Below are 45,946 nucleotides of genomic sequence, written 5' to 3' on the forward strand. Positions count from 1 at the left end.
TCCACGTCGCGCACGTATTCTATTCAAATATCAGCAGCTATTAGTAGATCACTGGGATGAACTCGCTAGAATTATAACAGTCGAAAACGGAAAAAACTTTACCGAAGCGCACGGTGAAGTGCTACGCGGAATTGAATGTGTGGAATTTGCCACAGGAGCGCCTACTTTGATGATGGGAGATAACTTGCCATCCGTCTCATCAGGTTTGGAATCTGGAACATACCGTTACCCGATTGGCGTCATCGGTGGAATCACACCATTCAACTTCCCGATGATGGTGCCATGCTGGATGTTCCCGATGGCGATCGCAACAGGAAATACATTTGTACTCAAGCCATCCGAGCGTACGCCGATGCTAGCAAACCGCTTAGCTGAACTACTCGAAGAAGCCGGCTTACCAAAAGGCGTCTTCAATATTGTGCACGGAGCACATGACGTAGTAAATAGTATTCTGGATCACGAAAAAATTGCTGCCATTTCTTTCGTAGGATCTCAGCCAGTCGCAGAGTACGTCTACAAACGCGGTACGGATAATCTAAAACGCGTTCAAGCACTAGCTGGAGCAAAAAATCACTCCATCGTATTAAAAGATGCGAACTTGGACAATGCCGCTACTCAAATTATCAACGCAGCATTCGGTTCAGCCGGAGAACGTTGCATGGCTTGTTCAGTCGTCGCTGTTGAAGACGATATTGCAGATGAGTTTGTTGAAACTTTACTTAATCGTGCGAATGAACTCACCATCGGAAACGGTTTGGACGAAGGAATCTTCCTAGGACCTGTCATTCGTGATACTCATAAAGAACGAACAGAACAATACATCGCGACAGGTGAAAAAGAAGGCGCAACACTCGTTCGCGACGGCCGCCAAGACAGCGCAGCTAAAGAAAAAGGATACTTTGTCGGACCTACCATCTTTGATCATGTAACAAGTGAGATGAAAATTTGGCAAGACGAAATTTTCGCTCCTGTTTTATCCATCAGCCGTGTGAAAAACTTAGATGAAGCAATCGAATTATCGAATCAATCCAAGTTCGCTAACGGTGCTTGTATTTTCACAAGAGACGGCGGAAATGTACGGAACTTCCGTGAAAACATCGATGCAGGAATGCTCGGATTAAATATCGGCGTACCTGCACCTATGGCCTTCTTCCCGTTCTCCGGTTGGAAAGATTCCTTCTATGGTGATCTTCACGCCAATGGAAAAGATGGACTGAACTTCTATACACGTCAGAAAGTACTTACTGGTCGGTGGGAGTAATCACTATACCATACGAAAACACCTTCTCTTTGTTTTAAACAGAGAGAAGGTGTTTTACGTATTATCGAATTGTAATTGTCTGAATAGTTTCGAATTGTGTGGGGACCTGGTACCGTTTCTACTTTTTTTACAACAACCGTGTGTATTGCATTAGTTCGCCTTGCTGGAGGTTACATATAGTACAGCAAGGAGGTGAAGTTTATGTCGAAATGTGAAAAAGTAAGCAAAGAACAGCTTTTCTTCTTCGGGATTATAGCCGGATATGCTTTGCTCGGCTTGTTTTTAATTGTGCCCGCTATATTGATGGCCTTCCCTGGAAACGCGCTGCTGTTAGCCGTTGCAGTGATCATTGTGATCATCATCGTGTTGTTCGCCTTGGCGATCATTCTGAAAGGCCTGTCCCGTCTGTTTCATCATCGTAAACACTGATGAATAAATGCAGCCGCCACTTTAATAGTGGCGGCTGTATTTTTAAATATATTGAACTGCGTGAATTAAAAAAATATTTAAGTAGCACATACTTTACGTAGTGTAATGATTACTAAAAATTACACTGGACGGCAAACGACAACATAATCACCGCGATAACGATCCAAAATCAACAGCAATGATAGCATTCGCTTCGCCCATTTAACACAAGCACAGTTTGTTCCTCACATCCTCCAAGACTCGCTACGGGTGAATGGCTAATTCATTCTCGGCAGGACTTCCACCCACTATATGCTGCGACCTAGGCTTGGTAACTCAACCTGGCGCCACTTAAAGCAAAAGGAGTAAGCAACTCATGCGTCTTCTGACAGCCGTTTATGTAATCCTTCATCAGTATACCTGTAATCGGGCTAAGCAAAATGCCATTTCGGTAATGACCGGTACATATATGCAGCCCGTCGATGAACGGATGAGACCCCATGATCGGCAGATGGTCTGCGGCTTGGGGACGTACACCGACCCATGTTCGGTGGATCACTCCATCACTAAGCACAGGCAATAGGCGGGAAGCCCGTTGTAATAGTGAAAGAATGCCATGAGCCGTTACGGATGTATCAAAGGAACCGGGAATAGACGTTGCACCGATGAGCATTTCCTTATTTCGTTTCGGCACAATATAACAGCCGTCTACCGCAAAAATCGTTTTGACCGGTGCAGGGCCAGCCAGCCGGATTGACAAGCATTCACCTTTCACAGGAATGACGGGCAAGGAAAAATTAGTGTCTTCTAAGAGATGGCTGCTCCAGGCACCGGCTGCAATCGTCACTTGAGTTGCATAAAGCGAGCCGATTGAAGTATCAACCCCCACTATCCGGTTGTGCTGAATCAGCAGACGAAGAGCCTTTGTTTCTTCATATACATGGACACCGGCATTCATTGCTGCTTTCAAAAAGGCCTGAGCGAGCAAGGGGGCTTTCACTTGATGGTCTTTTTCCAGAAAAATAGCACCGGCAGTTTGGGACATCATACAAGGTTCGATCTCCGGCACTTCTTCCGGCTCAAGCCACTGAATGGATGAGTCCTTTTCGGATAAAAAGTGATACTGCCGGTGCAGCTCGTCACGATCCTGTTCTGTCGCGGCCGTTTTGATCAGGCCAGCTGTTCGTAAATCAATGTCTATACCCGTTTCGGACAGCAATTCATCACGTAGTTGAGGGAACATCGCTCGGCTTTCCAGTGCGATTCCCAACAACGGATTGTCCTGCACAAACTCATTTTGCGCCCCAAGCATCCCTCCTGCTGCCATAGAGGCCTGTCCGGCTTTGCCTGCATCAAATACAGCTACGCTTAAGCCTTCTTTGGCCAGTCGATAGGCAATGGAACAACCTATTACTCCTCCGCCAATAACAACATGATCATATGTCTTCATTGTTTCCACTCCTCATAGATGACCTAAATACTGATGCCATTGAACATCTATACCGGCCTGTTAGAAAATGAAAAACGCCACTTTCATAGAAGAAAGCAGCGCCTCATGTATACAGTCCATAACATACAAGTGATGTAAGCAGTGCCACTTCCCTCCGCCAGTACGAGCTGGATCAGGTTCCAAGAGTCCCAAAGTCAATCACTTTGATCTCAGCCTTTTTTAAAGGCACCTCCAGTGGATGAAATATTCATTTTTTTCAGAATAACATACAAGCCGAAATTTGTCATTTGAAATTAGTTATGGTTCGGTGCCTATGCAAGGTGATTTTATGACAAGACATCAAAGAGAATAATCATACAACGGCAAGCCATTCATCCGACCAGGTGATTGGCTACTAGGTTCTTTTTGTATGCAATTGTAGTGTATTGACTGAATTGTGTCGTACACAGCGTATTCCGACACTAAAATATTCTCAACTCACTTTTTACTAGAAACGTAAGTTGGACTGTAAATACAGCACTATTGCAATCCAAAAGTGTTGGTAGAACTTTCTTAATCCATGTACTTATTAAATAACCTTCTATTATTGTGTAGGAAGATTCAACACTTTGACTGATGAACAGTGCTTTCTTATCGGAAGGATCTTCATAGTATACGGATCAGTAACTCCTGCAATACTTATATTGTTCCCAGTTGTGGCAGCGATTACTCTTGCTACCTGCGTGCCGTGCCCATCTAGATCCATGATGTTTGTATTATTATCATTAACATTATACCCGCCTGATTGAATACGTCCTTGCAAATCTTCGTGACGAATGCCCAGTCCTGAGTCAATTACTCCGATGACGATATTCATAGTTTGGCTCGACATGTGAAATACTAGGATGTTCGAGTAATTGCCGCTGAACGGTATCTATATCTGCCTCATCACTAATACTCCATTGTAATTGTGTGGGGACCTGGTACCTCATCCTCCCATTCAAGACTCAACACGTGATTTCGTCGGATCTCCCTTTGGTGATGGAATATCAGTGGATTCAGCTAATTTCATTAAATAATATATTTCTTCACGCGCCATGTGATCTGCCATTAAGGGGGTTAGTGTTCCTAGCGTTTCTTTCTTCAAATCCATCTCTTCCAACTCTCTTAAAAATGCTTTAAAAATAGTCATCTCTAAGTTAATGTCCTGATGGAATTTAGTTAACGCTGGGAATTTCATAATATTCGTACGTAAATAACCAGCCATCTCAATTGCTTTTAGATAAAATGCTTCCCACTCTTTAGTAAATCGTTCACTTTTCTTTTTGAGCTTGGTTTCCACACGGTCTAAATTTGCATCAAGAGCGCCTGCATGCCCTGCCGCATCGAGTAACCACAGCAAGTCATGGTGAAGAGGATGTACAGTCGGTGGTTTCTCTCCTTTTGCAAAGCATCTAAATATGCGTATAGCCTCTTCTACTTCATTCACCATGTGATTAATAAATGAAGGTGGCAGAGAAATTTTGATATTGCCGACTAAATGCTGCTGTATTAATAATAATTTAAACTTGCGAATATCTTCACTCGCTTTTAGAGTTTCTTGCGCTATTGTCCGTAGAGATTGTGTATCGAGATCTCCCTTTGCTTTAGCAAGAAGACCATCAAATAACTGTATATAATAACTTGCTGTCTCAATATTTGCCACTTCATCCGGCGCTAAAGAATCGTGAATGAAGCGTGCATGATCACCTAATATCTGTAACCAAAAACGCAGTTCAAATGACATCTCTTCCTGTAAACTCTTCAATACATTCCCTCCCTATTCATTGAGGTCTCTAATAGTAGATATTCTCTTCACACGTCAATATAGTGTAAAGAGACTTCCATTTTCAGTAGCCTTCTTCCCTATTCATACTATGTGTAGCCGCTGTTTTTATGTATGTATTCACGGTGGAGATACACCTTCAATCATTCTAGTCAAACATAGAATTTCACACGCAACGAGTATATATAAGGAGAGTTAAATAACTGATGGACGTGCTGCATATAGTGAGCATAAATACAATCAAAGGAAGTGGTCTTTATGATAGAAAGGGCGCTGCTTTTCATTATTCTATTACGAGTTATTTCAGGTAGTATAGAAATAACAGCTGCTGCACTCATGTTTAAATTCAATGACTTGGAAAAGGCGTTTTATATTAACTCTTTACTTGCATTAGTAGGTCCATTTATATTAATTGTAACGACAGGAATCGCATTACACGGCCTCACTGAAAAAGTATCTTTAGTAAGAATGATTTGCCTATTCACAGGAATTTTTCTCATCCTCTTTAGTTTAAAATCTAAATAAATACTTCATTCCATACATATCTATAAATACAAAAGAACCTGACAGTTTTTTACTGTCGGGTTCTTTTTCAGTTTCTTTGATTGGATTCTTCAATTTCTTCGACATTAATGAACTTAAACACCATAAAAGTCAAAATGACTCCTAGTACAGTGGCAATGATATAACTGCCGTTTAGAAAATCTTTCATGGCAATTGACATCAACGGAGGGCCTGCGGCTACACCGATAAATCTGGCTGAACTGTAAAAAGAAGACACCGTGCCTCGTAGCTCTTTTTCAATATTTTCTGTAATAATCGCATCCAATGCAGGCAATAATGCGCCAATGGCTATTCCGACTATACTCGTCACAATCAACAAGAGGATCAAGTTCTTGCTTGTAAATCCAACAAAAATGACACTGGCAGACATGGCGATTAAGCAAATGACCATGACCCTTTTTATCGTTTTCAGTTCCCCTTTAATTTTTCGGCCCGATAAAAAGGAAGCAATACAAAGGAATAATAACGGAATGGCCAAAACGAATCCTTTCTTAATCCCCTCAATATCATGTGTTTTCTCCAGGTTTTCCGATAAAAAAAACAACATACTGAATAGAACCAGCATGACCAGAACTCCATTTAAAAATACGGTATACAACCATTTACCTTCTGACGCAAATATCTTTTTAGTATTCTTGATAAACACCTTAAACTTTACGGGTTCATCTTTTTCTTTCGGGACTTTAACAAAGAAGAAGATCAGTACAAAAGAAATGACACTGAGTGCAGAAATAGAGAAGAATGGCAGGAACCATAATATAGCAGCAAATGCTGAGCCTAAGATAGGTGCTAATACTTTTCCAAACGTGTTTGACGTTTCAATAATCCCTAAACACTTACTGCTTTTTTCGCCATCATCTTTATATAAGTCACCCACAAGCGGTAGCACGATTGGCATGGCACCGGCTGCTCCTATTCCTTGTAATACCCGACCAATAATAATCATCGTATACGGGTCATCCATCTTCCACGAAGCAAATCCCGCAATCAGACCCCCGATCAATGCAAAGACTAAACTTGGCAATATCACCATTTTCCGTCCGAAACGGTCTGATAAATATCCGGCTACTGGGATAAGAAAAATAGCCGCCACCGAGTAACTGGTAATGATCATACTCGATTGAAACGATGTAATTCCCACTTTATCTTCCAATAAAGGAAGCACGGGTATGAGCATTGAATTCCCCAGCGTCATAATAAGAGGAATTGAAGCCAGACTAACAATGCACCATACACTAACCTTGTCCGCACTTTTATCCATTACCACACCTCATCTTATTTAGTTCTACTAATTAGAGGTATGGTTTCCTAACGGGATTTTTTTATACTTTAATATTTTTTATTGGCACAATCATGAGATTATGTAAAAAATCAAGTAAACACAGCCTAATAAAGATTTGTTAAAATAACGCTTGATAAGCCTGAATACCGAAGTAAATCCCAAAACCGATCATAGATATAGAAGATATAATGGAAACGATTAGCAAAAGTCTTGAGGATAAAAACTTGCGTGCTCCACTGGATAAAAAGGCCATGATCAAGTCCACGATCATGATACCCAATAATATCGCAAGACTGTTGATAATGATTTGATATCCCGTTGTTCCACTAGCTGTTTTGGCAAGTATAGAACCGTATATACCGAGCCAAAAAATAATAGTGAGCGGATTCAACAATGACATCAAAAAGCCGGTCATCATAGATGTTCTCAGTCTGACTCGTTTGCCCAACCTTACACTCATTTCAACTTTGTTCAACGTCAGTAAGTTTTCTATACCTGTATACATCAGCACAAAACACCCAAACGACCAAAGAATGATTTTAATTAACGGTGAATCAATAAATTGTCCGACTCCAAAGTACACAAGGAACATATACATAATATCCGTGGTCACGGAACCAAAACTAAAAGCCCAAGCATGAAAAAAACCTCTTTTAATTCCCGTATTTAGCAGAACAGTTTTAACAGGACCAATTGGCGCGGCTAAGGATGCTCCCAAGAATATATATAGAAAAATTGAATTCACAAAATCCCCCCTATAGTATGTTGTCCTGCCATTTTATTCACAATTAATGACTGATAGGACTTGGAAGAGGGTATTCTGAAGAAATATTTTAATTTGTAGAATCTGTCATAGAAGTAGTATTTTGTGTGGGGACTTGAATCTTTTTTAACCGGTGATAAATGAATCATATACTTCTTGTTAGCCAACTCAAAATACGCCTTTTTGATTCTTTACTATTCGTATTTGACAATCCAATACCATGACGACTCAATTTATCATCATCGGCGTTATGTCGTTGACTATATCACCGCTGCCGTCTCTGGGATTGAAAAAGGAATTAAGTTCGTGTACAATCTTAATATTACATTGGCTGCATTCCTGTTACTCTTCGTCTTCTTCCTTGGATCAGCGCTTCAGATTATCCAAGTGTTCGTCAGCTCACTTGGCGCATATATGAGCAACTTTGTTTCTATGAGTTTAGGAATCCAACCATTTAAAGATAACAAATGGCTTGGTGAATACACGGTGTTCTATTTAGCTTGGTGGGTTTCTTGAGCTCCTGCGGTCGGCATATTTGTCGTACGTATTTCTCGCGGTCGGACGATTCGTGGCTTTATTGCCGGAGTTTTGCTTGCCCCGTCACTACTAGGGAGGCTCTCGTTCTCCGATTTCGGTGGAACAAAAAGAAGGAACAACATTAGGCGTTTCAATGGAGCCACAGCAAATTCCTATCACGCAAAATATCACTTCTGACAAATAACAACACTACTTTTAGTACTACCAAAACAGTCTGCAGAGAAAATCGTGATCCTTCTCCGCAGACTGTTTTGATTATATGGAAGACGAGTAGAATACAATAATAATAATAATAGCTCCTCTACATACCTGAAGGGAGATGTGTAATGAATAATATCCTCATGATTTTGATTTTGCAGTTGTTGTACGTTCCCTGCTTTACTTTGCGCACGATTTTCATAGTTAAACAGCTTAGAACGCAAGCTACACTCCTTGGTGCGGTGGAATCATTGATCTATATCTTTGGTTTGTCGTTAGTATTTGACGGAGAACAAAGTTTCTGGAGCATGCTCGTTTATGCGCTTGGGTTCAGTATCGGCATCTATATCGGAACTATGATAGAAGAAAAGCTTGCAATTGGCTACACATGCATTCAAGTAAATATTCCTACATTGAACCAGCCTCTCATCGACAAACTTCGGGAAGAAGGTTATGGCGTAACTGTATTCGAAGGTACCGGACGAGACAGCATCAGGTACAAACTTGAAATCCTGACGAAGCGAAATCAAGAAGAAGGATTATATGAAATGATCGGTGAATATCAGCCAAATGCATTTATTATTACGTATGAACCTAGAAAGTTTAAAGGCGGTTATTTGCTAAAAGCCATGAAAAGAAGAAGAAAAACAATACCTAAAAAAGGTCTCGAAGTCTCTTCCACTTCTCCAGAATAATTAGCTATGGTGGTAGTCACATAACGTTCTCCCGACTACCCCATTCTACTTCCTACCCCACTAATACTGTATAGCTATAATTGTCTTGGTACCTGGTACATAAACAAAAAAGCCTCCCAATCGTTTTCGCGATCAGAAGACTCTCTTAGCTTTTCCATAGTAACTACCCGAATTGTGTGAGAATTGTGTGGGGACCTGGTACCCACCCTAAATGAATGGAATAATAGTTAACGTTTTGTGAATACTGAAATTAGGTAAAGTGTCGTATAAACGAGGAAAGAGGTGTCTTCATGGATTCACAACTGTCTAATGGAGAAGATTATAAGTATATAATGGCAACGTCTATTGGTAGTGGAAAAGGAATAGAAGTATTGCCGGACCTATATTGCCATACTATACAAATTGTCAATATTGTTTTAGTAGGCCATCCAAATTCAAAGGACTTCGTGTTAATTGATACCGGCATGCCTTACTCAGCGGAGAAAATACTAGCGGTTGTAGAAGAGCGTTTCGGTGTGGATAGTCGTCCAAAAGCCATTATATTGACGCATGGACATTTTGATCATGTAGGAGCAGTCATTGAGCTAGTGAAGCATTGGGATGTGCCGGTGTATGCCCATGAACTAGAGCTGCCGTTTTTAACTGGAGTATCCAGTTATCCAGACCCGGATACAAGTGTAGAAGGAGGAATGATTGCCAAGATGTCGTCTATATTCCCAACGGATCCTGTTCAATTGGGAAGTCATATCAAAAGCTTACCGTCTGACGGCAGTGTTCCTTTTCTGCCCGAGTTTAAATGGATTCACACTCCCGGTCATTCGCCAGGTCATGTATCGTTCTTTAGGGAGAAGGACGGGGCTTTAATTGCGGGAGATGCATTTGTGACTGTCAAGCAGGAGTATCTCTATAAGGTATTCACGCAAGAACAAGAAATAAGTGGTCCGCCACGCTATTTAACAACCGATTGGGACGCCGCTTTAGAATCCGTGATTAAACTTGAAGCCTTACAACCAACTGTCGCCATAACAGGCCATGGATTACCTATGGAAAGAGAGCTACTTGCCAACAGTCTAAAGAAATTAGTCAATGAATTTGAACATATCGCGATTCCGGATTATGGTAAGTTTGTTGATAAAGATACAGATTGATTAATCACTACTTCTATTGCAGTCAGCTTGAGCCAGTGAATGCAACTATTTATCACGTTTAAGCTGCATGAATAGCATGATGTATCCTTTTATCAAATAGGTAAAGATGTATGGAGTTTTCCAAACAAGCACTGTATGTATATACGTTAATCATCAAAAAGCGTCTACTCCGAAGTTTCGGAGTAGACGCTTTTTCTTTATAGTGGGTGTTATCATTCTCATATTCAATAACCCGAATTGTGTGGAAGTTGTGCGGGGACCTGGTACCCGTTTCATGGTACCCGTTTCAATGCTTTCCCATCTCCCCAGAGATCTTTTCGGCGACCTCGACCACTTTTTCGATAAACAAATCTTCTTGCTCAACTGTCACCTGGCTCTCAATCGCCTCTACGCTTACTGCTGCGAGCACGCGTCCTTCGAAGTCAAATATAGGAGCAGCGACCGCAACAGTACCTGCTGTTTTCTCTCCTTGACTGATTGAAAACCCTTTTCTTTTAATCTTTCTTAATTGTTTCTTCAGTTCCTCCTGCTCTTCCATCGTTCCGACCAGCTGACAAAGGATCTTTTCTGACTCGTTTTGAGGTAGATTGGCAAGCATCACCTTATTGGCCGCTCCAAGATGCATCGGTATCCGCTCTCCGATACCGTCTATAATTCGAATACTGCGCGGGCTATCGATGCGGTCAATAATAATGGAATCAAATTCGTTCGGAACATTCAAATACACTGTCTCTCGCACATCGGAGGCCAGTTTCTCCAAGATCGGCCGTGCAACGGTACGGACATCTAGCTTCTCATATTTTTGCAATCCGATTTCTACCCATTTATAGCCTAGTTCATATTGTTTCGTCTCTGAGTCAAGAGAAACGAGGGCATGCGACTCCAACGATTGTAAAAGCCGATAGACTGTACTGATTGGTAAACTGGTGGACTCGGCCAACTCTGCTGGCAACCATTTAGTCTTTTGTGCGTCTGACAGCACATTTATAATTGCCATTGCTCGATCAATCGATTGAATCATAGCCATTTCTCCTCCTGTCTTTTAAATAGTGTATCAAATATCTCCCATTTCGTCCGCAGTAAGTTCATAGTCGTCTAAAATGTGTAAATGATGTTGACATGAACCCCTCTAAAGAGCTAAAATAAAAGTATTATTCCGAATTGTGGAATTAATTCCACTATGCGGAGTAAAATGACTTATCTATAATAAATTCTTACACCCACTTAATTGAAATGGAAAAGGGAGGAATACATTATGTATGAACAGCTAAAGAATATGAAGACACAAGAACAAATTGAATGGATTACCCAATACCTTGTTGGATTAAATAGCATTAACGGCACTCTTGGAGAAGTACGTATTGTCCAAGAGATTTATAGAATTCTATCCACATTCCCATACTTCCAGGAACATCCGGAAAATCTGTGGTTGCAGAAAATCCCACATGATCCGATCGGACGTCAAAATGTCTTTGCGTTTGTTGAAGGTGCCCATCATTCTCCTCAGACTGTGTTATATCATTCTCACATTGACACAGTGGCGGTTGAGGACTTCGGGCCTTTAAAAGAACACGCATTTTCACCAAATGAGTTGGAAACTTTCTTCCGCAACTATGACAGTGACCCAGAACTACAAGCCGAAGCACGCTCGGGTGACTGGATGTTTGGCCGCGGTTCAGTGGATATGAAAAGTGGTGCTGCTGTTCATATCTCAAATATTCTTTACTTTTCAGAACATCTTGACGAACTGGAAGGTAATGTGCTTTTGCTTTGTAACGGAGACGAAGAAAGCGAACATCGTGGAATGGTCGGGGCTCTAAACGAACTTAACCGCATACAACTTGAACTCGGGATTCATTTCATCACGGCGATCAATACGGATTTCATCACGCCATTATATGACAATGATACGAATCGCTATATATATACAGGCGCTGCCGGAAAAATTCTACCTTGCTTCCATATCTATGGCCGTGAAGTACACGTTGGGGATACTCTTTCTGGCATTGATCCAAACTTTATTTCAGCTAAACTTACTGAACGCATTCATAATCGCTACAAGCTTGCCGAAAATATTCCTGGTGAGATGGTCTTGCCACCGACTGTATTGAAGCAGCGTGATATGAAAGAACTGTATACTGTTCAAACGGCTATTTCGAGCCATTTGTACTTTAATTGCTTCGTATATGAAGATTCCGTTGGTACTATTTTGGAGAAATTTATGCGAGAAGCGAAGGAAGCTTGTCTGGAAGCAGAAACGTATCTGAAAGCGCAATTCGAAGAATATACTCAAGTAACGGGCCTACCGACTCGTGATTTATCATGGAAAATTGATGTTACCACGTATGAGGATTATGTCGCTTACTTAACAAGCCGAGACATTGATGTTCGTGCAATCATTGATGGTATTCTTGCGGAAAAGCAACTGGGTGACTTACGCGACCTCTGCTTTGAAATTGTCAGCGCACTTCAAGCAGCAGATCCTGAAAAAAAGGCACGGGTAATTTTATTCTTCGCTCCGCCATTTCTTCCGCATAACTATTTGAGAGCGGAAGATGATTACGATACACATATTCAGTCTGTCATTTCCAGTGTACTAAAAGAGGTCGGTGACACGACTGGTGAAAGCTTTGAATTAAAAAAGTTCTTCCCCTATCTTGCAGATGGTAGCTTCTTATCGCTGCATGAAAAAAAGGATGAACTGGATCCACTCACACAAAACCTCCCAGAATGGGGCAATGTGTATGAAATACCTTTTGACACCATTAAAAAGCTAAATATCCCATCTATTAATATGGGTGTATACGGTAAAGACGGACATAAGTGGACTGAACGTGTATACAAGCCTTATTCATTTGGTTTATTGCCTGATTTGATTAGAAAAACTACAGTCAGAATGCTTGAGCAACAAACGAGTATGCATATTCCGAAAATCGGTTGAGCAAGTAATTCAACTAACAGCGGCCTACAAATCCTTAAATGGACAGTAGGCCGCTTTACGTCATGATTCAATGCAAAAAGAGCCTGCATCCCCTAATTTATCGAGGATGAAGACTCTTCTTTTGTACTGGATCGCATCTAGACATGCAGTACCTACACAATGAACTTCATAACTTCACGCCATTGACAATTTGACATTTGCTGTAGTCGCCTTCTGCAAAGTGTTTTACATTCATTGCGCATTCCACCGTCGCCTCTCGTAATGACTCCTGCGAGTAATAGGCGATATGTGGAGTCAGTATAATATTTTCCCTTTGGACAAATGGATGTGTGTGCAGATTCGGGTCTTCTTCCTGTAAAACATCCGCTGCATAATATGCCATCTTCCCCGAATCAATCGCCTGTACAATAGCATCCTCATTGATCACTTGACCCCTTGCTGCATTCACTAGGATGACCCCGTCTTTCATCTTGGCAATACTAGAACGATTGATAATCTCCTTCGTCTGCTGATTGGCTGGTAAATGAAGACTGATTAAATCAGACTGCTGAAGAACATCGTCAAAAGAAAGAAGTTCCACACCATATTCCGCCGCTTTTTCAGGACTCACAAACGGATCATAAGCTATTACGTTACAATTGAATGGTTTTAAACGTTGTGTAACGAGCCTAGAAATATTCCCAAACCCTAGTAGTCCTACAGTTTGATTCTCCAGTCTACGCATAGCCGGAAACAAGTTATAATCCCAAACAAGATCTTCTTTCACACTTTTATTGAAAGGTAGGATCATGCGATTCAACATGATCAGCATACCTGCCGTATAATCGGCAACCTCTTTGACACAGTATTGTGAGACATGCGTCACAGCGATATTTTTCTTTCTGGCATAGTCAATATCTGCATAATTAAAACCAATCGTTCCAAAAGCAATCAATTTTAATGTAGGAAGCGCATCCATTACTCGTTTAGTAAATGGTTCATAAGCACAAATGACAGCATCTGCATCACGGCAGTTTTCAATGAGTTCATCTTCCGTTGCAGAGGGGATCACAACTATCTCCAACTGATTACCGAAAATCTCTTTTTCTATCTCCAATGCACCTGGAAATGTAAAGGTACGCACAACTTTAAACAATTACAATCGTCTCCTTCAAACTACGTCTTGATTGAATATTTTCAGTAGCAGGACCCGTATCTCTTTTAAAGAATCCGCTGATATTTAAAATTCATGATGTTCGTCTTCCTTCAAAGAAAGCTCATAAATACTCTGCTATCCATTTACTTTGCAAATACGAGGGAAAGAGCTGGGAAGTAAGTGATAATCATAAGCCCCACTATCACGTACATGATAATCGGAATCATTTTCTTGATAATGTCTTCCAATGGAGTTTTTCCGACATTGGAAGCTATGAACAAATTCACACCAAAAGGAGGAGTGATAAAACCGATTGCGAGGTTAACTACCATAATGATTCCGAAATGAACCGGATCTACGCCCGCTTGCTGTACAATCGGCAATAGAATGGGTGTTAACATGGCGAGGGCAGGAATTGTATCAACAAATGCACCTACTACAAGTAAAAACAAGTTAATTAAAAGAAGGATGACGATTGGATTAGACGAAAATGAAGCGATGGATTCGGCTATAATCGCGGGAATTCGTTCAACTGATAGTAGATAGGCAAAAGCGATAGAAGTCCCAATCATATACATGGTAGCGCCTGTTAGGTTGATCGTTTCAAGCAAGCTCTCCTTGATTTCTTTCCACTTTAATTCCTTATGAACAAATGCGCCAATGATATATGAATAAATGATTGCCACGACGGATGCTTCGGTAGGAGTAAAAATTGACCCGTAGATTCCACCTAAAATAATAATAGGAGCAAGCAGTGCCCATTTTGCATCCCAAATGGATCTCATTAATGCAGAGAAACTAATATCAATATCTTCTTTGACAATCTCATCGCCTTGTTTCTTAATTGTCCTGTAAGAGACGAACATCAAAATCACTGCTATTAATAGTCCTGGCAAAATACCTGCTTTAAATAACTCACCAATGGATGTTCCACTGATGACACCATAAAGGATTAACGGAATACTTGGAGGAATAATAACGCCAATACAACCAGCTGCCGCTGTAATCGCTGAAGCAAAAGCAGGGCTGTAATTTTTTTCTTTCATAGAAGGAATCATGAATGACCCAATTGCCCCGACAGTAGCAGGTCCGGATCCTGACAACGCAGCAAAAAATGCGCATGCCACAACCGTGACCATTGCTAGACCCCCAACCATCCAACCGACAAGCTGTTTGGCCAGATTCAATATCCTCTCCGAAATACCACCCTTCCCCATCAACAGACCACCTAGCATAAAGAAAGGTATAGCCATGAGCGGAAAGGAATCAAGAGAAGTAAAAAGTTTCTGAATGAGCATGGGCAGACTGACTGAGTCCAAGAAAAAAATAACTAGCATCGAAGATAGACCAATTGCCACACCAATAGGTACACTTAATAGAATAAAAACAAAAAGACTCCCAAATAAGATCAACATAGTCATATGCATCAATCCCCACTTACGACAATTTTCTCAGGCTTGAAAATAAAGTACAGTCGTTGAACTAAACGAATAAGCATTAACACTCCACCGATTGGAATGATTAAGTATACTACCCACATAGGTAATCCAAGCGTGGAAGTTTTTTGTCCCATTAATTTAAGAGTTTGCACAACCTGTGTTCCGACTATAGCCATCACAAATGCAAATACAGACCACAATAAAACTACAATGACTTGTACTACTTTTTGTACATTCATTGGAAGTCTATCGACCAGTAAGGTGATTTTAATATGATCATTTTTACGAATTGTATAACTCATACTGATCCACGTAATCCAGATAAGCAAATAACGTGCCAGTTCAGCGCTCCAACCGACCGATATATTGAAAACATAACGAGACAGAACTTGAAGAAATACCAGCGCTACAATAAAGAGCGTTGAAATGATAAGTAACCATTCTTCCATTTTAATATCTATGAGCTCTTTCCATTTCACAGCGGATCCCCTCCTTAAAGGAAACTTTAGGATTTATGAAAAAATAGGAGGCGGGCCGCCTCCTATTTTTTATTATTCGCTATAGCTTTTAGCTAAATCTATTAAATCTTTCCCGATGATCTCCTCATACTTTTTATAAACCGGTTGAACCGCTTCGATAAATTTCTCTCTTTCATCCGCTGTCAGTTCAGTAACTTCAATTAAATTCTCATCTTTGAATTTAGTAGACATGGATTCTTCATCTTCATCAACAAATTGATAGTAGTCTGCTTCTGTTTTTTTACCAGCTTCAGTAATAATATCTTGAATATCAGCAGGCATCTCATCAAATAACTTGTTATTGAACAAAATGGCTAAACCTGAATACTGATGGCTTGTTAATGTTAAGTATTTTTGCACTTCGTAAAACTTACTTGAATCGATAAGTGATAACGTGCTATCCATACCATCATACGTCTTCTGTTGCAATGCGCTGTATAGCTCGCCAAATGCTAACGGAGATGCATTTGCGCCAAGAGTATTGAAAATATCCTGTTGAATTTCAGACTCTTGTACTCGAATTTTTGAGCCCTTCATATCTTCTGGCGTTGTGATAGGCTTTTTATTATTTAAGACATGTCTAAATCCATCGTAGCCGTAACCAAGAGCTTTTAGATTGATATCTCCTAAACCATCGGAAAGTTCTTTTCCTAAATCACCCGCTAAAGCCTCTCTAGGCGCTTCTTTACTGGCGAATAAGAAAGGAAGATCTAGTACATAGAAACGTTCATCGAAGTTTCCTATTGATGGTGATCCAACCATACTTATATCCGCATTTCCAAGCTGTATAGCTTCAATAATTTCACGATCTGAGCCATACAACTCACCATTCGCAAACACTTCTACTTTTACCTTGCCGTCAGAGTTCTTTTCTACTTCATCTTTAAAAACAAGAGCTGCTTTATGGGCTGGATGATCAGTTGGTACAATATGTGGAAACTTCAATGTATACGTAGCGTCTCCACCCTTCACTTCTTCGCCTGAAACAGGTTTGACGTTATCATCGGAACAAGCAGACAGGAAAACCGCGAATACTGCTGACATTGCTATCAATAACCATTTGTTCTTCATACAATTACCCCCTATTTTTTTCGTAAGTATGGAACAAAGATGCGAATGTGTACTTAGTTAAAAGCGCAGTGACAAGCAACTCAGACCACCATCATGTTTCTGAAACTCTGTCATCTCTACTTCAACTACATTAAAGCCTGCTTCTTCTATTTTTTGTTTTGTTTCAGGAAAACCGCTAGGAACAATAACTTTGTCATTCACACGAATAGTATTTGCTGTATATTCTTCTTCAGCCGGCACAACTATTTTTTTATATTCAGCAAATGCCGGATGATTGATGAATTCCCCCGCTGCCACTACTGTTTGATCTCCAAGGAATGTAATCCCCGTTTTCAAATGGAAAAACTCTTCTAGTGTCGTAATCGTTACATGATATCCTGCATCTTCAAGAATTTTCTTGAGCTGATCCGCCCCCTCTTGATTGGTCCGATCGGAAATACCGATATAGAAGTTTTTATCAATTTGCATAACGTCTCCGCCATCCAATGTGCCCGGTCCCTGTATATAGCGGAATTCATCGTAATAATTCTTTAACACTTGTTCTATCTCAATAATTTCTTTGTTACGAGAATCTGCTCCAGGATTCGTGATCACCGCAAACTCCGGTACGACTACCGCCGCATCTTCCACAAAGCAAGAATCCGGAAACTCTTCACTCGGATCTAGTTCGTGAACTGCAACTCCACAACTTTTAAGTGCTTTCACATACTCTTCATGTTGTTGAAGAAGCTCTTCAAAGTTTGGTTCCCCTAAGTCCGAAGTCGTCAATCCATTCAAATAACTTTTTCCAGGTTTCTTGACAATTGTCTGTTTAAATAACATGTTCTGTTCCCCCTAATTTTTTTTATAAAAAGATATAATGTAAACGGTTTCAATTATAAACAAGTTCATTAACAAAATTGTTTTCCACTGTACGGAAAGTTTTTGTTGTAAACGGGATATATTTTCATTATAATGAAACAGAATTGAATGTCAATACGAAATTTTCAGTTATGTGTACATATTTATTTTATATATTTTTTCTTCTAAGGACCTTGAATATTCTTTTCTCTAATAACTTGATTGTAAAGAAAGGCGGGTTGCGAATGCAGACGATAACTCGGGCGATGAAAATAATTGATTGTTTTATCTCGAGTGAACCCAATCGATTCTTATCGATTACCGAGCTCTCCAAACAATGTGATTTACCTGTTAGTTCCATTCATCGCTTACTTAACGCAATGATTAAGCATGAATTAATACAACAAGACCAAGAGCGTAAATTATACGGACTCGGCATCACTTGGTTAGAATATGGCTTGAAAATGTATGACACGATGGATTACGTCAGTGTGGTCCGACCTGATTTAGAATATTTAATGAAGCAAGCAGAAGCTAGCGTTTATTTACGAAAGCCCATAGGTTCGGAATCAATCATCATTGAACGAATTGATTGTACAAACCAAACCATTCTGGCTCATGAAAAACTAGGATTGCGCTCTTCTTTGCACGAAGGTGAGGCTAATTTGGCTATGTTAGCCCATATGAAAAGAGAAAAAGTAGAAGAAATCATTCAAGAGTTGATTCCAGAAAACGAAAAAGAAGAATTTTTTCTTCAGTTAAACCACATCAAGCGAGATGGCTATGCTATTGGCGAGGACCATGACAACCAGATCACTACGGTTGCAGCACCTGTATTGAACCATTATGGGGATATTATCGGAGCAGTGAATGTGAAGATTAAAAGTTCCACAATGACCGCCGAAAAAAAAGAACAGGTCATTCACGAAGTCACGAATACAGTCAACAAAATCTCATGGAAAATGGGCTATCAAAATTAAAAGCATAGAGGGGAAGATACAATTATGAAACATTTACTGAATAAAAACGTGAAAAATATCGAAATCTCAGGTATTCGCAAGATCTCCAACTTGATAGATAAATCATCTGACACCGTCAATATGACTTTCGGACAACCTAATTTCCCTACACCTGATTACATTAAAGATGCTGCGATTAAAGCGTTGGAGGATAATCATACAGACTACACAGAGACAGCCGGAGTATACGAACTCCGCCAGGCCGCTTGTGATTATGTAGAAAAGCTGTATGGATTGAAATACAACCCAGAAAACGAAATCATTGTCACAGTAGGCGCAAGTGAGGCTTTGGATATTACACTCCGGACGATACTCGATGAGGGTTCAGAAGTCATTATGCCTGCTCCAGTGTTTGTTGGCTACGAACCTTTGATTAAAATGTGTAACGCAAAAGCCGTCTATGTAGACACAACTGAAACTGATTTCAAAATGACCGCCTCTATGATCGAAGAGAAACTAACAGACAAAACCCGTTGTGTCCTACTGCCTTATCCAAGTAATCCAACTGGAACCGTCTTGACAAAAGAAGAGGTCATGGAGATTGGTGAATTACTTCGTGGAAGAGAGATCTTTATTATTTCAGATGAAATTTATAGTGAACTAGTATATGAAAGTAAGCATTTTTCTATCGGTGCAGTACCAGGATTAAAAGATCAGACCATTATCATTAACGGTCTCTCCAAGTCCCATGCGATGACAGGATGGAGAATTGGTTTCGCCTTTGCGCCAGCTTATCTAGTAGATCAGTTTTATGCCGTTCACTCGTTTAACGCTATTTGCGCACCTTCCATTAGCCAATATGCAGCCATTGAAGCGTTAAGACAAGGCGCAGATCATGAAGAGATTGTGGCGATGAAAGAGGATTATAAAAGAAGAAGAGACTTCGTCTACTCGCGGATAAAAGAAATGGGTCTGAACGTGACTAAACCTGAAGGTGCTTTTTATATTTTCCCTTCCATCAAGAATACGGGGCTAACTTCTGAAGAATTTTCCACTCGCCTACTTGAAGAAGCGAATGTAGCCGTCATTCCCGGCAGTGCATTCTCTTCATATGGAGAAGGATATTTACGAATCTCCTACGCACAATCTATGGAGGAATTAGTAAAAGGCATGGATGGTCTCGAGCGCTTCTTGACTAGACTGGCGCAAGAAGCGTAAATTTTATAAGCATGCTTGTGCCAGAAACTATCTTGATTGTTTTTGGCACAAGCATTTTTAAATTACATTATATGATGGGTTAAATGTTCGTTCATCCACTCCATTTCTAACTTGCGTCAAGGTCTGTACCCTTTCTTCTTTCAACAATAAAGGCTAGACACAAGAAGTCGTCTACATTGATTCAATTCAACAATTACCGCTTGCTTCGATGGGCGTTACGTATCGACGCAGTGATCAATCCGTCCTTGTCCAAGCTTTTTGTGAGATTGCTGTTCGGGTTGCTAGGAGTGTGGAATAGTTTTTTGGATTGCTCCTCTTTTTCTAATGGCCTGCTGTATATCGTACTCAGGGACCTAGGTTTTCCCGAGCTACTTGCCGCGGCACTCGTCTGGGCACCGCCACCAAGAGATAATTGTGCGAGGACCTGGTATCAATTAAGTGTGTCATTTCTACACAGCTATTGTTTTAATAAATGTTAGCTATCAAAAAGCATCAACTCTGAGATGTTGGAGTTGATGCTTTTTTCAAAGGCAGAGTGATCTTTCTATATTCATTCATTCGAATTGTGTGGGAATTGTGTGGGGACCTGGTACCTGTATCGACTACGACTAGAAGGCTTTTTCAATGCTTTACTCGTCTTGCATAGTCATGATAGAACCGTCATGCGCAGAAAACTTAATTCTGTACTGATCCCAGACAGTTTTCACGTGAAAAGTATAATATTCTCGATCGTAGTATTTATTTTCGGGCTGATAATATATTTTTTCTGTGCCTGATGAAATAAATTCTGTCCTGACGTCTCCGAAATCTTGATAATAACTTTTTTGCAAATAGTCCTGTACCTGGTCTACCGTCGGATTGATCGGTGACTCCTCAAAGGATTCCCCGTCTACCCCATCCAGCAGCCACTTTCCGCCTTCCTTCACAAATGTGTAAATTTGATTGGCACCTGAGCTTAGCCCCCGGTTCGGTATTACGGTTTTTAAAATGCGCTTCGAAGGACTGTTTTCGATTATTTCAAATTTTAATTCGGTGGATACAGGCTCAGCAAACAACGATATATCGATCGTCGGATGCATAAAATTTTTATAATACTCTCTTACCTCTTCTACATACTGAGGAGTTGCGAGCTTTCTCAGGTCATTTTCAATATAAGAAAAATCCCTGTAAGCGCCGTTAACAATTTCTGCTGTTTCCAATACATTGCGGATGTCCGGACCAATTGTACTGATCATTTTTCTCAGTTCGTTCCGTAAATCCTGACTAGCAATGTAAACGGGAATATCCGCTTTTACGATGGCATCCCGGCCATTATTGTATCGAATGGTGATGAAGGTCTGGTCACCATCTTTCGCAGTTGTTTTTACCCGCACTTCGCCGAGATAGTTTGCAGTCGCTATGTTTCGGTCTTTCACTTCTAACGTTACATTGCTGTCTGGCAGTGTCAGCGGCTGCACATTTCCCTTCTGATCAGTTCCGCTGACTTTTAATTCTTTTGTCTCGCCCGGAGCCAGCACAATAGCATCGCCAGTCAGCTCTTGATAACCGCATGTAGATCTCTGAACAAGAGGGATACTGAGAAATGGATAGGTTACGTCCCAATAAGTATTTTTTTCTGATCCTATTCGTGCCGTCGATTCAAAGTAGATTTCACCTTTTTCACTAAAACATGCTATATCTTTGTCGATTTCACCGGCCACTTTCATTTTATAGCCGCCTGCAGTGTCTATACCTCCAAGTGTAAACTGTAATACATCGGCATTTATATTTATGCCTCCGCCAACCTTCCCTTCTATTTCACCTTTCAGCGATAAAAATTCAGCAGACAGGTCGCTTGTAGAATAATTGAAAGGCTTGTAGCCGGCTCCCTCTTTCTTCAGACCAAGATTATAATTTTTTTCTTCGACAATTTCTAATTCAACAAACACTTTCCCGCTTGTCTCGCATTGTATAAATAATTGGATTGCAGCTCCTGCCACCCCGTACGCCTTGACCGGAATTGGAGCGGTAAGCGGAATTCTCAGCGGCTCCGGCTCAAAACCCGACAACTTTACTTTTACGTTCAACTCATTTTTCAATCCGCTGTCTAATTCCAGCCAATTCACGTTAAGTCCTTTAAAATCGTAATTCACAATGGGCTGAATGAGCTGAATCTTACCGCCAATAGTTGCTGCTCCCTTCTTCTCTCCGTTAGGGAATAATTGAACATCACTGAATTCTACATAAGGGTTACCATTTTCTTCTCCAATTTCAATCTTGCCTATGGATTTACCAACCGGGTTCTCCACTTCGAAGGTACGCCTGTCTCCGTTCTCAGTTTCACTGATCACACGTGAGTACACGTCAGGTTCCAGCATAAAATCATCTGCCGTAATGGGTACCGTTTTCGAAATATCCAGATCTTTCACGACATCTTCCGCTTTGGGCTCTCTTGTCGTTAACACTGTTTTATGCCCGTCGTATTGGATATCAACAATTTCCTTAGCCCAGCCAAAAGTATGCTGGGCGGTCTCTGGAAAAATAATGATATCTCTAGCCGACAGCTGCTTCAATACATCCGGCATCCTATCGAAAACAAATGTATTGTTCTCATAATTTAAGTCTGCTGCTGATTGTACAATATCGTCAGGCAGACTGGTCACATCTTCTTGGTATGTAACAGTGTTTGTACTATCTTTACGCGGTGAAAACGCATTTGACTCATCTCGCTGTTCACCTGTTTGAAACGGCATCTTCACAGGCGTGCGCAGCAATTTGCGCTTTGCCGACGAAACTTCATCCGCGACAAACAGCGTATAAGCAGTATTTGGCAAGTACCCTCCCTTAGGCGGCTGCACGACAACTGTATTACCTTGATCTACCAGCACTGCAGTCGTAGGGATCACTTGCCCTGCTTCGTCTGTTATGTATAGTTGCTTGTTTGTAATGGATGACACTTCCACATCTCCACTGAACGTAATCGTCCACTCCTTGTTTAATGGAACATTCTTTTTCATTGGCATGGACTCCCAGTCTGTCTCTGCCTGTACGTAAAGCGGCGCCCCCAGGATGGCTTTTATAAAAATGCCAGTGAATAGAAGTATAACAACGGCAGCTAAGGAACTTCGCTTTACGAATCGCTGCAATAAAATCTCCTCCTGCTTGTATTATAGTATTACTTATATACTATCACTTCAGAGGGTGCATATTCGATTTAACTTTAAATTATTCTGAAAAGTTGATAGATTACATGATGTTTTTTATGTGACAGTGTCTAGTATGTTTAAATCCGAGAAATATTTAATACGTCTAAAGTATTTTATATGCCCAAACTTTTTAAAAGTAGATTCTGCAATATTATGCTATCATACATACCGAACACAAAAAGGACCGGTGACATCTATGACTAATCGCAACAAAGGCATTGTACTCATATTACTCTCTGCATTCGGCTTCTCGATCATGACCTTGTTCGTCAAATTATCGGGCGACGTGCCGACGCTGCAGAAAACGATATTCCGCAACGGGGTATCGATGGTCATTTCATTCTTCTTCGTTCTCCGCTTCAAAGAGCGCCTTTTCGGCAAACGGGAAAACCAGCCTCTTCTGCTATTGCGGTCGGCACTCGGCATGATCGGAATTATCCTGCTGTTTTATGCAATCGACCACCTCGTCATTGCAGATGCGGACATGCTGAATAAAATGAGTCCGTTTTTCACGATCATCTTTGCGGCTATTTTTTTGAAGGAATTCGTTAAACCGTATCAAATTTACAGCATCATCGCTGCTTTCCTGGGCACGTTATTTATCATCAAGCCGTCGTTCTCGCTCGATCTCATTCCGTATGCCGCGGGAATCTTGTCTGCTGTTTTTGCCGGAGCTGCCTACACTGCGCTTCGCGCACTCGGCAACCGGGAGCAGTTTTACACGGTCGTGTTTTATTTCTCGGGCTTTACGACTGTCGTGCTTCTTCCGTTCGTCATTTACGATTATCAGCCGATGACTTTGCAGCAGACCATCTATTTGCTGCTTGGCGGAGTATTTGCGACAATCGGTCAATTCGGCATCACGCTCGCCTATAAATTTGCCCCCGCCAAGGAAATCTCCGTCTTCAACTATTTCACGGTCGTGTTTACGGCATTGCTCGGGCTCGCTTTCCTTGGGCAAGTGCCTGATCTATACAGTATAATCGGTTATTTCATTATTTTTGGCGCATCGTTTTATATGTTTTTGAAGAATAAAAAAGAAATAGTAGAAGCCACATAAATTTATGAGATATCATTAATGATGAATATAGGCAGAGAGTGAAAGAGGAACAAATGTAAACTTGTAATAAAAAAAGCTTCTTTTCGCTACGCCACACAACTAGCCTGATTGCTTCACTTTTGGAGCAACCGGGCAAACTTCCTCTACAATCAAGCTGAATTTGTAGGGACCATTACAGATAGTCATCCAGCGGAGAAGTCCGTCAGTCCACGATCTTATTGCGTATCTCAAAACAGCGCAACTGCCTTATTTCTTCAATTACATTCCTGTAAAACCAATAAAAAGTCCTCTGATTTTCATTTCAATCAGAGGATTTTTATAAATTTTCAGCGTCCTTACTCCAAGTCTCTTACACCATGCTCTCACTTCTTAATCTTCCACCCGCCCCAAACCTTTGGCGTCGTAAGATCCGCTCCATAACTGTCTACAAAGTATACAGAAACATGATCTTCATATTTTCCGGTATTCTTAACCATATTGCCGACCAGTTCTCCTAATTGATCTACAAACCTTTCTTTCTCATGTTCAGGAGAATAATACCAGCTTTCGCTTACCACCACATTTACCGATCCCCAATCGTCGTAACGAGGACGAACATCAAGAATAATGCCGTCGCGCATCGTCTTCAATTCAGAAATCGCTTCATCAAATGTATTACTTTGCTGATTTTTCACAGCTTCAGCTGATGGATACGCAACTGTGACCGTTTCAAACGTAGCGTTTTTACCGCCTAATTGATTATCCCTCGCTAAATCTCCAGTCATTTTTTCACCAAACTCGCCATAGATACTCTTAATGGTATCCGGCTGCGGGTGGTCATCTAAATTGAATCTGAACATTGCGCTTGCTGCAAATTCTGCAGGTTTCCAATCGGCCGGAATGTCAAAAGTCAATTCAGCCTTGCCGCCCTGCGTTTTTATAATTGTGTGGGGACCTGGCACCAATTAAAAATATTCCACTACCCGAATTGTGTGGGAATTGTGTGGGGACCTGGTACCCTATTGAAGTAAACAGAGAGAAGCCATCCAATCATTTTGCGATTGGATGGCTTCTCAATTTGTACATCTTTAAATTGTCAGACTAGTGTCTGAGTTTTGTAATGCACAGGTGCGGCTTTTTACTACATGTTAAACTATACAACCTCACTCCACAGTCCGAATCAACGTAACATTATGCTGCTCCACGTCTGTTAGTTCGCCATCGTACGAGGCATCCGAAACATACCACGTCTGTGAGTCAAAATATGTCTAAAGGATTGAAATCTAAACTAGGTGATCAATGTAACTATTATATGTAGCATTCATCGTAATGCCACTAAGACATACTTTAGTTATATGTCTACAATTCATAAACTTTGATCCTAACTCTTCGGTTGATTGAACCGAGAACAATACGAATCTGCATATCAATTATGTGGAGTTCTAGTATCTGTTCTAATAATTTAATTTAAAGTAATCTGTTTTTGCTCTAAAATATTGCCAAACTTATCTAGTAAAACAATGGTCACATTAGAATTGTGTTTTAAATCCGTAGTACCAAGCGAGAACAAGTTATTCCCTTCAAAATGCATAGAAATGTCATTTACTGTAGCACTGTATACTTCTGCTGAAGCAGTTACTTTAATCGTGTGAAGATTAAACAAATTCATATAATGAATTTGAATATCTTGAAGATACTGAGTGTCAACTACGTTAATTTGAACACTTACAGTGAAGCCAGAATTCGTCTTTCCTTTTGCCGTAACCATACCAATTGTAGAAGTGTCAACCGCCTCCCAAACAACTTTTTCTATTCCAGTTGTCTTGTCTCTGTATGTTACGTTCACTTCAGATGGCAATATAGGCTGTTCGTTTTGTTTTACGTTAATAGGCAACAGTTTTTCAGTTGCAATGACATTGGAATCTATTAGTGGTATTACGAATTGACGATCTGCCGTGTTACCAGTTGCATCAGTCACTTTAATAGTAAATTTATACTCACTTTCCCGTGTTCCTGTAGGTGTTCCTGATAGCATTCCAGTCTCTGCATCTAATTTAATACCTGACGGAAGTGTTCCAACCTTACCATATGTATAAGGGGCGCGTCCGTGTATGGCTGTTATCTGTTCTTGATACTCACTTTTCATTACGGCAGGGTCAAGTTCCTTAGAACGGATTGCAAGAAAGGATGTACGCTTCCCAGTTACATAATTCAGTATTTGCTGAGCATCTAATTGCGTGATGACATTGTCACCGTCTACATCCGCTGCCAATAACTGTTCCTTACCTGTAATATGGTCACCATTCACATGTTGCAAAATCCGCATAGCAGATGACGCACTAGGTTCATTAGTTCCGTTAACATCACCGAAAGGGATTCTTCTTTCTATTTTTCCATCCAATGTTTCCACTAGCATATCTGCACCTGCGCGTCCATTTGCTACAACTTTTCCAATAGGGAGGTTGACCCCAGCCCCCTCTTGAAACGAAGATGGAAGACGATAGGTGATATACCCTACAAGTAAACGTTTGTCAGTAATTCTGACCTCTTTACCTGAGTATGAAATGATGTCAATTTTCAACCGATTATTTACTATAGTTGATAATGTTCGGAAGTCACCTTCTTTAAAGATGCTAATCGGTTCAAACCCCACCAATTCAATTCCTTGTGATTCCAGCCCAACATTGACTTCAAAAGTCAAGTTTTGTAGATAGGAGAATTCATAAAGTGTTACTGGTACTTTCACCATATTTCCGAGAGAACGAACTTCTGCCACTTCCAATTTCTCAGCAAAAGCGCCATGTGCCATACTAACAAAAAACGCCCCAACAAACAAAAGGGAGACGACCAATTTTGGCAAATATTTTTTTTTCTTCATTAATAATCCCCCTCGTTATTCCACTGTGAACGTCTGCCGAATCGGCTTGTTCAATTTTGTGCCATTAGCTGAATGAAGCTGTTCAGTCACTTCAATTGTATAGTTGCCTCTAGCATACGGCGTAATCGGTGTCACTTTGAAAGTATCTTCAGTAACTGGTGTGATTTTTATTTCCATTATTTTTGTACTCGTTCTTACAGTAACTGCATAATGATTTAATGTAGCAGGGTCATAGGGTTTGCTTAGCTTGATGTGCCATTCTTTGCCGGCTTTTTCTTTTTTGCTATAGTTTTTAGTTTCTCCGTCGAAGGGTTTAATTGCGCCATCTATAATTTGTTTACTTACGTCCTTTCCGTCTTTTGTAAGAATGTGAACATTATTCAATTTTAGGTTGTTCTGCATATTTGATTTTCTGACAGTTGCTTTGATCGTCAGCAAAGTGTCCCCTTCAAACTTTTGTCCTTCAGACTTAGCGAACGCAAAAGATATATTACCAGCCGAAGCTGCATTGACAGAAGTTAAATAATTGCCGACAGACTCTCCCACTGATACATTTCTCTCATTTACTGTCAATAGTTCAGGATCATATTCCAAATCAAATGATCCAGCTGCGACTTCTTCCATGCTATCGATAAATATAGAAAATTCAACTGTAGTAGCGCGCTGTTCATATACCGTAGACACGCCAATTACTGTCTTTGTTTGCGCATTTACTGGAACAGTAGGAGCAAAGTAAAACAACAGACTCAACACTAATAATATCTTAACTAATTTTTTCATATATACTAATTGGAAGGGAGGTACATCTCAGCCTCCCCTCTTCCTCCAATCTGTTATTAATGAGCCTCGAATCGAAGCTGTTCAGGAGCAAATGTATCTAGGATATCGTCAAATAAGGATGGATTATCAAGTAAACGCTTAATAGAATAGAATCCATGAGGTATATTATTCTGTGGCGAATAATTTAATGGATACGTCGTTTGAATAGACTCCAATTCGTCGCCCGTTGAATTATAGACGATCACTTCCACATAATCTCCTGTTTGAATACCCCCGCGACTCATTAGAAAAGCATTAGAACCTATCCCTAATGAAGTCGCCGGCAATGATATTCCGTTTACTTTTGCCACAACTCGGCTGACTGTAGAATCTGTTGTAATCCTACCATTCATCATATTTCCCGATGTAAGGAAAGTGACTCCCTGCACATATCTTCCCGGAACTACAATCCCAATTTGGCTAGCATCGTATAAAGACATAATTTGATTATATCGATCTGTATTTTCCACGAAATCTGCAAGTGTTCTAACTCCTTGAACAACTTGATGATCACTTCTTACTTCCACATTAACAGTTTTCACAAAATTTCCTTCCACTGTTTTCGCGATAATTGTCGTGGTTCCAACGTCTACAGGTATAACAATTCCATTCGTCACTACTGCAACCGATGGATTGAGTGTGCTCCAAGTTACTTGCTGGTTTGTAGCAGTTGTTGGCAACACTCGATATCCTATCGTTTCACGTTCAGGTGTAAATGAATTTCCTGCTCGCATGAATACTAGGGATTCTCGATTCAGCTCGAGCGAAGAAACAGTATCAGGGGAAACACCACCTGCAGACACATTTATAGTGTAAAGTTTAGTGGTCTTTCCGTCTTTCGCAGTCACTAATACTTTGATTTGTGCTGTGCCATCATCGGATAAGTAATTGCCCATATAGGTTACCTTCGCATTCAGATGGTCATCCGCGCGTGCATCTACTTTAATTTCTCTAAGCGGTCCTTGAATAGACGAAGCTTGAATAACATGATTATAGTATGTTAATGTCGAAGCAGAAAAGTTGTGAACAGGTATATCGTTAATTGAAAGTGACTTCAAATCGGCATTTGCCGATACATCACGTTCAATCAGCCGGTTCCACTTGAGCGTATTCCCCCATGGGAGATAATCAACGATTCGCCCCTCCACTTCGAGGATATTGAATACAAATTCAGAGCCCTGAACACTAATAGGTGTTTTTCCTGTCAGTAGTACTTTATGGCGGCCAGCAGCGTTGAAGTTCGTCTTACTAAAATTCTGCTTATAATCTTGAGATCTGTCACTGTACTGTGAATGAAACTGAACATCGCCAATCTGCTTGAATTTCCCGTCTACGCGCAAAACTCCATCTGTCAAATGCCCTTGATCATCCATGTTCTTGCCAAGATACTTATACGGTCTAGACGCATGGTTTCTAGGACTTTCCATGCTAAAATCACGGTACACATGTACATAGTCACCATCTCCCTTTTGATAATCAGAGACTATAGTATCCATCGATCCTTTTATCATCGTTAACCAACCATCTTTAATGGTATAGTTTCCAAAAACTTCAACTGTGCCATGATTCACGTAGAGTTGTCCGCTTTTCTGGGTGATATTACCGCGTTTCGTACTTTGCTTCAATTGATTTTCGGACCCGACTAGTACGACTCCACCATTGACGTTTAATGACCGGTTCGTCTTAAACTCCTCATCAATGAGTGGTCCACCCGCTAATGTAAGATTCCCATCCACCTGCAGTATCCCTTGCTGTAAATCAAAAGATCCTTTTTGCTCCACATCTTCTTTAGCGTGAATTAAGCCTTTCCCCACTTCAATCCGGCCCTCTTGCACGATATTTTCATTCGCTAAAAGTACATTGCCGCCTAATACTAAATGTCCGCTTGGCCCCTGCTCAAAGGGACCGCGAATCCGTATTTCAGGATCTTCTTTTCCTTCGTAACCTCCATTAACTCGTAAAAACCCATTTTGCTTATACATATGGGCTGTTTCAAGTTGACTATTATTCAAATTAATAATGGATCCTGGTGATTGCTCGATATTTGTAGCTTGAACTATTCCGCTCACCGAACGTAGTTCAGAGCAAGACAATAATACCAAATCTCCATCCACTGTGACATTATAGCCATTGGCATCAAGTTTCATATTTTCTTGCAGTACCAAATCGCCCGTTACATGAAGGTCTTTCGTCAACACCCAATTGCTCGGGACTTTAGGGTCCCGCAATTCATCGACAATTTGACGGATACGATCGAAAATACTAGTCAATTGAACAGCGTTGACCGCTTGAAAATACTGACCGCCTGTCTTGTTAGCGATATTTGTAAGAAATGGAATAGGCAAGCTACTTGATTCACCCAAACCAATTGTATAAGTTCTAATATTTCGTGAACGCGCTTCTTCTGCGAGACGTAATGACTCAGTGTTGTTAATAGAAAAACCATCAGTCAATATAATCATAATTTGATGGTTATTTCCTCCGTTCACCGAAAACTCGTGTATTGCTTCTTTCAAACCTGCGCTCATGTCCGTCCCACCGCTCGCCACAACTTGATCAAGCGCAGCATTCACAGCGTATCGGTTATTTGTAAGTGATTGCAGATTAGACGCATTCTCATTAAACTGTATTACGGCTGCTCGGTCATACTCATGTAAATCAGACATTATACGCTTAGCCGCCTGAATACGCACATTCGTTAGATCGTTCTTCATCATACTTCCTGAACTGTCCATGACAAACACAATATCAAGCCCTCGATCTACACTACATGCTGCAATAGAATCACCTTGCGCATGGATTCGCCCTAAACCCGGCAGGAAAATTGCCGATATCAATAACAGTGTACTAATCACAAAAATAAACAGTCCCTTTTTCTTTCTCATCATTCTTTCCTCCTTCTGGATTTGATAGTTAAAGTGAGCTGTATCGTAAAAAGGAGTTTAACGAATACAATGAAAAAATTCAGCATCTTATGTATGTCTTTGTTACTGATTGCTCTTACGCTCTCTCCATCTGATACCCGGGCGATCATGCTCACATCTGATACGACGAATCCATTGAAGCCTTGGACCATTACCTTTAGCCATCCAGTGGCCGATAAATCAGCCGTTAGCTCGAATGTATACATAGAAACCACTTCTGGCGCCAAACACCCTTCCACTCTCTCTATATCGGATGATTCGGAAAGGATTACAGTTCAACCCGATAAAAGGTATGAAATTGGAACGGAATACCGTATCGTGGTTTCCAAACGAATTGAATCAAAGAATGATAAAATGCTGCAAGAGGACTCCGAGATGATTTTCACATATTCTGGAACGCATATTACAGCCATCACTGCTCCATTAAATCCTTTAGTCACAAACGTTAAAGTTAAGACCTCTAAATTAGTTTCGACTGCAACCATTTCACTTAATGAAGGCGCAGAACAGGACATGTTGCATCCAGCAATTCACACTTTCTCTAAAGGTATGCGAGGTTTAGCTATAGGTGATCGCTTAACAATTAGAGTCTACGATAGAAACAGTTCACTACTAGAAGAACAGTTCTACGAAATACGAAAGTAAAAGGGGGTTCATCATGAAAAAATTTATTTCTATTACGATGATTTTTTTGCTAACGATCTATTCACTACAACCATCTATGCCAACATTTGCTGCGGAAGGTATTTTGACTCAACTAGGAACCACTAAACAAAGTACCAACTTCCCAGTCACTTCACTTGCTCTTGATGATAAAGGTAATTCAATAGAAAGCGGCTCATTACCGGGAAGTTTTGCTATTACAAAAGAGTTAACTAAAAAGCCTGGCAGTAATTCATTTGAAGCAATCATTACTTTCTCATCTAATAAAGAAAATATGAGTGTAAGTGTAGTTCAGAAAACCACTTCTGGGTATGAGTATCAAGTGGGAGGGATAGTTGTGACTACATCTGTTAATCAGAAAGTTGCATTTCCCGTTACGCAAGCAGGTATTTATTACATTAAAGTTTTAGATGGTGGTACATCTGTTTATTCAAACGAGATTAAAATTCTTCCACCCGCACCAACAGTAACATCTGTTAAAGGAACTTCTAAAATTATCGCAGAAGGCGGAATACCGGGAGCGTCTGTTCATTTGTTGAATCTAACGGTTGAGTCTACGAATAAAGATTACTTAAAAGAAAGTACCTTTAATAAAGATGGAATAGCGGAATTCCAAGATTTAAGTGTTAGAAATGGGTACGAAGCCAAACAAATGAGTAATGGCCTAGAGAGTACATTATCAAATAAAGTCACGATCTTTCCATCGCCTGCTAAGTTGAAAGTGGTAAAGCATTCCGGCTCCAAAATAAGTACCGGGGAAATCGCAGTCACTGGTATTGAAATAGGAGACACACTACTACTTTACAAAGGTAGCACCTTAGAATCGGAAATAGTGCTTGAAAACTTAAGCACTAAAAACTTCAACAATTTAGCTGCTGGTGTATATCGTGTTATAAGAAAAGTTAATGAAATAGAAAGTGATCCTGCCGAAATCGAAATTCTCGACAAATCAACTGCCCCAATCATTACTTTAGAGGATGCTATTCACCACGAAATTGAATATCCTTATTCTTACGTTGAACCTGGATACTCAGCAATTGATAGTGAAGGACAGCATATAAAAAAAGAAAACATCAAGGTAGTCAGTACTATACCTAATACATCGCCACCAGGGAAATATACTATCACCTACACCGCGACGGACGATTATGGCAATACAGCTATAGCAATACGGAATGTCACAATTTTTCCTAATACTATAAATGCGGCTATTGTTCATACTAATGAAGGCCTGCCCGAACAGAGGTCTAACGGCGATATTAACATCACAAACGCAATTGCAAAAGCAACTATTTATGTATATCAAGATCCCGATCAGCAAATAAAAGAATTTGTTCTCGCAAACCAAGACACCTATACCATCTCATTACCTGTTGGTAAGAACTATTTTATTATCCAAGAAGTAAATGGTGTTCGAAGCAAACCTTCGGAGCGCTATGAAGTGAAGGATACAACTCCTCCACAGTTGAAATTACATGGTAAACAGACCATTCCATTAGTCGTCGGTGACAAATATGAAGAGTATAGTGCTACAGCAACCGACAATGTTGATACCGCTCTTGAAATAATGATTACAGGATCTGTCGATACATCCAAACCAGGAAAATATACTATTACTTACAATACGCGTGACAAAGCAGGTAATTTTGCATGGACTGAGAACGATTCTGATTCTATCAAAGAAAAATATAAACGAACGATTATTGTTTCACCTAAAAGTGTAGTGGCAATCGGTAGCACAGCAGATATGGGGGAAATTGGCGTCAAGTTTATTTATCCTGGGACAGCTAATTCGCTGACAAAAGTTACTCTCCATCAACTTTCTTCCAATGTAGATGGAAAAGACAGTAACATAGAGTTGAAATCAGAGTACGTTCTGCCTTCAGAGACAACTTCTGTTTTTACAGGTGTCAAACCAGGTAGATACTACGTCACGCAAACAGTCGGTACTTATCAAAGTGCACCTTCTAATATTGTTGAAGTCATTGATACCGATCGTCCATATATTACTCTAACGGGACCCGATCAACTGCATTTCACGTGGGGAAAAGATTCTCCTCCCTATTACCTTGGTGGAAATTATAATGATCCGGGAGCAAATGCAAACGATTATTTAGAAGGTGATTTAACACAATTTATTACAAAGCAATCTACGTTAGATGCGAACCCTACCCCAGGCGTTTATAAGATTAGGTATAATGTAAATGCTAAGCGCGGAGTATCCGCTGATGAGAAAACACGTACGGTGACAATAGCTCCACCAGCAATCCATTCGGTTACTAGCAAAATTGGATCAAGTCAAATCGAAGTCAGCGGTATATTCCAAGATCCCAGCACAATCGTCAGCTTGTATGATGCGTATGGAACGTTAGTCAAATCTAAGAACGCAGAAGATAAAACTGACATTTCTTTCAAGGATGTAGCTGCTGGTCTGAGCTATTATGTTACGCAAACGGTTAACGATATTGAAGGTGGACCTTCTGCAACAGTGAATGTGAATTTACATAGTGATGCTGAAGAGCGGACTCGATTATCTTCATTCGATTTTCCTGCTAGTCAAACTAACGGAGTGATTGACCACAATGCGGGAACCATTACATTAACCGTTCCAGCCGACACTGATGTTACGAAATTGGCTGCAACTTTTACTACCGAAAACAGTGTGCCAAATGATAATACAAACCCAAAAGCACCCTCTATTAAAGTCAAAAGCTCCGAGCAAGTAAGCGGAATAACAATTCAAGACTTTACGAAGCCAGTACAATATGTCTTGACGGTAATGGACGTAAAGAAAACTTATACTGTGACTGTTTTTAAAGCGAGTAACAGTTCCTTAAAATGGAAAAATGCTTTTCTGAAGAATATACTACCTTCTTCGTCCCCCCAAGAGTTCTGGCTAACATCTGGGGAACAAGCTCTAGCCATTCAAAATGGCGTCAGTTATATGTCACCTGAAGCAATGATTCATGTCTCACCAACAACTCTCAAAGAAAGTACTGTAAGTAATTTATCTGTTCAAAAGGTATCACTTTCTTCTATCAAGCAATCAGGAGACCCTTCTTGGATTTCTAGTCTTTCCAACGTGTATGATATAGGATGGGGCAGAGAATCTTATCGGTTTACACAGCCTATCGAGTTAGAACTGCGCAGTACCGAAAACAAAAGTTTTGCAAAACTAGTGAGACAAAACGGTAAACTATATGCCTTCTTGCAACCTACTAAAAGGTACGGAAAGAATGTCGTTGGCCTCATCTCTGAACCAGGTATGTATGGTTTGATTGATACGTTAGAAGCTCCGACAATCAAGCAGAGCAGTACAGAAAATCCTAAGAGATTCACCATCGAACATACACCAGGAATAACCTATTACTCAACAAGCAGTCGGCAAGTACGCTTTGATCAAAGTAGCAAAGACTTGAATCAGAATGGCTTCTTCTTCGATGGGTCAGTAACTGATATGACAAATTGGTCTTCAAACTCTAATGAACCAATTGAAGCAAACGATGAGTTATATGCCTTTAGAGTTTTCAATCAAGTAGTCAGCCCTGTGTCCGCTTTCGTTACCCCAAAAACTACGACTTGGCTGAATAAAGGTATACAATCCGTTGAAAATCATAAGATTTGGAAAGTATCATTCAATGCAAGAATCGATATAAATACTTTGTATTCCAACTCAATCAGAGTGACCGATGACACCACAGGCAAACAAGTGAATATTTCCCTTTCGACAAGTACGGATGGAAAAACAGTATTGATCGTACCAGATGTCTTATATGAACGTGGAAAACAATATACACTGTGGATCGACAAGACATTAAAAGGAAATACCAAAAACAAAGAATTTCTAAAATATCCTACAAAACTTTCTTTTAAGGTAAAATAACAAAAAGCAGCTCGCTCGGAGAATATCCAAGCGAGCTGCTTTTTCATATCACAATTGTATTTGAAACTTCATTTGAACCGGATCTTTCAAGGCTGCTTTAGAGTATCTAGATTTAACAGTGGGTTCAACGAATAGATAGTATGTCGCCCCACGTTCATATTTGAAACCCTCTAATAGTCGAACTTCTATAGTTTGAGTGTCTGCTAGCAATTGATAGCCAATCGGCACTTTCACACCCGATTCATTCATCACATACACTGTATCCCTATTGACAGTCGTCATATCAGGCTCTTGACCGAATGATATTTTCCATGGCTTGGTCGGACTTACACCTTGCCTAGGAGAGAAGAACTCTTTATAACCTACACGAGGGAAAGATACAGCATTATCCTGCTGATGAACATGAACCGTTAACATAGCCATTTTCCCTCCATCAACGGAGGATGCTGTGATTACTGCGGTACCCTTTGAGTGCGCAGTCAACACACCGCCAACTACGCTGACGACAGAGGATTTGCTAGTCTCCCAATTAACATTCTTATTCGTAGCATTTGATGGACTAATACGAGCAGCTACAAACTCCTGCTCCCCTACTGTCAAGTCTAGCTCCGGTCCCTTACTTAGACTAATGCCAGAAACCGGAATCTTAGTTAACACATTTTCTGCAACAGTAAACGGGTTTCTCGAGATACCTGTCAAAGAGTCAGTCTGCAGTGAACTATTTAATGGATCATTCCGCTTCTCAGGCACCACACCACTCACCGAATCTCGTACGATGAATGAATAATAATACTCACCCGGCTCCATAGTCCGTGTCAACTTCCAAATATTATTTTTCTGCTTTACAAGAGGTATTTCAATCCAGTGATAGTTCTCTCCGAAATTCCCTATAACAGAAGCTGAAACAGTTTTTGCATCCAGTTCAAGTAAACGTTGCGAGTCGTAACTGTTATAAGTAAACGTCACTTCTTTGTTATCGATAATCGGGCCTACTGGAGCATATGGAGCGACGCGAAGAACACTGAAAGGCCTGCCGAAGTTATCTACGGTTTTATCTCGATTCAAAGGATCGACCGTCCAGTTACCATTCACTTTAAAGCCGTAATTGTATTCACCCGGCTGTAGTTCAACTTGTAGTTCCCATACATTGGCTTCCTTTTGAACCATCGGCAGGTCAATATTATCGTTAAAGGACCCGTTCAGTTTCACTTCACCAATGTTATTGTTACCGACATAGCGAAATAGAACTTGCCCTCCTTGGATAAAAGGAAATTCATCCAGTTTCATAACATCTTCTATGCCAGAAACTTTTTGAAAAATAGGGAGTTTCGTCGTGCTGTCCGATGACAATTTATCCCACTTCCATACAGTACCATCTAAACCAGCCGCCACCGTATAACTATTTATTTCCCCGCCTCCACCGATTGCAACTGCGTTAGTGAGGCCGGATATTTGAATAGGTGTCGTCCTAGCAGATGCAGTACCTGACGTATTCCTGCCCCACGTCCAGACTGTTCCATTCGTCTTGATAGCAACCGTATGATTGTCACCAGCAGCGATTCCAGACACATTTTGAATACCTTCAACCTGAACAGGCTGTAGTTTGGATTCTCGGCCGCCATCACCTAACTGGCCATAACTGTTAGAACCCCATGCCCAAATGGTAGTGCGGTCTTGTTTTAAAGCCAGAGTATGATTGTTACCAGCTGTGATTTCTATAATATTTGTTAAGCCAGGTACTTTTTGAGGCACTACATTCTCGTCACCAGTCTCTCCATTACCCAGTTGTCCAAAACTATTTCTACCCCAAGTAAAGACCGTACCATCCGTTTTTAAAGCAACTGAATGCTCCGATCCCGCTGTTACGGCTACAATGTTCGAGAAGTCACTTCCTCCATTAATTCTAAGAGGTTCTGTAGAAGAAATTAATGGCGTTACTCTTCCAAGTTGTCCAAAAGCATTACGGCCCCAAGCCCACACCGCCCCATTCTCATCTACCGCCAAAGTATGTGAGTCGCCTGTGGAAATGGCCACTATAGGAGGAAGGTCGGCCACCATCATGGGATCATCGTTTTTATTACCTACCGTTGCGTATCCTAGTTGGCCATAGCCATTACTTCCCCAAGTCCATACCTTCCCCGAAGTATCCAGTGCCGCTGAATGATTGCCTCCAGCTGAAATGCTCACTATATTCGCGAGACGGCTACCATTTCTCCTTTGAATGACAACCGGGGTAGTGGAATCTCCAGTGACCTTGGCACCTAGTTGTCCGTACGTATTATTTCCCCAGCTCCATACGCTACCATCACCTTTTAAAATCAGAAAGTGATCCTTACCAATATCCACCACGTTCTTTTGGTTATTGGGACTATTGGCATTTGCCTGATTAGGCGAGTACAAGAAGACAGAAACTAGTAACAAGACAGTAAACAGTAGAGACGTCACTTGTTTTCTTTTATACAACATATTCGCCTCCATTTATTTCATTACTGTAATTGGGATGTTTACTAGATAGGTTTTTCCATTGTGCTCTCCGCTAATATAAATTTCTTTTGTCGTCTCTTCTTGGATATCAGGTTTTCCACTCAATTTTAAAGTATATGTCTTCTCACTTTTACTGAGGTTTAGATCTAGCGGAGAAAATGGATTAAAGAAAACTTTTAGATCCGTTAATTCCGACAAATCCCCCATTTGACTAAAATCAAAGTTCACCCCTTGATCCCAAGCTTCTAAATAATATACTAATTTTGTACCGTTATATTGTTTTATTTCGTCGAGAGGAGGCAGATCTGGATTCATTGTTCCGCCATTACCTTCGTAGACAGTCCCGCTTACTTTTTCTATTTCATCTTGATGTTTAATATTTTGCAGGACTGCAATTCCATTACCTCCTGTGTCTACCTTCAATTGACCTTCAATTGATAGATCCTCTAGGCGAACTAAAATATCACTTTTTCCGTCACCAAGTGTAACTTGACCAGTCACAGTATGCTTTTCACCTTTTACTGTCACGCTGCGATTAATATTCAGAGTCTTTTCGGGAAAAGTTGCTATATTAGTAAAGTCCAAATCTGCCAGGATCTTAATTGTTTTGAAGCTTTCGTTATTCAGTGCCATGAGTAATTGCTCCTCATTCGTGACTGAAATCGTATCACCCAATGAATACAAAATCCCTATTTTATCGTATTCATTTACTGGTAATTGTTCAAAAACTGGCTTTGATAACTTGTAGTCAGTCATTAAATCATACAGATTTTTCTTTTGACCAAATGCTTTGTCAGGGGTTTTAATATAGTCATTTATTGTGAAATCATTCTTAGTAGGTGTTGATCCTTCTTTAGACTGTTTCACTTTAATCTTGAAAGCTCGTGTAGTGAGTTTTTTTCCAAATTCATCATACGCAATCAATTGAAAGTCATCCGCATTATTGCAAATTCCATCCGCGCAATTTAATGCTTCAATACCTGCTTGGCCCATGGAAAACCCTTGAAGATCCGTTCTTCTCTCCAAATCACGATTTCTATTTCCTTTACTATCTGCGCCATTAAATTGAACCTTCATTCTCTTCGCATCTTGGTCTGTTAATATATCAATATTAGTTAAGGATGCATGTTGTCGATCTGGCAGCACACCATTACTGCGATGAATGGTTTCAATTTTAGATATGTACATCTTCGGGAGATACACCGCAACATCGCGGGGCGCATTGTTGACAAAGATTTTATTATTTATTAACTCAGCGTTCGAGTTATTTGCAAAAATAGTTCCGAACCCCGGCAATAATTCATAAAATTCGAAAGGGAATTCATACGCTGTCAACTGATCATAATAAAGTTTCCCAGCAGGTATGACCAATTTAAATTGAATGCCTTTCGATTGTTCTACATATTCTAGGTTTTTAAAGTTGATCGTCAGCTTTCTTCCGTCTGATTGTACTGAATCGATGATCTTTAGATTTTGACTCAGCTTACCCATTTGATAGATCTCTATTTCGTTTTTGTCAATTTCTTCGATTTCTTTATCAAACGTAATTACTAAATTTTTAGCACCTGTAAACCCATTATATAGTGAGTTATTCACGACAAAATCATACTCATAAGGCTTTTTCTCAACCGAGCTTGGTGTAGCTGATATAATTGCAGCGTCGGCTTTCAAGACTGATAACATGCCGATCAATAAAATCAAAGTTAGAAAAGCGCTAAATCTCCATGTGGTTTTTGGCCTATTCAATAGTAAACCCTCCATTACTGTAATTTTCATTCAATATGTACTTTACGCCTATTAGCGATTCCCCTCTTTTCTTACTATCGGACTGTTTTTATAATTATTTAGCGCTTTACTTGATTTCAAACCTATAATCCTCAGTCAGAGTGGAATTCATTTAGTTACTAAAAACCTCTTACTTTAGACTATAAATGTTTAGTTTAATGAATCATGCTAGTCGAATAAACCATTTGACTGGACAAACACTTCCCAAATATATTAAATTCGCAATACAAATGTAGGAGTTGCTTAAATTTCATGAGTAAAATCACGAATTTAATGAAATAAGTCCTAACCACTATTTCCAAAAGCATTTTTCCGCGCGTTTCATTATCGTAAACGCCGAAAAACACATATAGCCGCCACGTTAGTAGTGGCGGCTGGACGTACATATTAAACTATACAATCTCATTCTAAGGAATGAATCAACGTAACATTATTCCGCTCCACATCTGTCAGTTCGCCATCGTATGTTTCATCCGCAACATACCACATCTGTGAATCAAAATAAGCCTGTAGATCTGCTGATTCGAAAACATATCCATGTCGTGCATACACTTCATTCCGTGCCAGTCGCAAATCCGACTTCGAAAGACCATAAAGCTGCGTTTCAGATAGCTCACTGAATTCACTGTCTGCCAGAATATAATAGTCGTATGCACCTTGAGTCACTTGGGGTGATCCGTCATCATTCACATCCATAAACACCTGACTACCAGGTGCACTATCTTCTTGCCATACATAACTTTCTTCACCAGATCTCCAGTCGTTCAGAATATATCCTACTGCCCCTATACCGATTGCCAACACCCCAAAGAGTATGCCTAGCTTCCTCTTCTTTTTCACTTTAAGTGCTGGACTTTCTTGCAATATCATTCGCTGATGTTCGCTTACCAAGGCATTGATATTCGCCAAAGTCTGCTGCTGACTTTTTCGCACTATCGTAGGTGCCTTATTTTCTATTACATTTTTATTGACGTCATGATCATGGACCAACACCTCAATAAGTCGGTCAAAGCTCTCTTTTGAAAAGTAATTCGACACGCTGCTACGCGTGAACTTTTTGGCGTCCAGCATCCAACTATAGAATCCACGTGACTCCTCTGCATAGAAGTAATGTTTGGTTAAGAATGTATTCTTCAACTCTTCTTCCCAATCGAGAACTTCTTGACGATGTAAAAACTGTTCTTTCGAAATTCCATTAAATACGACGACAGATGAAATCAACTGATGGGGATCTTGTGTAGCGACATCTCCTCTATCTGATGACAATATCTTTTTAAGTTCATCACGATAGTTTTCAGCCTGCTTCAACGGCTTCTGCATACCCTTAATCGTCTGAATACTGCCGTTAGGATAAAACCGTTCTATATAATTCTCACTCCAGGTTTTCACTTCCAAAAACATAAAGCCGATCGTTTCTTCCATAACTAAAATATCGGCTTCATACTGTAACAACGTCGGATTATGAATAATAAATACATGTCTTGGTAAGTGCGCTTCCAGCATAAGCAGAATCTCTTTTTCACCTTCGAGTCCTTTTTTGACAACCGCACTAGTTGCACTCTCAATCAATCGATCTAAATGTTTCATCCCATAGACTTTCCCCATTACGCTTCACCCCTGTCAGTTCATATAGAGATTCACGAGTGCATAACAACGCTCTTTAGTAAGATCTGCCGATGTACCCGTATACGTGAGAGGTTCAAAACTTCCTCCAGCGAATTCCGCAGCATTCGTGCTGGCGGTGTGGTCTCGGTATTTTATCCATTCTCTTTGCTTCACACGCAATTGATCCATATCCCGTGCAGACAGCTGCTTCTTCAACACACCGTAGATTTCATTGAGCGCATCATCCCATCTTGTATACCGCTCGCTTTCTGCTTTGGACATATTGGCGGTAATCCCATTCACATATAAATAGTTCAAATCAGCCAAGCCCGCTTCAATCGCATCCAGCTTAGTAAGATACTGCTGTTGCTGCCCTGCATTTTTCGGAATAACATCTAGTTGCAATGCAGCACGTTTATCTTGCGGTACGGGTGGAGCTTGCTGCTTTTTCAATTCCTCCTCCACACGTTTCTCCAAACTCGCTAACTTTTCACTGAACTGTTCCAATGAAGCTTGATCTTTGCGAAGTTCTTCTATCGTCTGCTGCGCTTCTTCAAGTTCACCCGCTTCCACGGAAGTCTCAATATCTTCTACATGCGCTGCCACTTTTGCTGACACTTCTTGATTCCTCTTCACCGTCTCGATCATTTCTTCCAACGGTTCACGAAGTCCAATTGCTAACTTTTCTTGCCTAAGCATGCTTTCAGCCGTATCTAAAGCACTTTCCCAGTCCCCGTCTTTCATTTCCTTCTTCACTGAATGAAATCCATTCAAATCCTGTTCCATCGCAAGTGCCTCTTGGTCATTCGGCTTCTCGTCTAATGCCAACTCGACTGACGACAACGCCTTCTCATATTCACCATTCGCTAGCGCAAGCTTACCTTGCTCCATCGCTTGATTGAACGTTCCATTTGAACAGCCAGTCAATAGAAAAACTAGTAAAAACACAATACTTATCTTTTTCATCAACTATCTTCTTCCCTTCCTGACATAGTTTTTAAAATACACTTTTCTATTAACCATTCGTTAGTTTCTGGATAACAATCGTTCGCAATGCTCTTCAAATACTTAAGCAACACTTACATTTCAGTTATATTATACCATTCCAATGAGACGAGTAACTGAAATATCTGGATTCATTCTGTTTATGAACTATATAACGACAACGAAAAAAATCCTCGGCTGATTTCTCAACCGGGGAGCTTTTTACTGTGGATCTGTTACGTTGTCTATTTTACGTAGTGGATCGGCATGACTGCATCGTTTCTTTGAAATGAGCATACATAATCTTCGGACTGATACGATACATCGGATGCACGAATTCAACAAAGCGAGTGCCAAGAGCATCTCCATACAGCGCACCCGAATCACAGACTTCTGTCTGAAAACCTACTACTGATTTAACGACCGAGAACGTGCCACAGCACACACCTATATCGGGGTGAATCAATTCAATTTCTTCCATCCACAATTCTTTTGCATACTCAGCTTGTAGTAAAATTTCGTCCATATTGCTACTTCCACCGCCACCACTCTTCTTTAGATTGGTAATCGCAATACTCGACAAGCCGTCTGCCATATTCTTCTTTTGTTCCGCAATGATTGACTGATGTGAAGGAAGTCCATGCTGCAGACCGAAATTCCATATACCAAGAATGCCAGTCGATCGATAAAACGTTGATGTCTGTATCTGCGAACGAATAAAATCCACAAGTGACCAGTCACTTTCTTGATCCGGATCATTCACTTCCTTCAGCAAATACAGAACCTTCGTTTCACATTGCGCATAGCGCGCCTCATCGACAACCCCACCACTTACAAAGTGACCCGTATTTTCATCTTTCCAATTCGTATATAGCTGAGATAACTGTTGATTAATGGACATGGGGGGATACCTTCTCTCTGTCTATAGGATATATGGATAACTCTACCTACTATCCTATAGGATGAATAACAGAAACCTATTCCTCACTCAATATCCATCCGATACGGTTGCTTCGCCTTAGTATCAGTAAAGTATAACGTTTCGTTCTCTATACGTAGATCAGACGTTAAAAAGTCCGTCATCTCAGTCAGGTAGCTACCGTCCGTTCTCATCTTATATAAATAACCGCCATTGGAATAGTTACTGAAGTAAATCCAGTTATTATAAACAGCTATTTCGTTCGCACGTACATTTGCTAGTTTTTGATCTGCTGATCCATCTGATTTAATTTTATACAGTTTACTATTGTCATTTTTATTCGCATAATAAATCCAGCCATTTTCACTGTCAGACGCATGTATTTTGCTCATATATTCATAGCGCGTATCTACTGCTTTTGGAAGGCCGGTATTATCCCATGAATGTGTTCTAGCTAACTGTTTGTCCGATACGAGGAAGTAGCCGTAGCCCACCTTCCCTTTTCTATCAGGTACCGGATCATCCCACGTGGAATCTAGGTTGTACCAGACATTATCAATTTTGACTTTGTTCCATCCGTGGTTCATCGATGGATTACTGATTACATATATTGTGTCAATTCCTAGTTGATTGAGTAAGTATACCATCGCAAGGCCGTACCCGTTACAGACAGCGGTTTTATTTACCAACACCCCGTACATAGTATAGGATGCATTCGGTATCGTATTGTTGAGATAGTTGTCGTAGTCATAAGCAGTGTTAAGTACTACATAATCATGCACAGCTTTCACTTTCTCATACTCCGTCATACCTGGTTTGATGACAGAAGCATACAGAGTATCAATCGCCCATTGCAATTCGGCTTTCTTTTGCTTGATGAGATCTTTCGAATAGGCATACTTCGCCTCTAATCTACCATCCGACCAAAATAGGCTTCCTCGATACTGATAATAAAAAATTTCAGGATGATCTCGCAGCACTTTTTCAAGTTCTGCGAATGCCACTTTACTATCTTTTGTATACTTATCTACATAAATCGTACTGTCAATATTTTTCAATCCGAGATAAAGTGCTGAATAGAGATCGGTGACTTCTGTAATCTCAGGTTTTTGTGGTGGCTTTGGTGATTGATAGACGAACTGTTGATAAATATCTTTGCCTAGAGAGATACCACGCGCGCTATACAACTCCTTACTCAGGACTACTGTATACGTCTTACCTGACTCATAAGGTGCAATCGGTGTCAACAACAGTTGATCTGCAGTCATCTTGATTTCGACAGCGAATTCATTGCCAACTTCATCTAAGATTTTTCCGTTATACCAGTTTTCTTCAGAAAGACTGATCGGTTGATTGAACGTAATACGCCATGGCTTTACTGGATCCGTAATGGTTTCAATGGGCTTCCACTGTGTCGCTAATTTCAGATTAGGAAGCAGACTCCATAATGTGCGATCAGGTATAACGGACCTTACCGTTTTCCGAGCAGCCGAAGCTGGAATTTCTTCATACGTTTTGGTTTCTTGCAAGAACTCCTTTTTAGTCGAGTGCTCTGATAATTCGTAAGCGTCAAATAGTGAACACATATTAATAGAAGAAGATTCGTGAGATACTCCTCCCATAGAACATGTTTTGGGAGGGATTTCTATGAAAAGAAAAGAGAAAGAAGCATACTGGTCTGCGAAGATCGATGAATATCAAAGCAGCGGACTAGCACTTTCTGAATGGTGCGATACGGCAGAGGTCGCCGTCCATAATATGAAGTATTGGCTACGCAAGCAGTCGCCAGTTAATCCTGCCGCACATCAGGAGACCAGTTGGGTCTCCTGTGTGGTGGAAGAGTCGATAGAAGATTCGATTTCGTTGAAGGTAAATCACGTGGATATCGAGGTGACGAGTGGCTATGATGAAACTCTCTTACTTCAAGTGATCCGAACGCTACGTCAGGTATGATGAATGGCCGCGCCGTTGGGCGCGTCTATCTAGCTGCTGGTCCGACAGATCTTCGGAAGTCGATTGACGGATTAGCTGTCATTGTACAAGAGCTGTTCCAACTTGATCCTTTCTCCAAAGCACTTTTTGTCTTCTGTAATCGAAAGAGAGATAAACTCAAGATCCTATTCTGGGATCACAATGGATTCTGGCTCTATTACCGAAGACTTGAGAAAGGGCTATTTGATTGGCCGGATCTTGAGTCTGTTCAACCACTTTCCATTTCGAGCCGGCAATTGAACTGGCTCCTAGATGGGTTACCGTTGAACCAACGTGACGCGCACCCTTCAGTCACTGCGAAAAAAGTAATTTGAGTCTACTTCTTAGAATAATTTTATGCTATTATTATTCCTATGAGAAAACCAGACAAGAAAACCCAACTTACAATTGAAGAGCTCGAGAAAAAGAACGAACAACTCGAGCAAGAGAAGAAAAAGCTTGAGGCTCAGATGGAATGGTACAAGCAACAGTTCACTCTACTCCAACAGAAACGCTTCGGAACTTCTAGTGAGAAGACGAACAAGGACCAGTTTGAATTACCGTTGTTCAATGAGG

36 protein-coding genes, 1 pseudogene and 1 riboswitch (1 of these 38 only partly in view) are annotated in these 45,946 nt (G+C 40.5%); of the genes and pseudogenes, 15 read left to right on the plus strand and 22 right to left on the minus strand.

The features are described 5' to 3' along the window. Window positions 1–1,261 carry the 3' portion of a CoA-acylating methylmalonate-semialdehyde dehydrogenase gene (locus H605_RS0102175; protein WP_029052683.1) on the plus strand. It extends 200 nt beyond the left edge of the window, so the window shows 1,261 of its 1,461 coding nt (coding positions 201–1,461); its start codon lies beyond the left edge, outside the window; it ends in the stop codon at window positions 1,259–1,261. A 201-nt stretch (window positions 1,262–1,462) separates the two neighbouring features. Continuing rightward, window positions 1,463–1,690, plus strand: coding sequence for a hypothetical protein (locus H605_RS0102180; protein WP_029052684.1), 228 nt, complete (start codon window positions 1,463–1,465; stop codon window positions 1,688–1,690). A 301-nt stretch (window positions 1,691–1,991) separates the two neighbouring features. Here the strand turns inward: H605_RS0102180 and thiO are convergent, their stop codons facing one another. The 3 genes from thiO to H605_RS0102195 form a co-directional block, all read right to left on the minus strand. Continuing rightward, complete coding sequence (gene thiO, locus H605_RS0102185) at window positions 1,992–3,119, minus strand: glycine oxidase ThiO (RefSeq protein WP_037561377.1); 1,128 nt, start codon at window positions 3,117–3,119, stop codon at window positions 1,992–1,994. 132 nt (window positions 3,120–3,251) lie between these two features. Beyond that, a riboswitch (TPP riboswitch) is annotated at window positions 3,252–3,362 on the minus strand. Between the two features lie 340 nt (window positions 3,363–3,702). Next, entirely contained in the window at window positions 3,703–3,990 is a 288-nt protein-coding gene (locus H605_RS0102190) for a S8 family serine peptidase (protein ID WP_155979454.1), read from the minus strand. A 108-nt stretch (window positions 3,991–4,098) separates the two neighbouring features. Beyond that, complete coding sequence (locus tag H605_RS0102195) at window positions 4,099–4,884, minus strand: DUF2935 domain-containing protein (RefSeq protein WP_037561453.1); 786 nt, start codon at window positions 4,882–4,884, stop codon at window positions 4,099–4,101. A gap of 297 nt (window positions 4,885–5,181) precedes the next feature. On the opposite strand from H605_RS0102195, the gene H605_RS0102200 reads away from it, so the two are divergent. After that, entirely contained in the window at window positions 5,182–5,448 is a 267-nt protein-coding gene (locus tag H605_RS0102200) for a YqhV family protein (protein WP_051210437.1), read from the plus strand. A gap of 67 nt (window positions 5,449–5,515) precedes the next feature. On the opposite strand, the gene H605_RS0102205 is transcribed toward H605_RS0102200, so the two are convergent. Then, window positions 5,516–6,748 carry an MFS transporter gene (locus H605_RS0102205; RefSeq protein WP_029052689.1) on the minus strand — a complete coding sequence of 411 codons (1,233 nt, stop codon included), beginning with the start codon at window positions 6,746–6,748 and terminating at the stop codon, window positions 5,516–5,518. A gap of 139 nt (window positions 6,749–6,887) precedes the next feature. Beyond that, a complete protein-coding gene (locus tag H605_RS0102210) occupies window positions 6,888–7,514 on the minus strand; it encodes a LysE family transporter (RefSeq protein ID WP_029052690.1) in 627 nt (208 codons plus the stop codon). Between the two features lie 222 nt (window positions 7,515–7,736). On the opposite strand from H605_RS0102210, the pseudogene H605_RS19350 reads away from it, so the two are divergent. From H605_RS19350 to H605_RS0102230, 3 genes and pseudogenes are all read left to right on the plus strand, one after another. Continuing rightward, window positions 7,737–8,246, plus strand: a pseudogene (locus H605_RS19350) (BCCT family transporter). A 149-nt stretch (window positions 8,247–8,395) separates the two neighbouring features. Beyond that, the gene (locus H605_RS0102225) at window positions 8,396–8,962 is read left to right on the plus strand and encodes a DUF2179 domain-containing protein (protein WP_029052692.1); all 567 of its coding nucleotides are present in this window, start codon (window positions 8,396–8,398) and stop codon (window positions 8,960–8,962) included. A 290-nt stretch (window positions 8,963–9,252) separates the two neighbouring features. After that, window positions 9,253–10,110, plus strand: a complete 858-nt coding sequence (locus H605_RS0102230; RefSeq protein WP_029052693.1) for an MBL fold metallo-hydrolase — start codon at window positions 9,253–9,255, stop codon at window positions 10,108–10,110. A 286-nt stretch (window positions 10,111–10,396) separates the two neighbouring features. On the opposite strand, the gene H605_RS0102235 is transcribed toward H605_RS0102230, so the two are convergent. Beyond that, window positions 10,397–11,131, minus strand: a complete 735-nt coding sequence (locus H605_RS0102235) for an IclR family transcriptional regulator (RefSeq protein WP_029052694.1) — start codon at window positions 11,129–11,131, stop codon at window positions 10,397–10,399. 234 nt (window positions 11,132–11,365) lie between these two features. On the opposite strand from H605_RS0102235, the gene H605_RS0102240 reads away from it, so the two are divergent. After that, a complete protein-coding gene (locus H605_RS0102240) occupies window positions 11,366–13,051 on the plus strand; it encodes a M20/M25/M40 family metallo-hydrolase (RefSeq protein ID WP_029052695.1) in 1,686 nt (561 codons plus the stop codon). 166 nt (window positions 13,052–13,217) lie between these two features. Here the strand turns inward: H605_RS0102240 and H605_RS0102245 are convergent, their stop codons facing one another. The 5 genes from H605_RS0102245 to H605_RS0102265 all read right to left on the minus strand — a co-directional run bounded on the left by H605_RS0102245 (window position 13,218) and on the right by H605_RS0102265 (window position 18,036). Continuing rightward, the gene (locus H605_RS0102245) at window positions 13,218–14,186 is read right to left on the minus strand and encodes a C-terminal binding protein (protein ID WP_029052696.1); all 969 of its coding nucleotides are present in this window, start codon (window positions 14,184–14,186) and stop codon (window positions 13,218–13,220) included. Window positions 14,187–14,329: 143 nt separating this feature from the next. Continuing rightward, window positions 14,330–15,607, minus strand: a complete 1,278-nt coding sequence (locus tag H605_RS0102250; protein WP_029052697.1) for a TRAP transporter large permease — start codon at window positions 15,605–15,607, stop codon at window positions 14,330–14,332. A gap of 5 nt (window positions 15,608–15,612) precedes the next feature. After that, window positions 15,613–16,104 carry a TRAP transporter small permease gene (locus H605_RS0102255; protein ID WP_029052698.1) on the minus strand — a complete coding sequence of 164 codons (492 nt, stop codon included), beginning with the start codon at window positions 16,102–16,104 and terminating at the stop codon, window positions 15,613–15,615. Between the two features lie 72 nt (window positions 16,105–16,176). Then, window positions 16,177–17,214: a TRAP transporter substrate-binding protein gene (locus H605_RS0102260; RefSeq protein ID WP_029052699.1), complete on the minus strand. Its 1,038-nt coding sequence runs from the start codon at window positions 17,212–17,214 to the stop codon at window positions 16,177–16,179. Window positions 17,215–17,271: 57 nt separating this feature from the next. Further along, a complete protein-coding gene (locus H605_RS0102265) occupies window positions 17,272–18,036 on the minus strand; it encodes a dimethylarginine dimethylaminohydrolase family protein (protein ID WP_029052700.1) in 765 nt (254 codons plus the stop codon). Window positions 18,037–18,299: 263 nt separating this feature from the next. On the opposite strand from H605_RS0102265, the gene H605_RS0102270 reads away from it, so the two are divergent. Both H605_RS0102270 and H605_RS0102275 read left to right on the plus strand, forming a co-directional pair. Continuing rightward, window positions 18,300–19,034, plus strand: coding sequence for an IclR family transcriptional regulator (locus H605_RS0102270; protein ID WP_029052701.1), 735 nt, complete (start codon window positions 18,300–18,302; stop codon window positions 19,032–19,034). A 24-nt stretch (window positions 19,035–19,058) separates the two neighbouring features. Then, window positions 19,059–20,231 (plus strand): aminotransferase A, encoded by a 1,173-nt coding sequence (locus H605_RS0102275; protein WP_029052702.1) that lies wholly within the window; start codon window positions 19,059–19,061, stop codon window positions 20,229–20,231. A 629-nt stretch (window positions 20,232–20,860) separates the two neighbouring features. On the opposite strand, the gene H605_RS0102280 is transcribed toward H605_RS0102275, so the two are convergent. Then, on the minus strand, window positions 20,861–23,356 hold the full coding sequence (locus tag H605_RS0102280) for an Ig-like domain-containing domain (RefSeq protein WP_029052703.1): 2,496 nt from the start codon (window positions 23,354–23,356) through the stop codon (window positions 20,861–20,863). A gap of 256 nt (window positions 23,357–23,612) precedes the next feature. Here H605_RS0102280 and H605_RS0102285 point away from each other — a divergent pair, with 256 nt between their 5' ends. Then, window positions 23,613–24,476, plus strand: a complete 864-nt coding sequence (locus H605_RS0102285) for a DMT family transporter (protein ID WP_037561379.1) — start codon at window positions 23,613–23,615, stop codon at window positions 24,474–24,476. A 362-nt stretch (window positions 24,477–24,838) separates the two neighbouring features. Here H605_RS0102285 and H605_RS0102290 read toward each other — a convergent pair whose 3' ends face one another. From H605_RS0102290 to H605_RS0102305, 4 genes are all read right to left on the minus strand, one after another. Beyond that, entirely contained in the window at window positions 24,839–25,315 is a 477-nt protein-coding gene (locus H605_RS0102290) for a hypothetical protein (RefSeq protein WP_155979455.1), read from the minus strand. Window positions 25,316–25,917: 602 nt separating this feature from the next. Continuing rightward, complete coding sequence (locus H605_RS0102295) at window positions 25,918–27,333, minus strand: putative Ig domain-containing protein (protein ID WP_029052706.1); 1,416 nt, start codon at window positions 27,331–27,333, stop codon at window positions 25,918–25,920. Window positions 27,334–27,348: 15 nt separating this feature from the next. Next, window positions 27,349–28,113, minus strand: coding sequence for a cohesin domain-containing protein (locus tag H605_RS0102300; protein ID WP_029052707.1), 765 nt, complete (start codon window positions 28,111–28,113; stop codon window positions 27,349–27,351). A gap of 56 nt (window positions 28,114–28,169) precedes the next feature. After that, entirely contained in the window at window positions 28,170–31,037 is a 2,868-nt protein-coding gene (locus H605_RS0102305; protein ID WP_029052708.1) for a VWA domain-containing protein, read from the minus strand. Between the two features lie 69 nt (window positions 31,038–31,106). Between H605_RS0102305 and H605_RS18570 the strand changes: the two genes are divergently transcribed. After that, window positions 31,107–31,721, plus strand: a complete 615-nt coding sequence (locus tag H605_RS18570) for an Ig-like domain-containing domain (RefSeq protein ID WP_081657819.1) — start codon at window positions 31,107–31,109, stop codon at window positions 31,719–31,721. Window positions 31,722–31,734: 13 nt separating this feature from the next. After that, on the plus strand, window positions 31,735–35,622 hold the full coding sequence (locus H605_RS0102320) for an immunoglobulin-like domain-containing protein (RefSeq protein ID WP_029052711.1): 3,888 nt from the start codon (window positions 31,735–31,737) through the stop codon (window positions 35,620–35,622). A gap of 48 nt (window positions 35,623–35,670) precedes the next feature. Here H605_RS0102320 and H605_RS18320 read toward each other — a convergent pair whose 3' ends face one another. The 6 genes from H605_RS18320 to H605_RS17290 form a co-directional block, all read right to left on the minus strand. Then, window positions 35,671–38,085, minus strand: a complete 2,415-nt coding sequence (locus H605_RS18320; RefSeq protein ID WP_211225424.1) for an RCC1 domain-containing protein — start codon at window positions 38,083–38,085, stop codon at window positions 35,671–35,673. Window positions 38,086–38,100: 15 nt separating this feature from the next. Then, entirely contained in the window at window positions 38,101–39,882 is a 1,782-nt protein-coding gene (locus tag H605_RS0102335) for a pectate lyase-like adhesive domain-containing protein (RefSeq protein WP_029052712.1), read from the minus strand. A gap of 411 nt (window positions 39,883–40,293) precedes the next feature. Then, on the minus strand, window positions 40,294–41,496 hold the full coding sequence (locus H605_RS0102340) for a YARHG domain-containing protein (RefSeq protein WP_029052713.1): 1,203 nt from the start codon (window positions 41,494–41,496) through the stop codon (window positions 40,294–40,296). A 15-nt stretch (window positions 41,497–41,511) separates the two neighbouring features. After that, window positions 41,512–42,462 (minus strand): lysozyme inhibitor LprI family protein, encoded by a 951-nt coding sequence (locus tag H605_RS18325; RefSeq protein ID WP_051210440.1) that lies wholly within the window; start codon window positions 42,460–42,462, stop codon window positions 41,512–41,514. A gap of 268 nt (window positions 42,463–42,730) precedes the next feature. Continuing rightward, window positions 42,731–43,381, minus strand: coding sequence for a hypothetical protein (locus H605_RS17285; protein ID WP_037561380.1), 651 nt, complete (start codon window positions 43,379–43,381; stop codon window positions 42,731–42,733). Window positions 43,382–43,464: 83 nt separating this feature from the next. Next, window positions 43,465–44,928, minus strand: a complete 1,464-nt coding sequence (locus tag H605_RS17290; RefSeq protein WP_162141889.1) for a DUF5050 domain-containing protein — start codon at window positions 44,926–44,928, stop codon at window positions 43,465–43,467. A 103-nt stretch (window positions 44,929–45,031) separates the two neighbouring features. Here H605_RS17290 and tnpA point away from each other — a divergent pair, with 103 nt between their 5' ends. The 3 genes from tnpA to H605_RS0102370 form a co-directional block, all read left to right on the plus strand. Further along, complete coding sequence (gene tnpA / locus H605_RS0102360; RefSeq protein WP_155979456.1) at window positions 45,032–45,352, plus strand: IS66 family insertion sequence element accessory protein TnpA; 321 nt, start codon at window positions 45,032–45,034, stop codon at window positions 45,350–45,352. Next, entirely contained in the window at window positions 45,349–45,705 is a 357-nt protein-coding gene (gene tnpB / locus H605_RS0102365) for an IS66 family insertion sequence element accessory protein TnpB (protein ID WP_029052715.1), read from the plus strand. Before tnpA ends, tnpB begins: the two co-directional genes overlap by 4 nt. Before the next feature lie 39 nt (window positions 45,706–45,744). Continuing rightward, the coding region (locus tag H605_RS0102370; protein ID WP_029052716.1) for an IS66 family transposase at window positions 45,745–45,946 on the plus strand (202 nt) is incomplete at its 3' end.

The organism is Sporosarcina ureae DSM 2281, assembly GCF_000425545.1.
GTDB classification, from domain to species: Bacteria; Bacillota; Bacilli; order Bacillales_A; family Planococcaceae; genus Sporosarcina; species Sporosarcina ureae.

Bases quoted from the DNA above. Each gene is read 5' to 3' on its own strand.
- H605_RS18325 (WP_051210440.1), bottom strand. From the start codon at position 42,462: ATGAAAAAGATAAGTATTGTGTTTTTACTAGTTTTTCTATTGACTGGC.
- H605_RS0102250 (WP_029052697.1), bottom strand. From the start codon at position 15,607: ATGACTATGTTGATCTTATTTGGGAGTCTTTTTGTTTTTATTCTATTA.
- H605_RS0102295 (WP_029052706.1), bottom strand. From the start codon at position 27,333: ATGAAGAAAAAAAAATATTTGCCAAAATTGGTCGTCTCCCTTTTGTTT.
- H605_RS0102200 (WP_051210437.1), top strand. From the start codon at position 5,182: ATGATAGAAAGGGCGCTGCTTTTCATTATTCTATTACGAGTTATTTCA.
- H605_RS0102305 (WP_029052708.1), bottom strand. From the start codon at position 31,037: ATGAGAAAGAAAAAGGGACTGTTTATTTTTGTGATTAGTACACTGTTA.
- H605_RS0102340 (WP_029052713.1), bottom strand. From the start codon at position 41,496: ATGGGGAAAGTCTATGGGATGAAACATTTAGATCGATTGATTGAGAGT.
- H605_RS0102225 (WP_029052692.1), top strand. From the start codon at position 8,396: ATGAATAATATCCTCATGATTTTGATTTTGCAGTTGTTGTACGTTCCC.
- H605_RS0102195 (WP_037561453.1), bottom strand. From the start codon at position 4,884: ATGTCATTTGAACTGCGTTTTTGGTTACAGATATTAGGTGATCATGCA.
- H605_RS0102285 (WP_037561379.1), top strand. From the start codon at position 23,613: ATGACTAATCGCAACAAAGGCATTGTACTCATATTACTCTCTGCATTC.
- H605_RS0102275 (WP_029052702.1), top strand. From the start codon at position 19,059: ATGAAACATTTACTGAATAAAAACGTGAAAAATATCGAAATCTCAGGT.
- H605_RS0102235 (WP_029052694.1), bottom strand. From the start codon at position 11,131: ATGATTCAATCGATTGATCGAGCAATGGCAATTATAAATGTGCTGTCA.
- H605_RS0102190 (WP_155979454.1), bottom strand. From the start codon at position 3,990: ATGTCGAGCCAAACTATGAATATCGTCATCGGAGTAATTGACTCAGGA.
- H605_RS0102270 (WP_029052701.1), top strand. From the start codon at position 18,300: ATGCAGACGATAACTCGGGCGATGAAAATAATTGATTGTTTTATCTCG.
- tnpB (WP_029052715.1), top strand. From the start codon at position 45,349: ATGATGAATGGCCGCGCCGTTGGGCGCGTCTATCTAGCTGCTGGTCCG.
- H605_RS0102290 (WP_155979455.1), bottom strand. From the start codon at position 25,315: ATGTTCAGATTCAATTTAGATGACCACCCGCAGCCGGATACCATTAAG.
- H605_RS17285 (WP_037561380.1), bottom strand. From the start codon at position 43,381: ATGTCCATTAATCAACAGTTATCTCAGCTATATACGAATTGGAAAGAT.
- H605_RS0102205 (WP_029052689.1), bottom strand. From the start codon at position 6,748: ATGGATAAAAGTGCGGACAAGGTTAGTGTATGGTGCATTGTTAGTCTG.
- H605_RS0102230 (WP_029052693.1), top strand. From the start codon at position 9,253: ATGGATTCACAACTGTCTAATGGAGAAGATTATAAGTATATAATGGCA.
- H605_RS0102265 (WP_029052700.1), bottom strand. From the start codon at position 18,036: ATGTTATTTAAACAGACAATTGTCAAGAAACCTGGAAAAAGTTATTTG.
- H605_RS0102335 (WP_029052712.1), bottom strand. From the start codon at position 39,882: ATGAAAATTACAGTAATGGAGGGTTTACTATTGAATAGGCCAAAAACC.
- H605_RS0102180 (WP_029052684.1), top strand. From the start codon at position 1,463: ATGTCGAAATGTGAAAAAGTAAGCAAAGAACAGCTTTTCTTCTTCGGG.
- H605_RS0102260 (WP_029052699.1), bottom strand. From the start codon at position 17,214: ATGAAGAACAAATGGTTATTGATAGCAATGTCAGCAGTATTCGCGGTT.
- H605_RS0102320 (WP_029052711.1), top strand. From the start codon at position 31,735: ATGAAAAAATTTATTTCTATTACGATGATTTTTTTGCTAACGATCTAT.
- H605_RS18570 (WP_081657819.1), top strand. From the start codon at position 31,107: ATGAAAAAATTCAGCATCTTATGTATGTCTTTGTTACTGATTGCTCTT.
- thiO (WP_037561377.1), bottom strand. From the start codon at position 3,119: ATGAAGACATATGATCATGTTGTTATTGGCGGAGGAGTAATAGGTTGT.
- H605_RS0102240 (WP_029052695.1), top strand. From the start codon at position 11,366: ATGTATGAACAGCTAAAGAATATGAAGACACAAGAACAAATTGAATGG.
- H605_RS0102300 (WP_029052707.1), bottom strand. From the start codon at position 28,113: ATGAAAAAATTAGTTAAGATATTATTAGTGTTGAGTCTGTTGTTTTAC.